We start from the raw sequence: 56,682 nt of genomic DNA, 5'->3' as shown, positions 1-56,682 counted from the left end.
GTTTATCAGACGCTGAAAAAACAGAACAAAAGCAGTTGAGAGAAGAGTATTTGAAAGCTTTTCGTTCTTCTATGAAAAATACACTTAAAACTGTTAAAATCGTTGACCCTGAAGGAAACGATGTTACACCAGAAAAATTAAAAAGAGAAAAAGATCAGAACCTTCATTAAGGCTGTGATTTCTTGAATTTTGAAAAGATGGGAAGAATATTCTCGTCTTTTTTCATATTTGCATAACTTTTTAGGTGATCGATAAACTAAATGTGACAAAATCCTTCTTTTTCAGCGTGAAATAGTTGTGAAAAAAGGACAGTAGATTTATGATAATGGTGTACACAAGATACGGAAGGGGATTTATATGGAAACGATTGAATTGAAATCTATTGCAACAATACGTACTCTCTCCATAGACGCAATTGAAAAAGCGAATTCCGGTCACCCAGGAATGCCGATGGGTGCTGCACCAATGGCGTACGCTTTATGGACGAATCACTTAAACGTAAGTCCGCAAAATCCAAATTGGTTTAACAGAGACCGCTTTGTTTTATCTGCGGGCCATGGTTCTATGCTTCTATACAGCATGCTTCATTTAAGCGGATACAATCTGAGCATAGACGATTTAAAACAATTCCGCCAATGGGGAAGCAAAACACCTGGACATCCTGAATTTGGACACACAGAAGGCGTAGACGCGACAACGGGTCCACTAGGCCAGGGAATTGCTATGGCAGTAGGAATGGCACTTGCAGAAAGACATCTTGCGGAAACGTATAACAAAGACAACTTTCATGTTGTAGACCACTATACATACAGCATTTGCGGAGATGGAGACTTAATGGAGGGAATTTCCTCTGAAGCAGCTTCACTTGCTGGTCATTTAGGCTTAGGCCGTTTAATCGTTCTTTACGATTCAAATGACATTTCTTTAGATGGCGATTTAGATCGTTCATTCTCTGAAAATGTGAAGAATCGTTTTGAAGCGATGAACTGGGAAGTTCTTTACGTGAAAGACGGCAACAACATCGAAGAAGTAACAGCTGCTATTGAAAAGGCGAAGCAAAGCACAGACAGACCTACATTAATCGAAGTGAAAACAACGATCGGTTTCGGATCGCCAAACCGTGCGGGAACGTCTGGTGTGCATGGTGCACCGCTTGGCAGCGAGGAAGCAAAGCTGACGAAGGAAGCTTACTCTTGGACGTTTGAAGAAGATTTCCATGTACCTTCTGAAGTGTACGATCATTTCAAAGAAGCTGTCAAAGACGCTGGACAGAAAAAAGAAGCAGCGTGGAATGAATTGTTTGCGCAATACGAAAAAGAATATCCAGAGCTGGCAGCACAGCTGAAGCTTGCGATTGAAGGAAAGCTTCCTGAAAATTGGGATCAAGAGGTTCCTGTTTATGAAGCAGGTTCAAGCCTTGCCTCCCGCGCATCCTCAGGTGAAGTGTTAAATGGCATTGCAAAGCAAGTACCTTTCTTTATTGGCGGGTCTGCTGATCTTGCTGGATCAAATAAAACAACGATTAAAAACACAGATGATTTCGGTAAAAATAATTATGCCGGCAAAAACATTTGGTTCGGTGTCAGAGAGTTTGCAATGGGTGCAGCACTCAATGGTATGGCACTTCACGGCGGTCTTCGTGTATTCGGCGGAACGTTCTTTGTTTTCTCAGATTACTTAAGACCAGCAATTCGTCTTGCTGCCTTAATGGGACTTCCAGTCACTTACGTCTTTACTCATGATAGTATCGCTGTTGGTGAAGATGGTCCGACGCATGAACCGGTTGAACAGCTTGCTTCACTGCGTGCGATGCCTAACCTTTCCGTTATCCGCCCAGCAGATGGAAATGAAACAGCTGCAGCGTGGAAACTAGCTGTATCTTCAACGGATAAACCGACAGCACTAGTTCTTACTCGTCAAAACCTTCCAACGATTGACCAGGCACCAGAGAAGGCATATGAGGGAGTAGAAAAAGGTGGATACGTTGTGGTTGAAGCAGCTGATGCACAGCCAGAAGCACTTCTACTCGCTTCAGGATCTGAGGTTGGTTTAGCCATAGAAGCGCAAAAGGCACTTGAAAAAGAAGGTATCCGCACATCTGTTGTCAGCCTTCCTGCATGGGATCGCTTCGATCAGCAGTCAGACGAATACAAAGAATCCGTTCTTCCTAAAGCAGTACGTGCACGTATTGCAATTGAAATGGGTGCTTCACTTGGCTGGGAGCGTTACACTGGTCTTGATGGTGACGTGATTGCAATTGATAAATTTGGCGCTTCTGCACCAGGAGAAACCATTATCGAGAAATACGGCTTTACTGTCAGCAATGTAGTCAGCCGTGTGAAAGCGAAGCTGAATAAATAAACGAACTCCAAGCATCATGCTTTTTTGCTATCTGTTTGCAGAGCATTTTCATCCGCTCTGCAAACTTTTTTCTTTTTTCTTGTTTTTTTGACAAAACTAGTTTCTTCTTGCTTCATATATAGACAATTCTTTCTTTCACATTTTTGTATAATACAAGCAATAAACGAGATTGACGAAATGTGAAAGGAAGGGATAGACATGGAACGTCATTATTATATTTATTGGATTGAGGATGAATTTGCGCATCACTATTTTGGCAGAGAATCGATTTTGTTTCATTTGTTTGAGTCGTTACATTGGACGAACCGCACTGACGATGAGTTGGTTATGCTTGTGAAGCAAGTGGATTATGTGACGAAACGAATCCCTGCTTTTCATATGCACCAGCGTCTAATGAATAACTTAACGAACATTCACTATACACAAATAGGCTCGATTTACAGCGCTTCCTTACCAGATGGAAAAGGAACTGCAGCATTTATTATTAAAGACCGGTATATTCAAATGTCTGCCACTGGCAGTTATGAGGCAGAAGCGGTGTTTTTTGAAGTGCTGAGAAAAATCAGCCCCTGTTTTCTTGCGATGGACTTTAGTTCAAAGAAACACGGATGGCTCAATCCAGTAAAAGTGAGGAATTTTGTTTAAAAAAATAAAATTGAACGTGAAATGTTGTATAATAGCCTTTTGTTTAGTACACTTTATACGAGACAACATGAAGGAGGAAGAATTATGGATTTATGGGTTGTCATCCTTGTAGGCGTTGTTGCACTGCTTGCAGGAGTTGCACTCGGATTCTTTATTGCTCGTAAGTATATGATGAGCTATTTGAAAAAGAATCCACCGATTAATGAACAAATGCTTCGAATGATGATGATGCAAATGGGCATGAAACCGTCCCAGAAGAAAATCAATCAAATGATGAAAGCCATGAACAACCAAGCGAAATAATACGTACGATATTATGATCATAGATGGAACATGGTTTTAAAGAATGGACAAGCGTTGTCCTTTCTTTATTCAATTCACCTTCATCAGACGCTTAAAACCACTGTACTTGCATGAATGAAGCAGGGAAGGTGGTTTTTATTATGGCGTCAAGAGCATGTGAAAAACAAAAAACCCCTATGTCAGAGGTTTTTGTTTCGTTTATGGTCACACATATCAACTGTTCTAAAAATGGTGCGGCATGTTTGATATCATGAAGTATGATTAGTTGGCTGAGTTTGAGTGTAAGTGTCGTTGATATTGTAAGAGGAGATGATCTAGCTGCTGGCTATGTTCGATGGTCACTGTTGATGTCATCCCATTATGCAAGACAACTTTCATCAGCTCTTCTCTTTTTTCTTCGATTTGAGTTAATAATGATGTTTTTACCAAAGTCATGTTCCTTTCATGCAAATCTTGATAAAAAGAATCGATTCTATTATATCCATTTTAAGGTTTATTTTCAAATTTAAAGGATTCATTATCTTGATGTCAAATTAAATTATATAAGGTTTTAAGAGAATAGACCATCTTTATTGAGGTGATGTAAAAAAAATGAAATGATTTTGTCATCTCTTATTGTATATTGTAAGAAGGGGGTGTTCTTTTGACAGATTTGAATTACTTTTTAGCATTTGGAGCAGGATTTCTTTCTTTTATTTCACCGTGCTGTCTGCCGCTTTATCCAGCATTTTTATCGTATATTACGGGCGTTAGTATAGATGAAGTGAAATCCGAGAAGGTGATGCTGAGAAGAAGAAGTCTGCTTCATACTTTATTCTTTTTAGTTGGGTTCTCTATTATATTTATTGCGATTGGCTTTGGGACATCGTTTGTCGGGAAGTTTTTTAATGATTATCATCAAGCGATTCGTCAAATTGGAGCCATCCTCATTATTTTCTTTGGTTTTATGACTCTTGGTGTATTCAAGCCCTCTTTCCTTATGGGCGAAAAGAGAATCCAGTTCAAAAACCGTCCTGCTGGTTTTTTTGGATCCATTCTCATCGGAATGGGCTTTGCCGCTGGATGGACACCTTGTACAGGACCTATTTTATCCGCTGTCATCACACTGGCGAGTAACAATCCTGAGTCGGCGGTCATGTATATGATTGCGTATATATTGGGCTTTGCCGTCCCGTTTTTTATTCTCTCCTTTTTCATTACGAAAATGGCGTGGATCAGAAAACGTCAGCAGCTCATCATGCGAATTGGCGGAATCATTATGATTGTGGTAGGGATTTTGCTGTTCTTTGATCTACTGACATGGATTATCATCATGTTCTCATCATTGTTTGGCGGCTTTACAGGCTTTTGAAATCGTTTTCTACAGTCGCGGCGAATGGTTTTTTTTCGTCAATTGGAGTATATTATACATAGGCTGACCTTAAAGAATAAAGGAATGATTTGATATGATGATCTTGATCTCTTCTATAATTGCGGTATGTATGGCGGTGGCCGTCATGTTTATTCGCATTAAGTCATCTGCAAAACCTGCAACTGCGAAAAAAATTATTTTACCTCCTATTTTCATGAGCACTGGCGCATTGATGTTTTTTGTTCCTATGTTTCGGGTAACTGGAGCTGAATTTCTAGAAGCGATCACAGTAGGGATGTTTTTCTCCATATTTTTAATCAAAACATCGAAGTTTGAAATTAGAGGCAATGACATCTACTTAAAACGGTCAAAAGCATTTGTGTTCATTCTCATTGGACTTCTTGTCCTTCGTATCGGGATGAAGACCATCCTAAGCTCTTCTATTGATTATGGTTCATTAAGCGGGATGTTTTGGATTCTTGCCTTTGGCATGATCGTGCCTTGGCGGGTTGCCATGTATTTATCGTTTAGAAAGCTGTCTAAACAATTAGATCCGCAGCAGATTCAAATGAATTAAACCTCCTTTTTTAAAGGAGGTTATTTTAATAACGATTCATATGGCGAGTGATCAATGTTTTTTTCTTGAAGGCGCTTCAGTAAAAACTTATGATCCCGCTTTGGTGTGGCCATAATGTAGCCGCGAATGATTAAGTCTAAATTAATGCTGGCAGCCTGTTCTTTTAATGCCAGCTCACCAATTTTACCCGCTATTTTTTCTTTGGCAACATCTCTAAACAGCTCTGGCACAGGTAATACGAGTTCATTTAACAGCTGTTTGTCCTCATCCCGCCATAGGTGAAGGCTCTTTTGAATATATTCGTCCTGCCAATCAAGCTCTGATTTCCCATCTTCCTTTGGCAATCGTTTTAAAAATTTACGAAACATAAAAAAGCCACCGATTGCGAGTAATCCGATCATCACTGTACCCCAAAATAAAATGAACCACAAAAACCAGCCGCTTAACATGTTCTCACTCCTTATACCCCTTATCTCTCTATTTTATATTACATGAAGAGAGGATAGAAGAAAATAACAAAAATGTATGTCTATTTTCTCTATAAACGCCCTTTTTCATTGATAGCCGCCCATTTACTAGAATGACCCAAACCAATTAGTAGAAAAAGAATACTTTATCATATAGCGACTCTACTATTTGGCCATGGTGGTTCGCAAAAGGTATTGACTTGAAACGAACGGGAAGAGAGCCCACCTATATAAAGGTGGGCTCTTAATGTTTGAAGTGAGGGATTTGAAAGGAAAATGCACCGTTTGGAAGGTCGGAACATTTTTTAATTTTTATCGATATGATTCGGTTTTCATAATCTGTTTCAATGTCTTTGTCGTTTAAATAAAAAGGGAGCATCACGCTTTTTTCAATTGGCTGTTCGCCTTCACCATTTGGATGCTGTACTGTGTAAGTCAACGTCAGCTCATGTCCAGCGAAGGTCAGCTTTACATCAGTGATCGATAAGGTGGAGACATCAATTTCGATAATATAATCACGGCTTGTTTCATAAAGATCAATTGGGAGGTGTTCATCATACCAGGCAAATGGATCATCCATTAAAACATTAAGCCAATCATCTATTTCAATAAAATCAGAGGAATTCGATTGCTTTTCATTCTCCATAAACACTCCTCCATCACATCTCATAATAAATCATATGATGAAAATGGAAATGTGTGAAAGACCTAAAACATCCCGTGTGGTCACGGGATGAGAGGGGGATCATTACATATCATGATGAGAATTGTGCTTTTGTCTTGTATGGTTGCGGTTTTTCACTTTTTTACTGCCTGATAACGGCTCAGGCTGACCGCCTTGATGTTCCTTAGGAGAGTTTTGACGGATGTCTTTCCCTGTGTTTTTATTCGTCATGATGTTTGGCTCCTTCTTATTGATTCTTTTTACGTTTTTTATTGTTTTGCCTTTGTTCTTCTGTTAAAACGAGCTGATCATCTTCCGTATAGCCTGCGCCATTACCCTGGCTTTTGGCTGCGTTCATGCCATTAATGACATGATTAGCTTTGCGTTTTGTCATGTTCTATCACCTCATTTGTAGTATGAGCCCGCCCCGCTTCGTTTATGAAGAGTAATCATTTCCTAATGATAAGTTAAACTTATTGAATTTAATAAAAGCATTGTTATTTACTTATGTATGAATTTGTTTTAAGATGAAATTGTGAGAAAATTGTGGTGAAATACGACGATTTTTCTGAGAATTGAAATTGATCTTGATCATCAAAAGGGGGATTTTGGACATGTCGAAACAGCAGCAAGTCGCTAAACAAGACGCTTTTCAATCTAGAAAAACGTTTTCGACAAATGGGAAAACGTATCACTATTATTCGTTAGAAGCACTAGAGAAACAAGGAATCGGAAATGTTTCTAAGCTGCCTTATTCCATTAAGGTACTTTTAGAATCAGTGCTTCGCCAAGTAGACGGTAGAGTGATCAAGAAGGAACACGTTGAAAACTTGGCAAAATGGGGAACTGCCGAGGTAAAAGAAATTGATGTTCCGTTTAAACCTTCTCGTGTTATTTTACAAGACTTCACGGGTGTACCAGCAGTCGTTGACCTTGCTTCTTTAAGAAAAGCAATGGCAGATGTAGGCGGGGACCCGGATAAAATCAACCCTGAAATTCCAGTTGACCTTGTGATTGACCACTCAGTACAAGTTGATAAAGCTGGAACTGAAGATGCATTAAACATTAACATGGATTTAGAGTTCGAACGTAACGCAGAGCGTTATAACTTCCTTAGCTGGGCAAAGAAAGCGTTTAATAACTATCAAGCTGTCCCGCCTGCAACAGGAATTGTTCACCAAGTGAACTTAGAGTATCTTGCAAGTGTTGTTCATGCGATTGAAGAAGATGGCGAGATCATCACTTACCCAGATACATTAGTTGGAACTGACTCTCATACAACGATGATTAACGGTATCGGTGTACTTGGATGGGGCGTTGGCGGTATCGAAGCGGAAGCTGGTATGCTTGGTCAGCCTTCATACTTCCCAGTACCAGAAGTGATTGGTGCTAAATTAGTTGGAGAGCTTCCAAACGGAACAACTGCAACTGACCTTGCATTAAAAGTCACACAAGTCCTTCGTGAAAAAGGCGTAGTGAACAAGTTCGTTGAGTTCTTCGGACCTGGTGTTGCACAATTGCCGTTAGCAGATCGTGCAACAATTGCGAACATGGCGCCAGAATACGGTGCTACTTGCGGATTCTTCCCAGTAGATGAAGAAGCGCTTGCTTACCTGCGCCTTACTGGACGTGATGAAGAGCAAATTAATATCGTTGAAGAATATTCTCGTGCAAATGGCTTATTCTATACGCCAGATGCAGAAGAACCAATTTTTACTGATGTTGTGGAAATTGATCTTTCTAAAATTGAGTCAAACTTATCTGGTCCTAAACGTCCACAAGATTTGATTCCACTTTCTCAAATGAAAGAGACGTTCCATAAACACATCGAAAGCCCAGCTGGTAACCAAGGGTTTGGCTTAGATAAATCAGAGCTTGATAAACAAATCGAATTTGATCTTGCAAACGGTGAAAAAGCTGTGATGAAGACAGGTGCGATTGCGATTGCAGCGATTACGAGCTGTACGAATACATCGAACCCGTACGTGTTAATCGGAGCAGGTCTTGTTGCGAAGAAAGCAAGTGAGCTTGGTATGAAAGTGCCGAACTATGTGAAAACGTCACTAGCGCCGGGTTCTAAAGTTGTAACAGGGTACCTTGTGAATTCGGGACTTCTTCCATATTTAAAAGACCTTGGATTTAACATTGTTGGATATGGCTGTACAACATGTATCGGAAACTCCGGACCGCTTGAGAAAGAAATTGAAGATGCAGTCTCTGAAAATGATCTGCTGATCACTTCTGTTTTATCAGGTAACCGTAACTTTGAAGGTCGTATTCACCCGCTTGTGAAAGGGAACTACCTTGCATCTCCACCATTAGTTGTGGCTTATGCACTTGCTGGTACGGTGAATATTGATTTAACAAAAGATCCTATCGGTGTCGATAAAAATGGCGAGAACGTTTATTTCAATGACATTTGGCCATCAATGGATGAAATCAACAGCGTCGTTAAGAGCACTGTCACACCTGAGCTATTCCGTTCAGAGTATGAAACTGTTTTTGACAACAATGACCGCTGGAATGAAATTAAAACGACGGATGATGCATTGTATAAATGGGATGAAGATTCCACATACATTGCAAACCCGCCATTCTTTGAAAACCTATCAGTTGAACCTGGTAAAGTTGAACCGCTTAAAGGCTTGCGCGTCGTTGCGAAGTTCGGTGACTCTGTCACAACTGACCATATTTCTCCTGCTGGAGCGATTGGTAAGGACACACCGGCGGGCAAATACTTGCAAGAAAGAGGCGTATCGCCTAGAGACTTTAACTCATATGGATCTCGCCGTGGTAACCACCATGTCATGATGAGAGGTACTTTTGCAAACATCCGTATTAAGAACCAAATTGCACCAGGAACAGAAGGCGGTTATACAACTTACTGGCCAACTGGTGAAGTGACATCGATTTATGATGCATGCATGCGTTATAAAGAGGATGGAACAGGTCTTGCGATCTTAGCAGGTAAAGACTACGGAATGGGTTCTTCACGTGACTGGGCTGCTAAAGGAACAAACCTTCTTGGAATTAAATTTGTTCTAGCTGAAAGCTTTGAGCGTATCCACAGAAGTAACCTTGTCTTCATGGGCGTACTTCCTCTGCAGTTTAAAGATGGAGAAAGTGCAGAAACTCATGGTCTAACAGGAACAGAAACATTTGAAGTTCATGTTGACGAAACAGTTCGTCCACGTGATCTCGTGACTGTGAAAGCAATTGACACAGATGGAAACGAGAAAACGTTTGAAGTGGTGGTTCGCTTTGACAGTGAAGTCGAAATTGACTACTATCGTCATGGCGGTATCCTTCAAATGGTACTTCGCGAAAAATTGGCAAGCAACTAATACAGCAAAGAAGAGAAGGCGATCCAACAGCTTTCTCTTCTTTTTTAAAATAGTGGAGGATCAATCATGTGGAAAAAAGGAATGGCAAGCGCTGTTTTACTTGTGTTGATTGGTTTACTTGCGTGGAATTTATTTGGGCCAAAAGAGCCCGCAATCGGTCTTGAAAAAGGGGATCAAGCCCCTGATTTTGAACTGAAAACCCTTGACGGCAAAACCGCCTCGTTATCTGATTACCGAGGGAAAAAGGTGCTCGTCAATTTCTGGGCGACATGGTGTAAGCCGTGCAGGACGGAAATGCCGGATCTAGACGCGATTAGGAGCGAAAATGACCAAGTTGAAGTACTAGCGGTGAATTTAACGACCACTGAAAAGAGTGTGGATCATGTGGCAGCATTCACAAAAGAATTAAAGGTGAGCTTTCCTGTTTTATTGGACCAAAAAGGCATTCAAGCAAGATATCAGGTGCTTTCATACCCAACGACATACATATTAGATGAAAAAGGACGCATCATGTCTGTGAAGCATCAAATGCTGACAAAAAAAGAAATTGAAAAAGAGCTGGATCTATAATGATTCAGCTCTTTTGCTTATTTTCTAAATGTTTTGGCGAAAATGTAATCATACATATATGGAGGTGAGTGGAATGAGAAGAAGAAAACGACGCACATTTGAAGAGCTTGTGCTTGAAAATAAAAAAGAATTATTAAGCAATGAGGAATTTTTAAACCAGCTTGAAGAAAAGTTGGAAGAGCGATTTAGACAGAAATAAGTTATGAATTATCCGTTTTCGTTCATCCTAAAGAAGAGGGAGGGATGAATAATGGGTAGAGAGCATGATAAACAAGCGCAGTTTACACCAGACCATTTAGGGACAAAACCTGTAGCATACAAACGGAATAAAGGTAAAAAGATGCATAATAAATCAAATGAACAGCCTGATGTGATACAGACGAAGGGCGAATAAGGAGGGGAATCATCATGAATAACGAGTCCTATCAATCCAATCCAGATGATCGTTCTGATAATGTTGAAAAGCTGCAAGATATGATCGAGAACACACTTGACAATATCGATGAATCTGAAGCAGCGATGTCCGTTTCAACAGAGACAGAAAAGCAAATGATCAAACAAAAAAACGAAAACCGCAAAATGAGTATTGACGCGATGCGTTCTGAGATCAAGGACGAAGAAGCGGCAAGAAAGAATGGCTATACCGAATAAACCAGGGATTCCTGGTTTATTTTATTGCCTCTTTTTAGAAGAACCATTTGGAATGTGGTAAAATGGCAGAGACAGACCTTAGGTTTTGATAGGAGAGCGATGAAAACGTGTATGTATCCAAAAAAGAAATAGAAGTCCGTTATGCAGAAACAGATCAAATGGGCATCGTGTATCATGCCAATTATTTAATTTGGATGGAAGTCGGCAGAACAGCATTGATTAAAGAATTAGGGTTTTCCTATGCGCAGCTAGAAGCAGATGGTGCTCTTGCACCTGTGATAGACTTGCAGGTTCAATATAAAAAACCTTTGCTGTATGGTGAAACAGCAACCGTTCATACATGGATTGAAGAATATAATGGTGTCAAAACGGTGTATGGCTATGAAATTCAAAAACCTGATGGACAAACAGCGATTACAGGGACAACCACACATATATGTGTGGATAAAGACACCTTTAGACCTATTCAATTTAGAAAAGCCTTTCCTGCCTGGCATAAAGTATATGAACAGTCGAAGAAGCAGGTTTAATTTATGGCTTTTGGTATTAAACGAAGCGATTTAAACGCTTGGAAATCAGCTGTCCAGCAAGGAAAAGTTGCTTTTTTAACACACTACTGGCTCGATGACCGTTTTCCAAATGCCAATACTGTCACAAAAGCAGCCTGTCAGGATATGAAGCGGTTAGTTGAGTGGGGAGAAAGACATGGACTAAAAAAAGAATGGATTCATGACCGCGCAGGGTTTCCTCATTTTGACTTGATCGGTGAGCGGCAAAAAAGAATTCTGCAAAAGGAACGATCTTTAGGGAACATTCAGGAGTATGGGCTGTATATTGAAGTGTAAAACAAAAAAGATACCCGAGGGATGAGGTATCTTTTTTGTTTATTCATAATGAAATTCTGGTTCTTTCACGGACTCGTTATAATCAATATGCAGATCATGGTTGTCAAAGTACCAAATATCACTTTCCTCAATAAAGAAAGTAATACCTTCTATTTCAGCGGTTGCGCCGGCATTTTGAGGTTCATCTTTTGCGACGCCGAGAGAAAAGCCTTTTTGTACATTACTGCACCCGCCATATCTCACAAAAAAGCGAACTTGATCACCTTTTTCTAAATCTAATTCATCCTTGTACCAATTGAGTGCATCTTCTTTTATCGTTAATTTCAATGTGATCGCCCCTTTTTGAAGTCATGCTGTTTTTAAAATGCAGGATGCAAAAACAGCTTTTCTTTACTTTTACCACATATTTAAATGGATGAAACGGCTAGAGCCATTTGATTTTCGGTTCAGTTTTGTTGAGAATTCGTTTGAGGTTGGCGATGTGTCTGTAGATCACAAAGCCAGCAAGAACGGCAACAACAATGATTAAGAATAGGTCTTTGGTGAATATGCTGTAAATGAATGTATAGATCCCGGTCAGCATAGATGATAGTGAAACATATTTACTAATGTATAAAAATAAGAAAAAAGCAGCGATCATCGTGATAAATAGGAATGGGGCATAAAATAGCAGCACACCGCCTGATGTAGCGACTGCTTTTCCCCCTTTAAATTTTGCAAAGACAGGAAAGCTGTGACCGATAACAGCAGCAACTCCTGCTAATAAGGGATGGATGTCCAGCTGCATGAAAAACGGTAAAGCTGAAGCAAGCGTCCCTTTTAGGATATCAGCAGTAATCACAATAGACCCTGCTTTTACGCCAAGTGTACGAAATGCATTCGTCGCACCTAGGTTTCCGCTGCCATGTTCACGAATATCGATACCCTTTGCAGCTTTCCCGACAATGAGACCGGATGGAATACTGCCGAGAAGATAAGCCAAAATAAACATCAAAGCAATTAACATCTGCATAACTCCTTTATATTCTCCCTCTTGTCTTACATTTTAACATGATCTTGTGAAAAACATGGGGAACTTTTTTTGAAAAAATCGAAAGCAGATGGATTCGGCTTTGTTTTTAAGCAGAAATTCGCTAAAATGGAGGAAAAGGAGTGTCTTGATGAACAATCCTACGAAAGAAGAAATCGGCCGTATATTAAAAAGCAGTAAACGAATTGCTGTTGTTGGATTATCAGATCAGCCGCACCGGACGTCTTATATGGTGTCTAAGGCGATGCAGGATGCCGGGTATGAGATGATCCCAGTGAATCCAACGATCGATGAAGCACTCGGTGTGAAAGCAGTCGCTTCTTTAAAAGATATAAAAGAGCCTGTTGATATCGTCAATGTCTTTAGACGTTCAGAGTTTTTACCAGAGGTGGCAGAAGAGTTTCTCGAAATAGACGCACCTGTTTTTTGGGCGCAGCAAGGCATATATCACGAAGAAGCGAAAAGGCTGATTGAGGAAAATGGCAAGGTCGCCATCATGGATTTATGTATCAAGGTGGCTCATGCGATGACAAAAACTCATTAAATCGTCAAAAATCCTTGGTTTTTCAAGGATTTTTGCTTTTTTGTTGCAGAAATATATTTGCGATTCTGAAAGAAAGCGATAAAATAAGGCGACAGGGACATATCGGCGGCCTTGCATATCGAGAAAAAGAGCGATAAGATCAATATGGAACATTTGTTCTGTTTTGCTAAAACCATCATATGATTGCATTTGGCTTATGAAACAGTCTTGTTTATAATGGACTTCTAGTTCTGATTGCAGAATGTAGAATGATTCTCATAGCTGTGCAAAAGAGCATGTATTGGTGAATGACACATGCATGATGATGATGCAGCTTATTAAAGTGGACAGTAATGAGCAGCATGATCATCATTAAAATCTAGAGAGATCATTTGATGATTAGCCGGTTATGTTTGTTAGTGAAAGGGGATTAAGCATTTGGTTAAAAAGCAGCAAGTAGATTATAACGATGATTCTATTCAGGTGCTAGAGGGGCTTGAAGCGGTCCGTAAACGTCCAGGGATGTATATTGGATCTACGGATTCGCGCGGTCTTCATCACCTTGTCTATGAGATTGTAGACAACTCTGTCGATGAAGTGCTCGCTGGCCATGGAGATCATATCATTGTCAAAATACATAAAGATAACAGCATTTCCGTCCAAGATAAAGGGCGTGGAATGCCTACTGGTATGCATAAGCTTGGAAAACCGACACCCGAGATCATTTTAACGGTCCTGCACGCAGGCGGAAAATTTGGTCAAGGTGGATATAAAACAAGTGGTGGACTTCACGGAGTTGGGGCATCTGTTGTGAACGCGCTGTCAGAATGGCTCACTGTCACAATTGAACGTGACGGATTTATTTATCATCAGCGCTTTGAAAACGGCGGTAAACCTGTCACATCACTCGAAAAAATCGGAAAATCGAAAAAAACGGGGACACTGATTCATTTTAAGCCGGACCCTACCATGTTCAGTGTTACGACCTATAATTTCGATACATTATCAGAGCGTTTAAGAGAATCTGCCTTTTTATTAAAAGGGTTAAAAATAGAGCTGATCGATGAACGGCATGATGTACAAGAAACGTTTTATTATGAGACAGGCATTGAAGCCTTTGTTGCTTATTTAAATGAAGAAAAAGATGTTCTGAGTGAAGTCGTCTCATTTGAAGGAGAGCATCAGTCCATTGAAGTAGATTTTGCTTTTCAATTTAATGATGGCTATTCGGAAAATATCCTTTCCTTCGTTAATAACGTCAGAACAAAAGATGGCGGAACACATGAGTCTGGTGCCAAAACGGCCATGACGAGAGCCTTTAACGAATATGCTCGCAAAGTCGCTCTTTTAAAAGAAAAAGACAAAAATTTAGAAGGTACTGATATTCGCGAAGGACTGTCTGCTATTATTTCTGTCAGAATTCCTGAAGAACTGCTTCAATTTGAAGGGCAGACAAAAGGAAAGCTTGGGACAAGTGAGGCACGTTCAGCTGTTGATGCTGTCATTTCTGAAAAACTTGCGTATTTCCTTGAAGAAAACCGGGAAACAGCCACTCTTCTTGTGAAAAAAGCAATTAAAGCGCAGCAGGCAAGAGAGGCTGCTAGAAAAGCCCGTGAAGAAGCAAGGAGCGGCAAGAAACGGAAAAAGTCTGAAGCCACGCTGAGCGGAAAATTAACACCTGCCCAATCTAGAAACCCAGCAAGAAACGAACTATACCTAGTAGAGGGTGACTCAGCGGGCGGGTCAGCAAAACAGGGGCGCGACCGTAAATTCCAGGCGGTGCTACCGCTGCGCGGAAAGGTCATCAATACAGAAAAAGCAAAGCTTGCTGATATTTTCAAAAACGAAGAAATCAACACCATTATTCATGCAATTGGTGGAGGCGTCGGTGTCGATTTTAATGTAGAAGACATCAATTATGACAAAATCGTGATCATGACAGATGCGGATACGGATGGAGCGCATATTCAAGTGCTTCTCTTAACATTCTTCTACCGCTATATGAAGCCGCTGATTGAGCATGGCAAAGTGTTTATTGCACTCCCGCCTTTATATAAAGTCAGCAAAGGCTCAGGGAAAAAAGAAATCATTGAGTACGCATGGTCTGATGAAGAAATGGATGACGTATTGAAGAAAGTTGGAAAAGGGTACACGATTCAGCGCTACAAAGGGTTAGGTGAAATGAATGCCGACCAGCTATGGGAAACGACAATGAATCCAGAATCGAGAACACTTGTCAGGGTCAAAATTGATGATGCTGCACGTGTGGAACGCCGCGTCACAACTCTAATGGGTGACAAAGTAGAACCACGCCGTAAATGGATTGAAAAGAATGTCGCCTTTGGACTTGATGAGGAAAGCAACATTCTTGAAAATGAAAACTTGTCGCTAGCTGAGGAGGTTTAAACATGGCACAACAAGAACGATTTCATGATTTACCATTAGAAGAAGTAATCGGCGACCGCTTTGGCCGCTATAGTAAATATATTATCCAAGACCGTGCGCTTCCAGATGCACGTGATGGACTAAAACCTGTACAACGAAGAATTTTATATGCGATGTATGCAGAAGGAAATACGCAGGATAAAAACTTCCGTAAAGCCGCTAAAACAGTCGGTAACGTGATTGGTAACTATCACCCGCACGGAGACTCATCTGTTTATGAAGCGATGGTAAGAATGAGTCAGGAGTGGAAAGTACGAAATGTACTGATTGAGATGCATGGGAATAACGGGAGTATCGATGGTGATCCGCCTGCTGCCATGCGATATACGGAAGCAAGGCTGTCTGCTATTGCTTCAGAGCTTTTAAAGGACTTAGACAAGGAAACGGTCGAATTTGTCGCAAACTTTGATGATACAAGCAAAGAGCCCGTTGTATTACCAGCGATGTTCCCAAACCTCCTCGTGAATGGATCAACAGGGATTTCAGCTGGGTATGCCACAGATATCCCGCCGCATCACTTGGGAGAAGTCATTGATGGCGTTATTAAACGAATCGAACAGCCGCATTGTACGGTTGAGGATTTAATGACGGTCATCAAAGGGCCAGATTTCCCAACAGGCGGTATCATTCAAGGTGTAGACGGTATTAAGAAGGCGTATGAAACAGGAAAAGGAAAGATTATGATTCGAGGCAAAGCGGAGATTGAAACCATCCGCGGCGGACGCCAGCAAATCGTGATCACAGAAATTCCTTACGAAGTGAATAAAGCCAATCTTGTCAAAAAGATGGACGAGTTCCGAATTGAAAGAAAAGTAGAAGGCATTTCAGAGGTCCGAGATGAAACAGACCGTACTGGGCTTCGAATCGTAGTAGAGCTGAAAAAAGAAGCAGATGCAAATGGTGTGCTGAATTTCTTATATAAAAACTCAGATCTGCAAATCCCATATAACTTTAATATGGTAGCGATACATAATCGAAGACCGACATTAATGACGCTCACCACTGTACTAGATGCATATATTGCCCATCAAAAAGAAGTGGTGACGAACCGCTCAGCGTACGAGCTTCGAAAAGCGAAGGAACGCCACCATATTGTCGACGGCTTAATTAAGGCACTTTCCATCTTAGATGAAGTTATTGCCACCATCCGCTCCTCTAATGATAAGCGTGATGCAAAGAACAACTTGATGGCGAAATATGACTTTACAGAAGCACAATCAGAAGCGATTGTTTCACTCCAGTTATATCGTTTAACGAATACAGATATTACGCAATTAAGAGACGAAGCAAGAGAGCTAGATGTGCGCATAGCAGAGCTTGAAGACATTTTAGCGAACGAGAAAAAGCTGCTGAAGGTCATTACAAACAGCCTGAAAAAGCTCAAAAAGACATATGCTGATGAGAGAAGATCCGTTATTGAGGAAAAAATCGAAGAAATTAAGATTAACCTTGAAGTGATGATCGCATCAGAGGATGTATACGTCACAGTCACGAAGGATGGTTACATCAAACGGACAAGCCAGCGCTCCTATGCTGCCTCTAACGGTAAGGACTTTGGCATGAAGGATACTGACCGTTTGATTCATCAGTTTGAAATGAATACAACGGATGTTCTTCTGCTGTTTACGAATAAAGGAAGCTACATTTATTGTCCTGTTCACCAGCTGCCAGATATACGCTGGAAAGACATGGGGCAGCATATTACGAATATCATTTCGATTGATCGCGAGGAATCAATTCAAAAAGCCATTCCAATAAAAGAATTTGATGAAACATCATATCTGTTATTCTTTACGAAAGGCGGAATGGTGAAGAAAACAGAGCTTCTTCAATATAAAGCGCAGCGTTATTCGAAACCGCTTGTTGCCTTAAACCTAAAAGGTGACGATGAACTCGTTGATGTTCATGTCACAACAGGACAGCAGGAATTGTTTATTGCAACGAAAAATGGTTACGGTTTGTGGTTTGATGAAGAAGAAGTAAGTGTTGTTGGACCGAGAGCGGCCGGTGTCAAAGGAATCAACTTGAAGGAAGGGGACGAGGTAGTCTCTGGTCAGATCATTGATCCGAAAAACGATGTCCTTGTGCTCACGACACAAAGAGGGGCTGTAAAGCGAATGAACCTCTCTGAATTTGATAAAACATCAAGAGCGAAACGCGGAGTTCTTATGCTGAGAGAATTAAAGAAAAACCCGCACCGTATTGTGGCTGTGATCGCTGCAGCGCTGCACGATACACTTGAGATAGATACAGAAAAGGGTACAACGATTCCACTTGATATTTCTACTTTAAGAGCAAATGACCGCTATAGCAATGGATCATTTATTATAGATGAGGAAGAGCAGGGAGAAGTGACTCATGTCCTTCTGACACCTGAACCTGCACCAGATGACAATAAATAAGCAAACGAAAACCCCCCCTGCGACTGGCAGGGGGGTTCTTTTATATACGGGTCATTTAGCTCTCGTGGTTGCCAAACATGCTTGTAATGGCGTGCACTACTTCAATTCCTTGGTAGACGAAAAGAGAAAGTGAAGTGACAGAGAAAAGACCTAGAATGAAAATTCTTAAGAAAAATAACATCGTGTAAAACCTCCCAATTTTTGTTTTGATTTAGATGGTTGGGTTAAACACGAGCTTGTCGGAAATAAGAAGATTGATAGAACACTGCAAGTAAATGCTTCTTTTTCCGGTCAAATCGATCAGTATGAGTGATGCGTGCAAATCCAGCTGTCATACTGCCAATAATCAGCAGTGCTGTAAATGCGGCAAATACTGCGTTCACATGTTTTTGTTTCTTTTCATCGCCCATTGTCTGGACGATTTTCATTTCATGTGATTCTTGATCGGCAACCACCTTAGCATGATGGTATACCTGAACGGAATGAGGCATTGAGAACAAATGAAAACTTGCAAGTGCTATGCATAAAACACCTAATTTTAATAGCATATTTTTTTTCATTTTTCTCACCCCTTCCTGGTTATTTTCATGATCTTACCACGTTTTCAGTTATTTGAAAAGTCTTATTTTTTTACTTTCCCTCATTAAAAAAGCGATAAACATCACGACATCTATAGGACTGTTTCACTTCATGAAAGGTTTCAATTTTATTTTTTAAATTTAAAAAAAGTGCCATGATCAAGGATCAGACACTTTTAGTCGCTTGTAATGAATGTGGTTTTGCTACAGCTTTAGTAAAGATTCCTGCAATACATATGGCAATTAGAACAAAGATAAAGGCATGAAGCAGTCCAACTTGATTGGCAAGCAGTCCTAAAATAGGAGGACCGGAAAGGGAGGCTGTGTAACCAGATAAGGTCACAATACTAACGCGTTTGACAGCGTACCGGCTATCATCGCCTGCTGCAGAAATAGTTAGCGGAAAGCCTAAAGATGCGCCAAGTCCCCATAAAAAGATTGATATCATACATACAACAAGTGAAATCTTCAAAATGACTAAGAATAGGCCGGCAGCTGCTGATAAAATCGCAACTCTTAGCAATAATACTCTGCCAAAGCGATCGATCAAACGTCCGCTGATCAGTCTGCCGCTAATCATGCCGCACAAAAACAAAGCATAGATGACCGTACTCATGGAATGTGAAACTTGGTAGCCATCCACCATTGCAAGTGGAATCCAATCATTGGCCGAGCCTTCGACAAACGCAAGACATAAGGCGATCATCGCAAGAGATATCGTTCGTTTGTTCAGCCATGCCGTTTGAGTAGACTCAACTGTATCGGTCTGCTTCTCATGCTGATCCTTTCCTGTCCCATGCGGGATAAACCGTGTACAAATCAATATACTGAGGAAGAATAGAAGGGCGATAGCGAGAAGGTGTATCAATACAGAGATGCCTAGATGGATAAAAAGAATACCAGCACCTGCTCCAATTAAAGTCCCAATGCTAAAGGAAGCGTGCAATATAGGCAGAATGGTTTTCTTGATGCTGTACTCAATCTCTGTTCCTTCTAAGTTCATCGCCACATTGCACATGCCAGAGCCTGCTCCAAAAAGAAAAAGACCAGAGGTGACGACAAAGATAGAAGAGAGCGTTGAACCAATGGCAAGAGTAGTAAATCCAAGGAACATCAAAAAAGCACTGATCACAATCGCCAATCGGCCGCCTTTTTTGCGGACGAATACATTTGAAAGAACAAGCCCAACAATTGAACCAACGGATAAACCGAGTAAAATAAGTCCCATTGTTCCTGTGTTTGCTTGTAATAAATCTCTCACTTCCGGTGTCCGTGAAAACCATGTAGAAATGGAGATCCCAGACATCGTAAAGATCACAATAATTGCTTTATACCACTTTAATTCCATCTAATCCCTCACAATTAAAGATATATGTTATTGAACAAATCTACTCGATTATAAATGAGACTTGCTGATTCGTAAATAACTTGCTGGAGGAACAAGGTCAATTCTAGTCAAAAGAAATCATTCCTTCCCAATTGTTATGATGAGAAGGTAAAATAAACATAAAGGGGGCGGTAGGATGTAATCATATCGCATTGGTATAAATAGAAGGGAGGAGGAGATCAACATGAAAAGTGAAAAGGAAAAAATGATCCAAGGAGAACATTATGTATCTAGTGACCAAACACTGATCGCAGATCGTGAAAGAGCGAGACAATTGACATACGCATATCAGCAAACCAATCAGCAAGAAAAAAGAACATCCATTTTAAAGGAATTATTAGGCGCTTGCGGAAATGATGTCGTTTTTGAAGGAAGACTGCAGTGCGATTACGGATACAATATCGAGATTGGTGAGCATTTTTTTGCAAATTTTGATGCAGTGTTATTAGACGTGTGCAAAATTACCATTGGACATCACTGTTTATTAGGTCCGAATGTACATATTTATACGGCTGGACACCCGCTTGACCCGATAGAACGTGCAAAGGGCATTGAATTCGGCAAACCAGTCACCATTGGAAACCATGTATGGATTGGCGGCGGTGCTATTATTAATCCAGGTGTCACAATTGGCGACAATGCTGTCATTGCATCTGGTGCCGTTGTGACAAAAAATGTTCCAGCAAATGTGGTGGTTGGTGGAAATCCTGCGAAAATCATTAAATATCTTGATGAATCAAAATCTCGCGAATAACGTTGGATTTTGATTTTTTCTATTTTGTCTCAATAAGATAAGTATACTTAATTTTGAGACAAGAGAAATCCATTGTTTGTTTAACTTCCTAGAATATATATTATGTAAACTAAGAAATGAGAATATATATTTGAGTGTCGATATTTAATTTCACAACCTCTACCACCTTCTCAATCAATTAGATCGGTCGTAAAGGTTGTGCCTTTCCTTATTGGCTGCTACAGTAAATTAAATACGTTGGGATATTTCGTTTAAAAATACTTTCCTCTTTTCATCTGTTGTTAAGTTAACTCTCGAAAAATGAATCCATTTGGTGTCTTCGTTTTTAATTCCCAAGTCAGCAAGAGTTCTGTTAATAAAAACGCTTTGAATCGCATTCCCACCTTCAGATTCTATATAATCCTTATCTGTTGTAGATGTTGAGATCACGGTTGTTTTTTTAATATTTGTCAATAAACCTTTTAAAGCCCCAGTGTTTTTATCTTCCAAGAATGCGAAACCTCTTAACATGACTTTATCAATAAATCCTTTTAAAATTGCAGGTAAATCCCACCACCAGACAGGAAATATAAATATTAATTCAGTTGACTGACTTAATTTCTTTTGATAATCCTTAACTAATTGATCAGGCGTTTCTCCTTTATGAAAATACTTCAATTCCTCAGCTGAAAAAACGGGATTGAACCCATCTTTATATAAATCGATCACTTGAAATGGTTCTCTCTTTGTTTCTAGATTTTCTGTAATGGAAGTCAAAATGGCATGATTATAGCTTCCATCCCAAGGATGTGCATAGACAATTGTTTTCATAATTCATTCACCCTTTTTTGTTATTTTCATCATATTTTGATGTACATTCATTTTATTGTATGCTATAACGTACTACAAGTACGGTAATTAAAGTGCGATACTAACCTAAAGGAGAGTGTGAAATGACCAAAGAATCCTTTACAGCTCATGCTGATCTAAAAGAAACTGGATTTGGGTACACTTTATCATTAATTGGTGGGAAATATAAGATGACGGTACTGTATGCTTTATATGCAAACAATGCGCCTATTCGCTATAATCAGTTGAAACGAATGCTTGGGGCAATCTCTTTTAAAACATTAACCAATACACTAAAAGAGCTTGAAGCAGATCAGTTAATTAATCGTAAAGAATATCCTCAAGTGCCTCCAAAAGTAGAATATAGTTTATCGGAAAAGGGATTATCATTAATCCCTGTATTAGATGCGATTTGCTATTGGGGGGAAGAACAAATGAAAAAATAGTTAGACGTTGAGTGAAATTGTACATTCAGTCAAGAAAAAGAGCATCTCTCTTGAGATACTCTTAGAACGATGATGAAATAGCTGCTTATTGATAAATCTCATGGAATATTAAGTTGTCTTTCTCTTATCTTTTGTTTGAGTTATGCTGCAAATAAACAACATGAGTTTGTAAAAATTCTTCTAAACCATGTTTACCATCTGCTCCGCCAATTCCAGATTTCTTACGACCTGCGTGGAATCCTTGAAAAAAATAGAGATTCCAAATGGAAACTCTATTTTTTATATCAACCAACCTTACACAATGAAATAAAAAGCTTTTAAAGGTCCATGCACACCTACGACCAAATTCATTTCGATATCTGCAGAATTACTTGGTCCAGAAATAAAGTGAATACAAGAAGCAACAGCTTCTCCCTTTTCTACACGTTGGTTTAGGTCAGAAACAGCCTGTGTAATACGTGCCACAATCGTTTCACGCGGGATAATCGTGACATAGACAGTCGGCAAAAAGTGAAGTGCCCGCCCTTGTCCCTCATGAGTTTTTACAACAATTGTTCCTGACTCGGCAAGTGCATAGTCACTGAATGTAATACCAATATTGGCTTTTTCGGCGAGGGAATGATTCGCCTCACGTCCTCTTTTTGAATCCCATACATGTACCTCTATATTTTCTTCCGGCCATTCTTTTTCAAGTAAATCTGTTAAGCCATATTCTTTGAAACGTGTATCTTGGGCTGTCATTATGGGCCCCCCGCCATGTTCAGCAACAATTTTCTTTAAAGCTTCAGCTAAGTGATCTTTTGTTGTTTCAAAAACAGTGGTATGAATTTTGCTGCAGTGCTCTGTGAACGTAGCGATTAACTCCTTTTCTGTATAACCTTTCATTACATCCCAGTTTACGTTATTCTTCCACTCTGGACGTACAACACCACTTATTCGTCTTTCCCGTCCCAGCTGTTTAGCCACATGATTTAAAAAAACTTCCTGATTTTGAGCTGTTCCTCTCATTACTTTTCACCACCTTTTTTATGATTGTCAAACCAGTTTCGAAAACGTTCTTTACTTGGAGCTGGGAATTCTCGAATTTCAGTCCAATTTTTTAATGGGCCAATTCCTTTGGAGACTCGATCTCCTGATACAATGGGCTTCATAGCTGCAGGTGCCATTTTTGTACCTAGTTTGTATAGAGCAGCAGATGATGCTCCCATTCCAAACATTTTCATCGCTAGTTTCTCACCGAGAGGAGCACGTCCTTCTTTTTCAACAATTACTTGACGATGTTTTAAAAGTAGTTCGTGTAGCGGAATTTTAACTGGACAAGCATCAGTACATGCTGCACAAAGAGTTGATGCATATGGCAGTTCTTTATAATCGTCATATCCACCTAAAAGTGGACTTAATACTGCACCAATTGGCCCCGGATAGATAGAGCCATAAGAATGTCCTCCGACATGACGATATACTGGACATACATTAATACATGCTGCACAACGGATGCATTGTAATACTTGTTGGAACTCAGACCCTAAGATTTCAGAACGGCCGTTATCAACGACAACAAGGTGAAATTCTTCTGGACCATCTGCCTCTTCTTCATATTTAGGCCCTACTGTTGTAATGTAACTCGTTAGCTTTTGCCCTACTGCACTTCTGCAAAGCAATCCAACAAGTACATCCAGCTCCTCCATTGTTGGTACAAGACGTTCCATTCCCATTACAGCGATTTGCGTTTTTGGAATAGCAGTTACAAGATCCGCATTTCCTTCATTGGTCACTAAACAGATTGATCCTGTATTTGCAACGGCAAAGTTGCAACCGGTGACACCGATTTCTGCTTCAAGAAATTTTTCGCGCAGGATTTTACGAACAAATTTTGTCATCTCGTAAGGATCTTCCGACTTTCCATAACCTAGTTTTTCTTGAAATACATCACGAATTTGTTCTTTTTTCATATGAAGAGCCGGCGCTACGATGTGGGAAGGTGGTTCATGATCATCAACTTGCAAAATGTATTCGCCAAGGTCACTTTCTACCACTTCACAACCTATGTCTTCTAAAGTTTTATTCATTTCGATTTCTTCGGTTACCATTGATTTGGATTTCACGACTTTCTTGGCTTGTTTTTTTTCTGCAACTTCCTTTATGTATTGAGCGGCGTCTTCTTTTGTTTTCGCAAAAAAGACATGTCCCCCGCGTTTTGTAACATTTTCACTTAATTGCATTAAGTAATAATCTAAATTCTCCAGCGTGTGTTGACGGATTTGCTCCCCTAAATCGCGCCATTCTTCCCAGTTCCCAAGCTCTTCACTAGCTGCCAAACGACGTGTATACAGGCGTTCTTGAGCTGTAGACACAGCCTCACGCATCGTAGAATCTTGGATTCCTTTATCAATACGTTCATTAAATTTTTTATCACTAATTTTCATGCTCATGTCGTGTTCCCCCCTTGAATTAACGGCTATTTAATACCTCTGCAATATGCAGTACCTGCGCTGATTTTCCTAAACGTTCTATTCGTCCTCCAATATTCATTAAACATCCACAATCTGCACTAATTAAATAGTCCGCACCGGTCTGTTCAACACTTTCCACTTTTTCGTCTACCATTTGTTCAGATATTGGCATCATTTTCACAGAAAAAGTTCCACCAAATCCACAGCAATTTTGGGCGTTGGGAAGGTGCTCAACCTCTAATTCTTTTACATTAGAAAGCAGCGTAAAAGGTGCTTCCTTCACACCTAGCAAACGTGTCATATGACAAGATGTATGATAGGTCGCTTTCCCTTTTAAACGTGCCCCTACATCTGTAACCTTTAACACCTCTACGATAAATTGAGTTAGTTCATACGTTTTCTCAGCAAGCCGCCTTGCTCGCTCCTCCCATTGAAAATCTCCTTTGAATATATGTGGATATTCGTGGAACATTGCTGCACAAGAACCAGAGGGAGTTACTATATACTCTGCATCTTCAAAGGTTTGGATCATATTTTTCGCTGCTTGCTTGGCTTCGGCAGCATAGCCACTATTATAGGCGGGCTGGCCACAACATACTTGTGATGTAGGAAATGATACTTCACAACCAAGGTGTTCAAGTATCTCAACTGTTGCCTTACCGACATTCGGCTGGAAAGTATCAATTAAACATGTAATAAATAAGCTCACTTTCAATTTTAAAACCTCCTCTTAACGAATATTTAGATTTACCTGGTCGGCTGATGACTGAAAAATAAAAGCAGGCCCCTTCTCTCATAAGTATTTTATTGTGTATTCTCCATGTGAGATGAATATGATTCCCTTCAATTAGCACGCGTAGAGTGGAAAAAACATTGAGTTGTAACCTATTCATCTAAAAAGGAATCCTTGTAATATAAACAAGGGAATTGATCTATTAGACCCTTCCCCTGACTGTATCTCTTTGTAAATTTACTAGTTAGCCTTTCATGATTTTTTAGGCTAAAACAGAGTTTCTTTTTGTTAATACATCTTGCTCATATTGTTTCACTTCTTCCAGCCATGTTTCTTTTACAGGCACGCCCATTTTTTCACAATAGTAATCCCAGATTGCACCGAAAGGATACGTTTTGAATTCCTCTATTAATGCTAATCTTTCTGTAAAGTTTCCACCTTCCTGTAACTCTTTTAAATGTTCATTTGGTACTAACATTGCATATAGTAACGATTTAATCATGTTTCTTGTTCCAATTGTCCATGCTGCAACACGGTTAATACTTGCATCAAAGAAATCAAGGCCAATCATCACTTTATCCAATGCTTGATTTCGAACAATTTCGAGACCAATTTCACGTAACTCATCATCCAGCGTTACAACATGATCACTGTCCCAGCGAACAGGACGAGAAACATGAAGGGCAAGCTTGTCACTGTAAAGCAGCATAGATGAAATTTTGTTTGATACCATTTCAGTCGGATGGAAATGTCCTGTATCTAATAAACATAGTTTATTATTCTTTAATGCGTATCCAAGATAAAATTCATGCGATCCAACCACATAAGATTCAGAATCAATACCGAATAACTTACTTTCAACGGCATCAAGATTATAGTTTTCATTGATCTCTTCTTCAAAAATCTTATCTAACGAATCTTTTAACCGTTGACGAGGCGTTAGTCGATCACTTGGAATATCTTTATAACCATCTGGAATCCAAATATTTGTTAAGGATGCTGTTCCTAATTCTTTACCAAAATACTCACCAATTTTGCGGCTGGCGATACAATGATTGATCCAAAAATTTCTGATATGTTCATCAGGATGAGACAACGTTAGCCCATCTGCTGCTTTTTCATGTGAGAATAATGTTGGATTGAAATCTAAGCCTACACCTTGATCTTTAGCCCATTTCACCCAGTTTTCAAAGTGTCTTGGCTCTAATTGATCCCTTTCAACGACTTCTCCATTTGTTTCCGCATAAATGGCATGTAAGTTCACACGATGTTTTCCAGGAATTAAAGACAACGCTTTCTCTAAATCTGCTCTTAGTTGTTGAGGTGTGGTTGCTTTACCAGGATAATTTCCCGTTACATCAATTCCACCTGACAATTCTCCTTTATTTACTTCAAATCCAGCAATGTCATCTCCCTGCCAGCAATGAATGGAAATCGGTACATTTTTTAATTGTTCCAATACTTCATCAACATTGATTCCCCATTTTTCATATTCTTTTTTCGCAATCTCATAATTTTCTCTTATTGTCATTTGATATTCTTCCTTTCTATTTTACGGTGTCGTTACTGTTAAATATCAACTGCTAAACAACATTTCTTCATTTTAATCACCCTTTGCATGAAAGCGTTTGCTTATGTCTTTATATTAAGCCAGCTAAAAGGAGAAAATAATGTCTAAAATGATTTATTTATTGTCCTTATTTGCAATTGTTTAAAATAAAAAAGAACATTTAGCAGCATCTTATTTTTTTGCTAAGTGTTCTCTGAATTGCTTTGGTGTCTGATGATATTTGTTTTTAAAAATCCGATAGAAATAACTTACATTATCATATCCAACTTGATCTATAACAGAGGCAATTGGCATATCTGTACTTTCCAGTAACTCTTTCGCTTTATTTAAACGTTTTTCTTGAAGTAATTCTTTAAATGTAAAGTTGGTAGCCTTTTTAATCTCTTTACTTAAAGCATAAGCGGGCTGGCTTAATTTTGTGGCTAATTCATTCAGTGATGCACTCTGGAAATGTTCATCAATATACTTTAATGATTCAACAATTAAATAATGTTGTACAGGATTGTCTTCTGTATGTTCGGCCTTATCAGCGTGCTTAATTAACTCCACCATTAAAAGACCCATATACAATTTAATGGTGGATTCAGACATAAAAGCAGGAGACATAATTTCAATAATAATTTTTTTTATCAATTCTTGAATGCTTTCTACTTCTGAAACTTTAAAGTAAAGGAATTGTCCATTTTGAGTACTGTTATATAAACTGTTAATTAAGAAATTACTAATTCTGTTTTCAGTCGTTAAAAACGAAAAGATAAAATCAAAAAAATTAGGTAAAATGATAAAATTAATAATAATGTCTTCTTCTGCACAAGCTTGAGTTTCATGCTCAATATGCTGGTTTAAAAATAACAGCTCCCCTTGTTGCAATTTTATTCTTTGATTCCCTACTTTTTGGTTATACTGTCCATTGTAAACATAATTAATCTCAATGTAGTCGTGTTTATGTTTAGGAAAATCCACAAAGCGTGTATGTTTTCGAACCGTAATCATACTCTCTTGATTGAGAAATTTTTGACTTTCTATAATAAAATTAGACTGATTGGTATAAATGTCTTTATTTATCTCTCTTCTGTTTTGTAGAATCAGTTCCTCTTCATCTGTTATCTTTAATAATTGATTGAGAAGATCATGTTGCATAGGTTTCTCCTTTGTTTATAATCTTACTTCATTGTTTATTAGACTTCTTCAACCAAAGCCCACATACCTTCTTTCTTATATAGAGTCTAACTCCATGCTTTTTAAAAAGAGACTACCTAAAGTAGTCTCTTTATTATTTCCCAAGCTCATAGGTTTGTACAAAAGTGCTTCTGCAAGAGTGGCTTTGACTCCTGTTTGTTCAATTATCTAAAAATGAATGATTCCTAATTCTATTGATGTTTTAATTGCTTCAGCTCTTGATGTCACATTTAGTTTTTGATAAATGTTTGTTAAATGTGCTTTTACAGTTCTCTCGGAAATTCCCATATCAAATGCAATTTCCTTACTCCGAAACCCTCTAGCTACTGCTTGCAAAACGAGCATTTCTTTTTCGGTAAGCAAGTGGTTGTCTGTTTTCAATTTTTCTTGAGGTTCTTTGTGTACGGTTGATTCAAATACCTTTGAGGCCACATTTGATTGAAGTAAAATGTCTCCTCTGATGGCCGCTTCAATTGTATTAAATAAGTTTTCTCTGCTGGCATCCTTTAAGAGGTAGCCTTTTGCACCAAGCTGTAACCCTTGAATCATTAAGTTCTCTTCATTATAAGTAGTCAAAATGAGTACGGGAACTTTTATTTGAAGAGTCTGCATTTCTCTAAGCATATCAAGCCCGCTCATCATTGGCATGTTGAGGTCAAGTAATACAAGGTCTGGGGATTTTTCTTTTATGACATCTATCCCCTTTCCTCCATCTTCTGCTTCTCCAACAACTTCAAATCTTTCGTCTGTTTCAAGAATTAATTTTAATCCTTCTCTCACAACATAATGATCATCAACAATCACAATTCGATAAGACACTGTATTTACTCCTTTTTCAAAGGTATGTTCACTATTACTTGTGTACCTTCATTTTTTTTACTTTTCAAATGGATCTCTCCACCAAGCAGCCGAACACGTTCTGACATACCAATGATGCCGTAATGTCCAAAAGTGGATTCTCGTTTTTTCTCATCAAATCCCACTCCATTGTCTGCTATTTTCAAATGGATGTGATCACCTTGTTGTACCATCACTAACTCGACATGGCTTGCTTTGGCATGTTTTGAAACATTCGTTAAGCATTCTTTTATCATGTAAACAGTATGTTCAATAAAAAAAGGTGACATATTCTGAGGTACAGATATCTTTGTACGAATTGGGATATTCGTTGCTGTCGTAAATCGATTTACTTCATTTTTCACTGTTTCAGTTAAATCGTATTGATCCTGACGATCCTTCCGAAGATCATCAATCACCATTCGTGCCTCACCTAATGTTTTTCGAGCTTGGCTCATTGAGCCCTTGATAATGCTTTGAGCACGCTGGGTATTTTGATTCTCTAAATGTGCTTGAACAGCTTCCAATTGCATAATAATGCCTGCAAGCCCTTGTGCAAGGGTATCATGTAAATCTCTCGCCATTCTTTGACGTTCATTAGCAAGGGTTAACTCCTCCACCTGCTGATGTGCGAGTTCTAGTTCCTTTAGAAACGTTTGAGTTCGTATTCTAGCCTTTACTTGTCTAAAAAATAAGATAGAGTATGCAACGACCACAATAAGGATAAGAAATAAAATCGGAATGTAGACAGTCAGATCATCTGTATCATTAACCAAAATAAGAGCTAGAAAAAAAAGTACATAAAAACAAAGTCCTGTCAAAATAATCTTTAATGTATGATAGTATACACCGATGCTTTGAGCAATTAATACCGGTAAAAGACCAATTAAAATAACAGGAGAGGCAGCTTGCATAGCTAAAACACAAAGTAGAATAACGATTCCTTGTATGAAGAAATAAATCCAAGGCTTCTTCTTGAACCAATAAAATGACCACCAGTGCAAAATGAGATGGATCGCGATAAGGCCAGAAAAAAACAAACTTGAAAGCGATAAAGATGCTGTTAAAAACTGAAAAATCATCGCTGCAACATACACAAGAACGCCCCATAATAACGTGGGAATTCGGGAATAGATCATTTCATTAAATGGGTCTATCCGTTTCTTAAGCATAAACTCTCACCTTCCAAACCCCATCATAACACGAAAAATACCGCCCGCCTTTTAAAGAGGCAATGGCGGTATTAGGATTTTAACATTTAAAAAGAATACATTATATAATCTTCTTTTCCTTTTGGGCAATTGACTCTCCTTCAATATCAATATGCGGAAGCAATCGTGCCAGCCATTTTGGTAAGTACCAATTTGCCCGCCCTAATAGCATCATACAAGCAGGGATAAAGGTCATTCTAATGACAAATGCATCGAATAAAACCCCAAATGCCAATGTTAATCCCATTGTTTTAATAATCAAGTCTTGAGCAAAAATAAAGCTTGCGAAAACGAAAATCATAATTAAGCCTGCTGCAGTTACAACCCTGCCACTATGCTGTAATCCAGAAATAACAGATTTCTTTGCATCATGAGATAGAAGGAATTCTTCCCTCATTCTACTAACTAAAAATACTTCATAATCCATTGCAAGACCAAATAATATTCCTGTCACTAGTACAGGCATAAAGTTTAACAACGGTCCTGCTGCAGGTATTCCAAACAATGGGGCAAGATGTCCATCCTGTAAAACAAAGACAGCAAAACCTAATGTAGCAGTTAATGTCATTAAAAACCCTAGTACAGCCTTTAATGGAACAAGGAATGATCTAAATACAAGAATCATTAACACAAAAGCAAATCCAATAATGACTCCTGCAAATTTTGGCAATGCTTCACTGAGTCTATCTGAAATATCTATATTCACGGCAGTAGAACCAGTCACAAGAAACTTTGTGTCAGTCACACTCGATACATTTCGAATGTCTTTCACTAATTGCTTCGTTTCTTTATCCTCCGGACCACTTCTAGGTAAGATTGTTAACATTGCGTACTCACCCGATGGATCAGGAATCGCCGGCGTGATTTGTGTGATACCATCCATTTTTTCTAACAATTTTGATGATTCCTCGATGGACTTGGACTTCATCGTTTTATCTGCTTGAGAGGCATCTATGATGATGGCAAGTGGTCCATTAAACCCCTTGCCAAATCCTTCTGCTAAAAGATCGTATCCTTTACGTTCAGTTGTTTCTTTGCCTTTCATACCGTTATCCGGAAGACCAAGCTCCATATGAAGTGCTGGCCAGCTTATCAATCCTGTCAATAAAATGACACCTAGCATTATTTTACCCGGATGCTTTTGAATAAATCTTCCCCAGCCCATTGTTTTTTTCTCTTTTTTTGGCTGTAATTTAGAAAATAACTTATTTTTCCTAGAAGGACTCACCTTATCTCCAAGAAGCCCTAGTATAGCTGGAACAATCGTGAGGGAAACAAGCATAACAGATAGTACCATAAAGGCTCCCACAAGGCCCATGATACCTAGAAACGGTATGTCAACTAATACAAGTCCACATAATGCAACAATGACAGTGACGCCCGCAAATAATACAGCACTTCCTGCGGTACCCACAGCTCTAGCAGCAGCCTCATTCAAATTGTAGCCTTCTGCTAACAGCTGTCGATATCTTGAAATGATAAACAGTGCATAATCAATTCCTACTGCAAGACCAATCATCACCGCTAATGTGAGACTAAATGCAGACATTTCTACAAAGTTTGAGGTGATTAAAATGACCATCACACCTATTACTAACCCAATTACAGCCGTCAATATTGGTAATCCTGCGACCAAAAGTGAAGCAAATGTAAAGGCTAAAATCAAGAAGGCGAAGATAATCCCTATGATTTCAGAAATGCCACCTACTTCAATTTCAGAGAATGTCACGGAGCCGCCTAATTCCGTTTGGATGCCCGCATCTTTTGAAATCTTTATGCTATTTAATACTTTCTCTTTTGAGGATTCCTTTACCTTGTCCGCTTTCACTCGATACGTAATATCCGCATATCCTATTTTCTTATCTTTACTTATCGTAAAGGTCTCATATAAATCGGTCACCTGCTTAACTGCTTTATCCTTTTTAATTTCTTTTATCGTCTCATTAATTTTATGTTTCACTTTCTTTGCTTCTAAAGTTTCATCTTTAGGTGCTTTAAATATTAGACGAATTGTTCCCTCATCATCACCTGCTGGGAACTTCTTTTCCAAGAGATCCATCGCTTTTTCAGATTTTGTTCCTGGAATCGACATATCTCCATTAAATGAAACGCCTGTCCCTATTGTTGCTGCAACTACAGCTACTAAAATAAGTAACCAACCGATTAACATTCGTTTAGGCTTAGTAAAAGCAAAGTTTCCTAAGTTATATAAAAATTTAGCCATTCACTTACTCCTTTTTCATCGAATTCATGATATTCACCTCTTTATTCTACGTAATGAAATAGTTGATTGAAATTGTACTTTTGGGCAAAAGGGATTGTACATTTAGGCATGAAAAAGAGCATCTCTTTTGAGATACCCTTCTATTGATAGAGAGCGTTCATTTTATCTATATCATCATCTGGCCAATTCCGGATCAGTTGTATTAGTCATATCTGGTTATTTTGATTTAATTCCTGCACCACAAAGAGGTATGACGATTGTTTCTTTTGCTTCCTTTTTATATTTCATGTAGCCAGCAAAATTGACGGCAGATGTCACTTCCACATAAAATCCTTTCTCACTTAGTTTAGAGCGTGCATTCAATATCTCATCCTCTTCAATATCTATAAATGTACCATTGGTATCTTGGACAGCTTCTAGAATTTGTTTGGAGCGCGCCGGGGCAGCAATGGCTATACCTTCTGCCAAAGTTCCTGTATTCGTAACAGGCGATGCTGATTCCTCCGCGTTTTGATAAGCTTTCACGAGAGGAGCACAGTTTTTCGCTTGTATGGCAATGATTTTCGGTATTTTATGAATCAAACCATTTTCAAATAACTCTTTAAAACCGTAATATGCACCTAGGAGGAGAGTACCATTTCCAACCGGAATGATTAATGCATCAGGTGCTCCTTTTATTTGTTCATAAATTTCATAGGCGTATGTTTTTGTTCCTTCAAAAAAATAAGGATTATACACATGGCTTGCATAAAAAACGTTTTCGGCGTCTACTGCTTTTTGCGCCGCGGCTGCAATATCCTCTCGTGTACCGCGAATTTCTTTAATCGTTGCTCCATGGGCTTTTATTTGAGCGATCTTTTTAGGTGAAGTTTCATCGCTTAGATAGATGTCACATGCAATCTCGCAACGAGCTGCATAAGCGGCAATCGCCGTTCCTGCATTCCCGCTGCTATCCGCAATGACTTTTGATACCCCTAATTCCTTTGCCTTTGTCATTAAAACAGCAGCTCCTCGATCTTTAAAGGATAGCGTAGGCATCATATAATCAACTTTTACATAAGTGTTTGGCTCATGAGGATCTAAAACGATTAACGGAGTTTGACCTTCACCCATTGTCACAGATTCCCAGGTCTTAGAACCTTTTGAAAATGGCATGGCTTCAGCATAACGCCATAATGAGTTTGGATAGTGATCCCAAGCCGCAATATCTATTTTAGGAATATCTTTCACCAGGTTTAATACGCCGTTACAATCACATTTCCATAGAGTTGGTGTCATCTCATACTTTTTCCCGCAATCGTTACAAATCAATTGATTCATCAATCATCAGCCCCTTCGAATAATTTTTTATATAAAATATACTTTTTTATATATCATAGGCAAAAAAATATTCTAAATATAAGAAATAGCATCAATTTCAATCTTGAAACCAAAATGTAATTCATTCGTTGGGACAACAGTACGTGCTGGTTGATGTTCACCAAAAAATTGAGTATAAACCGCATCTACTTTGTCCCATAAATGAATATCCGAAATGTATAATGTCATACGCAAGATCTTTTCTTTTTTACTTCCGGCTGCTTCTACAATCATCTCCACATTCTTAAGCGCTTGTAATGTCTCTTCTTCGATGGTGCCGAATTCCTTTTCTCTCGTTTCAGGATTGATGGCAAATTGTCCTGAAACATAGACCGTGTTTTGATGAATGGTTGCGAATGCATAATGTCCGTTGGATTTTAGATTTCCTACCTCAAGGATGCTTTTCATTTCGTTTCCCCTTCATTCGATTTATGTTTGATTTCATCCAAATAGCTATAGACGGTGACTTTAGAAATACCTAACATAGATGCGACCTTCTCAACCGAACCTTTCATTAAAAAGATTCCCTTTTCATCCATGAACCTTATTAATTCAATTTTTTCATGGCGTTTCATAACTGGGTGGACACTGTTTTGAATGATCTGTTGAATCAATTGATCTACGATTCCTTCCACATTTTCAAGATCATCATTTGATGTTGTTTCATTCTCTTGAACTTCAACTTTTGTAGAAAGAAAAGTATCCATAAATTGCTGCATTTGATTCAATGCTTCAACATCAAAATTGATACAGAATGCCCCGATCACCTTTTTCTTCGAATCACGAATTAATGAAGTCGAAGAACGAATGGTACGGTTGTCTTCTGTTTTAAATGTATACCCAGCAAGATAATCTTCTTTAAAATCTTCTGATTGTAAAACAGTCTTTACCAAATGATCAAATGATTGACCGATTTTTCTTCCCGTCACATGATGATTGACTGTAAACATGACAGATGCTTGTGGGTTCGTTAAATCATGAATAACGACTTCACAATTTGTTCCAAACATTTTTGCAGTAGATTTTGCTAAAGGAATATAGCTCTCTAATAAATTCTTTATATTTTCCATGCCTAAGCACCTCATTTGTTTATTCCACTAGATTATATAATTTTTTATATATAAAAACAATATATAGATTTTTTTATATACGATGAAAAAAGTTGAGAAAATTAAAAAAAGCAGCCATTGACTGCTTTTTGCTTGTGCTCCTTTCTAATTGATTTCTTGCTGGATTCCATACAAAATGACTTCAATTCCCCACCTGAACCGTTCCATTGATACGTTATCACCTGCAAACATTTCTTCTTTTAGGCTATGGATGAAAGGAAACCGCGTTTTGTCTGCATCATGAAATGCTTTTTTTGTATCTGAAATCTGCGAAGAGCCATGTTTCTTCCAAGAGACCTTTTCGTATGCTACGGAAGATACGTATAACAGTAACAGGTCTACTCCCCATGCAGCAGATGTAGATTTGACCCCGCTTTCATGCAATGCAGCGAGAATAAGTTCGGTCAACTGTAAAAAGTTCGTTCCTTGCGGGATGGTGGAAAGAGAAATTTCAGCAAGACCAGGTTTTTCGAATAACAGTAGGAAATAAGTATGCAATATGTCAAATAACTGTTCTTTCCATGTGCCATTCACTGAATTTGGGTAAACCATTTGGCCGAGACCATAATCCAATACGTAAGCACTTAGTTCTTGAAAATTGTTCACGTAGACATACAAAGATGCAGGTCCCGTATCGAGTGCTTTAGCCACCTTACGCATACTCATGCCCTCTAACCCTTGCTCCTTTAGAAGCTCATAGGCAGTTTTCACAATGAGTTCACGGCTTAAGGGCTCTTTAGCCGGCCGAGACCGACGACTTATAATACGACGATTTGAATTGTTCATAATCTCTTTATAACATGTCAAAGTCAAATAGTAAATTGAGCATCAATCACCGTTTTCTTGAAAAGAATTCATCATTTCAGCAAGCTTAATTGCAGCATCTTTTGAAAAACACAGCTTTAAACTTTTTTCAGATTCACGAGCTTTCTCCGATGAATATTCGTACATCCTGTCTTCGTATTCTTCAATAGCCTTTTCAATATGATGAGGATTTCGAACAATCGCAAGTGCAAGCTCCATTGCATCAAACATCGCCATGTTTACACCCTCACCTGCGAATGGCGACATGACATGAGCGGCATCACCGATAAGCGTTGCTCCTTTATGGCGGTTCCATTTAAAACCGACAGGAAGCGTATAAATCCGTCTTGGAATGATGGCATCTTCTGCATAACGAATATAATTTTTCAGCTGATCGTCCCAATCACTAAATAACGCTAATAATTGTTCTTTTGCTTCTTTCGCTTGATGAAACGGAATACCACAAGTCTCAATCCAGTTACGCTCTACCATAAGGCTTGCATACACTTTGATTCGTCCATCTCCGTTTAACTGACCAATCAGTCCTTTGTGGTCAGCTAAAGCAAACATCTTACCACGTTTATTAAATGCAGCTAAATCAGGGTGGTTCATCTCTACGTTGAGGATATTCAGTTCCAGCATCGTGAGTCCGGCGTATTCAATATCAATATCTGTTAACAGAGGACGCACACGAGAAAAAGCACCATCTGCCCCAATTACAAGATCAACTGTCTCAACAACTCCGTTTTCAAAATGAAGCTCCGTCATGCCGCTTTCTAATGAAATGCAACTTTCTAGTTTATATCCATATTTGATGTTTTCAGCATCAATTTGATCTAACAGCAGTTCGCACAAAACACCACGATCAATTTCTGGGCGGGTTCCTTTTTGATCCGATTCCGTTTCTTCATCTAAATAAATTCTTCCTAATTTATCAAGTAAACGGAAATCTTCTCCTTCATAGCGGGCGTTCCTTTGAAATTCCTCATAAACTCCTGCTTCTTTTAAAGCTTTTTGACCTGTTTCTTCATGAATATCCAGTGAGCCTCCTCTTTCAAGACTCTTGTCATGCATTTCTCGTTCATAGATGGTTGTTTGTATACCGTAATTTTGCAGTATTAAGGCGAGTGTTAGCCCCCCAGGCCCTCCTCCAATAATAGCGATCTGCTTTTGTTTCTTAGATAATGCCGTCATCGTATGCATCTCCTCTTCTTTATGGAAATCGTTTAAAGCCACATCACATTTATATTATAACGAACACCGTTCGTAAAGAACGGTGTTCGTTTGAAAAGTTTATTTCACAATTGTGCATTTTACAATCGCCCGCCACCATATGATACACTTCAACTAGGAATGTGAAAGGATGTCGAATCATCACAATGATTCTTGAATCAGTCGTTTCCATTGTTCTAATTCTGAGTGTAAGAGGTGTTTCTATGAATAAATTATTGGCAATGTTGATATTAGGATTGAGTTTTAGTGGTGCCGCTCTCATTCTTTCTGTCCCTTTGTTATTCAAGTCCAAACCAGAACAATTTGAGCTGGTGTTTGCTGCTGGATCAGCGGGCGCTTTCGCAGTATTCGCTGTCTCATGCCTAGTTCTTCGAAAACAATTCAATCGCAAAAAAACCTAAACACAATCCGCCATTAGAATAATGGAGATTTGTTTAGGTTTTGTGACTTACCTTGATATGAACTTAAAGAATGTGGTACAAGCTGACCCCGATACTGAGAGCGAATAACACAAGTGCAGGGAGTGCTTTTTTAAAGGGATCTTTGGCTAATACGATCAGAGTAAAGGCAGCTGCAAGCATCGTGCCTCCTAACAGTAAGCCTGATAATATTGCTATTGTTGGCATCCATATGCCGATCAGCATTCCAGCAGCGCCTATGAGCTCAAAGGCTCCGGTTAAAACATTAAAAAAAGCAGGTAAACCAAATCGTTTGAACTCTTCTGCCATTTTCCCTGATATAATTTTCGACCCTGTTACAAAAAAGAAAACGGCCAATATCATTTGTAGAATAAGTATGAAAATCGTGATCACATCTTTCTAAGTTATTTGACTGAAACACTCAGTCCAAATGGACAAATTTTCAGCTGATGAAATTTATATGTCATAGCATATATTGGGCATAAATAGATCATTACAGATTAGACATTTCAAGATTCATAGTCTGAATGAAATAATTTGTTCAAAAGTAATTTTAATTGTTGAATCTCTTCATCGCTTAATTGCTTTGTTACCGTTTGGTGTGCATCCATGACGACAGGAAGAATGGCCTTTTTGACCTCGTGCCCTTTTTCTGTTAAAAGCAGGTGATGTGAGCGCCGGTCTTGTTCGTTATAGATTTTTTTGACAAGCCCTTTTCGTTCCATTGATTGGATCATTCTGACGACAGTGGTTTGATTTTTATCAATTCCTTCTGCCAATTCTTTTTGAGTAGTCCCCTTTTCACTGCTCAGAATACTGATAATACTCCATTGTTCAGGAGTGACCCCATAAGGCTTTAACCTGTTTGTAAAATAATTTGTCATTTTGAGATCGGTACGATGAACGAGATAGCCTATTAAATCTTGTAACTCCATGTAAACACCCTCTATGAATTTTATATGCTATAGCATTTATATTAGTGAAACCTTTAAAAATTGTCAAATCAACTATCTGCTTGTTTAAAATCAATCCCTGACAAAATATATGGAACTGCTGATTTGATAAACTTCTCTGATGATATGTGCGAACTATTTTTTCTCCACTCAACAGAAGCTCCGTGAATTCCCCAGCTTAAAAAAACAGCTGTGACCTTCAGAATTTGCTTTTCGACATTTGTATATTGATTGATTAACAATTGATAAAAAATAATTTCAAGCTGTTCCCTCACAATAGGAGCAAGTTCAGTTTCATATTCTACTTGGCAGCGGTTATGCAGAGATTGTTGAAAATTCGTTAATGCTTTAAAAATATTGATGATCGTATCTTCATCTAGTTTACGATGATTGAAATGAATACTTTCTAAATTAATCGATAATACTTCTGACAGCGTTTTATCCACCAAATCGTATTTATCCTCAAAATGATAATAAAACGTCGCTCGGTTGATCATGGCTTCTGCCGTGACATCTTTGATCGTAATATCCTTAAATTCCTTTTTCGATGAAAGTTTCATAAAAGACTCCATGATTAACTTACGCGTTCTCAGAACCCGAGGGTCTGTCTTTGGCTGCGTCATCTTATCTCTCCTCCTTTTTCAACACATCTATTAATCTGTTGGATAAACAACAAATTGAAGAAATTATTGGTGTTGGTCTTACTCATTGTGTCTTAAGATCTAATTGTAATGCAAATGATTGATTCAAACAAACATAGGGAATAGCGTTTCCTGCATAATTTGAGGAGGTAAATGAAATTGAAAAACAATGAGATGTTTTGTGATATAGAAACAGGTGTATGTGGTGTAGGTGAAGAAGAGGATATCCAGGTGATTGATTTTCAACAGCCTAAAAAAACAATAACGCTCTATTATGTAACAGATCCGATTTGTTCGCATTGCTGGGCAATTGAACCTGTCCTGCGTCGATTTAAAGAGCAATATGGACATTATTTTCATTTCCAGACTGTGTTGGGTGGACTGTTAGAGAAATGGCATGGTGGTCCAATTGATCCTGCAAACGGAATTTATAAGCCTGCTGATGTTGCTGGTCACTGGAGAGAGGTTGGAGAACATTCTCGCATGCCAATAGATGGTTCCTTAATGATTGACAATCCTGTTCAATCCTCCTACCCGCCCTCTCGCGTGTTCAAAGTGATTCAAAAACATCATGATGATGCACTAGCCTATACTTTTTTACGCCGTGCAAGAGAAGCGCTATTTGCCTTCAATCAAAATATATCGGATATCACGGTGTTAATTGATATCGTCAACGACCTTGGACTTAACGGAGATGTGATAGTCCATGAAGCGGAGCTGCCTAGCGGCCAGGAATTATTAGATCAAGATTTTACTCTTGTTCGAGACCTTGGTGCTAGAGGTTTCCCAACGATCATCTTCGTCAACGAAGAAAATAAAGGAGTCAAAATCACGGGTGGCCGCTCATTTGAAGTCTATGTTGAAGGATTAAAGCAAGCTTTAAACACTGAAGAACTTCAACCGAAAAAGCGCCCAGCTGTTTCAATCCTGCTCGAAAAAGAAAAACTTCTATTTTCTAAAGAAATTGAAGTAATGTACGATGTTGACCAATCAGATGTACGGTCTTTTATGAAGAAAGAACTTCCCCAGCAGCAGTATCAAATGAAAGAAGTGCTGGGAGAACTGTATTTTACAACTTCGACATAAGGAGAATGACGATGGCACATTTATTACAGATGGATTTTAAGATGAAGGGCCCTTTCGGTGATGAAATGGCAAAAGAGTTTTCTGATTTAGCGAAAAGTATAAATGAGGAAGACGGATTCATATGGAAAATATGGACGGAGAATCCCGAGAAGAATGAGGCTGGCGGAATCTACTTATTCGAAACAAAAGAAGCAGCTGAAAACTATCTTGAAATGCATTCTAAAAGAATAACCAGCTTTGGAATAACAGACATCAACGCTAAAATCTTTGATATTAATGCTGAGCTTTCTCAAATCACAAAAGGTCCATTAAAAACTCATCAAGGTTGACACACGAAAAAAGAGCGGCTGGATGGCTGCTCTTTTTTTCGTGTGATTTCATCGATTTATCCACTTTACATTTTCTTTTTTCTCTTCATTGACGACGAGCTGGAAGACATCAGGTCTTGAATAATGTCCTACGACATCGAAGTCAAATTGACTAGAAGAAATATCACGCAAATCAAGATCTGCCAGCAGTATCTCTTCTTGACCATAGACAGGTTTTTTTATATATTCGCCTAACGGACCGACGATTGCACTTCCCCCTCGGCACATTTCATCAGGAGAAGATGCTAATTCATCATAGCAGGCTAAATCTTTAGGATACATCTCTTTATTCACATATTGATTACAAGATAGAACGAAGCATCGGCCTTCTGCGGCAATATGGCGAATCGTTGATTGCCATAGCTCCCTGGAATCTGCCGTAGGGGCTATATAGATTTGGACGCCTTTTGCATACATCGCTGCTCTAGCTAATGGCATATAGTTTTCCCAGCAAATTAAAGCGCCTATTTTACCATACGGTGTATCGAAAACCGGCAGTGTGCTACCATCCCCTTCTCCCCATATGAGTCGTTCAGAGCCTGTCGGCTTTAGTTTACGGTGCTTTCCAAGTAAGGTTCCATCTGGTCCGAAAAACAATACGGAACAATATAAAGTCCCGCGGCTTGATTCATCATCTCTTTCAATGACACCAATGACGAGGTAGACACCAGCTTTGCGGGCTGCTTCTCCTAATCTGTCTGTCGTTTGACTAGGAACTGGAACTGAATTTTCTAAGTAACGAAGCCAGTCCTTTCTTCCTTCTGGAGAACGGCTTCCTACAGTGGCGCCAAATGCTAGTCCTCTTGGATAAGCAGGTATAAATGCTTCAGGGAATACAACAATATTGGCTCCTTTTTCTCCAGCCTCAAGTGTTAACGAAATGGCTTTTTCAGTACAAGCTTCTCTATCCATAATGACAGAAGCAGCTTGCACAACAGCAACTCTACATGTTGACATCTTACCCCCTCCTTATTCTCAGTGTAAAAATAAATGTTTATCATGTACAATATATCATCATCATAATGAGTATGCCTTATTGGAATAATGGGAGGATAAAATGAACATACGGGACTTTGAAATTTTTAAAACAATTGCGGAATGTGGAAGTTTTTCAAGAGCAAGTGAAAAGCTTTTTATCGCACAGCCTTCCCTTACTAAAACCATTCAAAAATTAGAGAAAAAACTGGGTGTCATCCTTTTCGATCGGTCAAATCGAATTTTTAGGTTAACGGATGAAGGACAGCTTGTATATGAAAAAGCGATTGCGGTGCTTCAGCAAATGAATGAGCTGCAAATGGAGCTGGGTGATACCGAGACGCATATTCGCGGCCATTTAAAGATCGGTCTGCCACAAATAATTGGTACCTTTTTCTTTTCCAAAGTGGCAAAAGCTTTTACTAAAAAGCATCCAGATGTGACGCTCGAAATGATTGAAGAGGGCGGCTTGCATGTAGAAAAACTCGTTGAGAAAGGCGAAGTAGATGTTGCCTTTGTTGTCATACCTGCGCAAAGTCATGAATTAGAAGAACAACTCATTTTTGAAGCGCCGTTTGTGGCTTGTTTACCAAAAAATCACGCTTTAAAAGATGAACAACAGCTCTCACTCGAACAGCTTAAAGAGGATAACTGGATATTGTTTGATTCTTCATTTGCGTTGAGTCAAGTGATTGTAGATAGCTGCCGTAAGGAACATTTTGTTCCCAACATCGCTTACAGCACAACACAATGGGATTTGCTTTTGACATTAGTTCGTGATGAACTTGGAGTGGCGATCCTTCCAAGTCCTTTAACGGATATGTACAGAGAGGACATTTGTGTAAAACCAATTAGCAGTCAATATATTCCCTGGAAAATCGGCATTGTCGTGAAGAAAGATCGATATAAAACACGTGCTTTGAAGGCTTTTTTAAAAATCGTTGCGGATATCTATTCTGGGGAACAGAAATAGAAACAAATAAAAAATCATCCTTCTTAGTTTCTCCATGATAGCACCTGTCAGCCATGCAATAGACATGAGACCATCAGGTCATCACTTTCTGCTCGTTTTCTTAATCAAGTCCACGCCATCGTATGACAGACTTTCCACATGTACAGGCTTTTGCAGAATGTAATGATCAAAAAATGAATGTGAAATACACATTGTGATATAAGCGCTTTTCAAAACGATGACCGCTCTCTCTATGTTTCTAGCTTTATGATATAATAACTTGTCAGTGCCAACCGCTTAGTGAAACCGAAATGAACTTGCTGGAAGGTATTCATCATTGGAAAAGATTCTGAAGAAATGATAGGTGATCACAATGAGAAGGCTTGAGTCTGGTATGTCAGTAGACAATGAAATATTTTCGGATATTGTCAGGTATGAACATGAAACGATAAGTGGATCGACGATTAGCAACTCGAATGTTCATTCACCTATATTTTGGAGCTGTCAGCTGCGTCATCTTGTATTTAATACGTGTGATCTGACGAATGCGAGATTCTTTGCAGGTAGTACGATTGAGCATTGTACGTTTATTCGTTCCGATTTGCGCTCTGTTGGAATTGCTAAAGGCGAGGCTGTTTTTACGAATTGCGAATTTTCCTCCTGTGATATGAGAGGAATGACATTGGAAAATGCTGCGTTTATCAACTGTACATTTTATCAATGCAGGTTTAATGACCGCATTTTACAAGCAGCGAATATTGTTCATTGTAGCTTTACCGGTAAGCTAGTGGATATAACGTTTGAGGGAAATGGTAAACAAAAGCTGATCGCCAACTTTGAAAACTGCATTCTTGACGGTGTTCGCTTTACAGGCTGTGACCTGTCGCAATGTATTCCGCCAGCTTCCAAAAACCATCTATATGTTGAAAAGGTCTCCGCGCGTGTCAAACAGGCATTGCTGAAGATAAATCATGACCCTCATTCTTCTGACGAGGATCGGAAAGTACTGGTACGCAGCCTGCGCAAGCTTGAGCATATGGAACAATATATTTTTAACACGGCGCATATGGAGAACATACATGGGGCTGATTTTGTGGGGCGATTTTTCAGTTATCTGGAATGTAACAAAGAGAACGCTTGATACGTCCCTCTTCCTGCTAAGTCTAGGTCGTACATCAACTTCTAGTATATTTGAGTGGGATCAGTTCCCCGATTTTCACTTTGACTAGTTCGCCATCTATTTCTATGATGACAAAACATTCTGGTCCGAAATCTGAAATGAGCTCTCTGCAGATGCCGCAAGGGCTTACGACCCTCAATCTTCTATCCTCTTCATCTGAATATGGATGTCGAACGGCAACAATTGTATCAAAATCTTTATATCCATTCGATAAAGCACTGCCAATTGCAATGGCTTCTGCACAAACCGTTACCCGTCCGATATACGCTTCTATATGGACAGCCGAGATCATTTCTCCTGTTTTCATGCGGATAGCGGCTCCTACATGGTGTTTATCCTCTTCATAAAGGCTCGTAATCTTCTTTTTTGCTTCGTCTATTAACTCTACATCTTTTGGAGTAAGATTAAATGTGTGCATTGTGTTCCCTTCGCCCTTCTATGCTCGTTTTGAATATACTGATCTATTATACCAAACTTCAGATAATGGGCGGTTCCGCTAGATGAAGAATGGATACAAAAAAGCTGATTTTTGTGACCATCAGCTTTTTCGTTATGCTCTTTTATAGCGGGCATACATATATCGAATGATTTTTGTGATGACAGAGGTACACATGCATAAAAAGGTCATCACCACGACCCAATACATATTTGACATGTCAAACCCAGTATAGGCAAATATGAAAATAGTGGAGACTGCAAATGTGATGATAAGAACGATGTAAACTCGCTTAAAGATGCAGTAGCCAACAATCCCCCATATCAAAGATAACAAAGGCAGTGTAAATAAGATCAGCGCCATGGGATGAAGAAAGAAAACACTCATCATGTCACTCTCCTTTATGAACCGGTGAAGAACCGAATATGTATCATATTAATAGGAAATCCGCACATTGTAAACAAAAATTGGAATTTAAGGAATATTTAATCTGAGGTGAATTGACATTCCGAATGTTATGTCATGTTGAATGGAAAAAGACTGCTTTCAGTAAGCAGCCCATTTCGCTAAGCTTTCAAATATTCAAGCCGGAGCATTTTGATATGTGAAAAGAGAATCTAACTATTTATCACCTGAATGATTTTTTCCTGAGCGTCTTGTGCCTCAGGGATTGGCATGACGACAAATACATGCAGCATTTCTGGATAAACAAAGGTTTTCATGTCAATTCCTTGTTCTGCTAGCTTTTCATCAAGCTTTAGTGCATCTGGATATAAAATATCATGTGTTCCAATAAAATGAGTGATCTTCGCAAGACCGTTAAAGTCACCGTGAATCGGACTGATTAATGGGTCAGTTACCTTTTTATCTGCTGCCCACATTTTTGTAATGACATCTATTCCTTCTGGCGCTAGAATGGGATCTTTATCGGCATATTCAAATATAAGAGGATTGCTTAAACTCATATCAACACATGCAGATAATAAAATGATATCCTTCGGCTGCGGCAGACCTTCCATCTTTAAGAGGTGCGCAAGGCCAAGAGAGATATTTCCGCCCGCTGAATCACCCATGATCGTTAATTGATCGGTACTCTCAACCGTTTTTAGTATTTCTTTATATAGATTTAGAATTTTTGGATAGGTATCTTGGTAGCTGTAATGAGGTAATTTAGGGTAAATAGGAGCGATGACTTTGGCGTTAAGGGACCTAGCCATTTTATCCATGTACCACCAATGGAAATCGAGAGGCTGGTTTACCCAGGCACCACCATGTATATATAAAATCACCTTTTGTTTTTGCGACATTTGGTCATTCAATGTGAAAACCTGCATTCCTTCGAAAGTCTGCTCCTTTATCTCACTCTTTAATTTCACATCGTCTCCGATTGCATAAGGCTTTATATTTTCTATTTGAGACAGAAGATTTTTGGTTTTTTCGACACTAGCAAAACTCTCTTTATTACTTTGGGACGTGAATAATGTTTCAAATTGAATACTTTCTTCAGAACGTTCTCCATTAAAAATGTCGATACTCATTTTGTTATCTCTCCTTTAAGCAGATATGTTTATTCGTCATCCTCATTCATCACACGAAATGATTTGAGATACACTTGTACTTCTTTCTCAGGAGTCTTTAATAAGTTAGATAAAAGGTCTTGTATGAGACGGAGACCCTTAATTTTCTTTTCAATTTCTTCATGTTTTTGATGTACAATTCTTTTTAAAGTATCAAGTTCTATGTCTTGACTCAGCATTTCCAATATTTCTTTTATTTCCTTTAGTGAATAACCCAATGATTTGGCATCTTTGATCAATTGAATTTTCACAATATAATCTTCTGTGTATCGTCTATAACCGTTCGAACGGCGTCTCGGGACAGGTAAAATGTTGTGTTCTTCATAGTAACGAATTGCGGCAGGGCTTATTCCTGTTTGTTTGGCAAGTTCTCCTCTAGTCATCAACTCCGTCGTTACTCCTTTTTCGTGATTTTGTCTTTCTATATTTACATTATAAAGGTTGAACTATACTTCAAGGTCAAGATACGTTTTCTTAAAAAACAAAACACCATCGCATGCAGCCGGTTAAGGCGCCCTGAGATGGTGTTTTACATCATTCAATTTGCTTTTATAGGTCTTCTCCATTTGATGCGATTACATTTTTGTACCAGAAGAATGAGTCTTTGCGGTAACGATTCAGTGTACCATTTCCTAGGTCGTCTTGATCCACATAGATCAAACCATAGCGTTTAGTCATTTGAGATGTTCCGCAGCTGATTAAGTCAATGCAGCCCCAAGGTGTGTACCCCATTAAGTCAACACCTTCTTTTACGGCTTCTTTCATCTGTTCAATATGTTTTTTCAAATAATCAATTCGATAATCATCGTGTATTTTTCCGTCTTGTGTCAATGTATCCCTTGCACCAAGTCCATTTTCACAAACAAATAAAGGCTTTTGGTATCTGTCATACAGTTTAATTAATGAAATGCGCAGACCCATTGGATCGATCGGCCAATCCCATTGTGATAATTCCAAGTGTTCATTTTTAATCGGACTGTCAAACGTACCCGCTAGCTCAGCTGCATCTTCACGTGCTTCTGCTACATGGGACATATAGTAGCTGATCGCCACAAAATCAACAGTGCCTTCTTTTAAAATTTGTTCATCCTGCTCTTTAATATCCAGCTTGATTTGATTATCAGCAAAGTATTTTACCATGTATGTTGGATATTCGCCTCTAGCTTGAACATCAGGATAGAACATATTCAATTGATTCGATTTGACTGCCTGCAGCTGATCCTCTGGTTTTGTTGTTTTTGCATACGCTTCAATTTGGTTAATCATACAGCCAATTTGGACATCTGGAATGATTTCCTTTGCAGCCTTCACTGTTAAGGCACTTGCCACAAATTGATGATGAGATGCTTGGTAAGCAGCTTGTAATTTATGGTCTACTAGATCCTCTAAAATTCCAGCACCTGTATAAAGACTATTAAGGTTCATATTCATTTCATTAAACGTAATCCAATATTTCACTTTGTTTTTATATCTTTCTAAAATCGCACGTGCGTATTTTTCGAACAATGGGACAAGCTCTCTACTCATCCATCCATTATATTTTTCTGTTAAAGTAATCGGCATTTCATAATGGGACATCGTTACTAGCGGTTCAATTCCATATTTCGCACATTCATCAAATACTTTATCGTAAAAAGCCAATCCTTCTTCATTCGGCTTGTCCTCTAAGCCTGTTGGAAAGATTCTTGCCCATGAGATAGACAAACGAAATACTTTAAATCCCATTTCTGCAAACAGTGCAATATCTTCTTCATAACGATGATAAAAATCAATTCCGCGTCTTTTTGGGAAATCAAATGCATCAGGATTTTCCTTGTACTTGTTTAGTTCAGCTGAACTCACATCGAATGTAAAGTTGTTCACTTTTCCTTGTGCGTAAGGATCTTTATATGCAGCGAAGTCTGAAGTTGACAGCCCTTTTCCACCTTCTAAATATGCACCCTCTATTTGATTGGCAGCGGTTGCGCCACCCCATAGAAAATTATCTGAAAATCCTTTTTTTAATTCTTTCATTTCAATCATCCCTTCTATTTTGATTAATGAATAAGCATTAAGAGTTTATTTTCTCCTGCGTTGACATAAGAGTCACCTGTATAGATAACATCCAGGTACTTCGAGGAATTAGTGACGATGATAGGTGTCACGACATCTAATCCTTTTGATTGAATTCCTTCTATATCAAATGATAATAAATGATCCCCGATGTTGATTTCATCTCCTTCTTCCACCAATACCTCAAAGAATTGACCATTTAGGCTGACGGTATCAATCCCTACATGTATTAATAATTCAACCCCATCATCTGAAACCAAACCAATTGCATGTTTAGTAGGTGTAACGGTCACTACTTTTCCGGCAAACGGCGCTTGTACCACCCCCTTATCAGGTATAATCGCTACTCCCTTTCCCATCATTTCGCTTGAAAAGACGGCATCATTTACGTCAGATAAAGGAACGACTTTACCAGTTATAGGTGCTTGTACTTCATAAGGATTTACTTGTCTGGCAGCTTGTTGATTGACTGCATTCTCTGGATTTTTAGATGGCTTCTCCTGTTTTTCCGGCTGATCTTCTTCTTTTGTGGCAGGTTCCTTAAAACCAAGGAACATAGTGACTAGCAGGGATACTAAAAAGCTCAGTGCTATTCCAATTAGAGCCAGCTGGAAATTGTTTGTGCCTTTCATAATGTAAGTTGGCAGAGATGTAATACCTGGAATTGAAAATGCTGTCGTTTTGACTGAGAATAAACCATAAAAACATCCGCCAACTGCGCCGCCTATTAATGAAGCATAGAAAGGCTTTTTCAGTCTCAGTGTTACGCCATAAATGGCAGGTTCTGTGATACCAAAGAAACTCGGAAGCAAGGTTGATAACGCTAAAGACCTTGTTTCTACTCGTTTTGTGCGAATGATGACACCTAAAACGGCGCCTGCTTGTGCCATATTGGCAATAAAGTTCATCGGAAGCAGCATGACATCGTAACCAACTTTTTCAAAGCTGGCAAACGTGCTTGGGAAGAATGCGTAATGCATCCCAGTTAACACAATTAAAGGCATGAGGCCTCCCATTAATAAACCTGCAATCGGTCCAGCAAAATGGAATAAAGAAGTGAAAAAGATCTCTAAATACTGGCCGAAAACGTTTCCAACAGGAGCTATGAAAGCTAGTGTAAGAGGCGCTGTGATCATTAAGCTCAGTACTGGTGTAAACACGATACTTAAGGACTTTGGAATCACTTTCGTCATCCATTTATCGACAAAGCTAAGCAGCAGCACGCCTAAAATAATCGGTAAGACTGAAGAAGTATAATTATATAATGGAATACTCAACCCTAAAAAACTAAGTGGATCTGCCCCTTTTACTGCACCTTCCACCATCGTGGGATACAATAAAATCCCAGCCAAGGCCATCGCGAGAGATTCTCGTGTTTTAAATTTCTTCGCTGCAGAATAAGCGATGAGGAAAGGTAAAAAGTAAAAGACTGCATTTGAAAAGATTTGAAGCACAGCATAGGTAGAGCTTTTTTCCGTCATCCAACCTAAACTAACGAACAAAGCCATGATCCCTTTAATCAATCCACTACCAACAATCGCCGGCAAAATGGGTGTGAAAATTCCGCTAATGACATCGAATACGACTTCGATTGGATTCATTTTTGACGTATTTTTAGCAGAAGTAGAATCATTGCTGCTCTCTCCAATCAGATGGTCGATTTCCTCATAGACTTCTGCAACCTTTGCTCCAATAATGACTTGGAATTGTCCGCTTTGGAATTGCGCTCCCAGCACACCGTCTACTGTTTTCAGTTCATCTACTTTCACCTGTTTTTCATCGTTGATATTAAATCTCAGCCTCGTAATACAATGCCAGCTTTGAGATATATTGCCGGTTCCACCCATTAATTTGATAATTTCTTGCGCCAATTCTTTGTTTCCCATGTCTTCACCCCTTCATTTTCACAAAAAAAACCTAAACAAAATCCACCATTAGAAAGACTTCTAAATGGAGATTTGTTTAGGTTAATGCTTTTTCATAACACGCCTAAAAGAAATCATTTATTCTGTTGATGTTTCTTTGTAATTCTTTCAATATGAATGACTAGAAAAACAAGTTCGTCTTCAGTGACATTCCAATTGAATTCCCGCTTTAACATTTCTTTAATAATTAAACCGCATGCATAGCTCTTCATATAACGATCCTGAATTAATTCTTTTAATGAATCATCCATTTGCTGAGGCGGTTGATTTGTTTCTTGTCTGACAATAAAATATCTCAAATGAGTGATAAACCTCGAATAATCTATTGATGATTTATCTAATACCATCTCGAAAATGTTTTGAATAATCTTAACGATTTCCTTCGTGAGATGGGTCATTTTGATCGTATCTCCCATAGACTGACCATCTATTTGAGCGTTTACAAAATGAAGGGCAATGAGTGAAGCCTCTGTATCATGAAAAGTAATTCCCATCATTTTTTGAATAATTTTAAGTGCTTTTTTCCCAATTTGATATTCTTGAAAATATAGATGTGGAATTTCCCATACAATAGGGTTTTCATATTCCATTTTTTCTTGATGCCTTTGAATAGAAAAGGTAAGATGATCAGATAGCGAAAACAGCATGCTAGAACCTAATTTTTTATTCAACATCTCTTCGCCCATATGAATGATTTTTTCAGTTAATAAAAGGATATCAGTTGGGATAGCGGCAAGTTGAGATTCTAATGGAGACGTCTGATCAGAATAAAACGTCTTACTGACAGCGCTCTCATCAAGTGTATCACCCTTTTTCTTCTTAAAGCCTATTCCTGTACCAAAAACAACTACTTCATTTTGAGTGTCTGTTAGAGCTAATACAATATTATTGTTTAAAACTTTAACGACGGTGAACATCTTCATCCCACCTTACCTAAAACTGCTAAAAAAGCATAAAAAAAACACCAAAATCTCAGCAAACAACGTACAAATGTACAACATGTTTACCTGACTTGGTGGTGCCTGATGATATCAGTAACACTCCTGCATCGGTTACGACTTTATTGTAAACACAGGATAAACCAAAGTCAACTATTTTTTTCGGTAAAATAGATTTAAATACCTATATTATAGTATGTCGTTTATAAATTATTTTATAAGGTAAACATTTTTAAGGTTGCTGTAAGGTTCAGATTAATACGGATTAAGGTTGAGGTAGTACAATGTGTTTGTAGTGAATAAATCATAGAGGTGAAACGTTTTGAGAGAAAATAAAGTCTTGTCATCATTATGTTACTTCAGTATCTTTTTCGCACCATTTTTGTTCCCAATTATCGTCTATTTCTTAGGTCAGGACGAAGTGAAATATCATGCGAAAAAATCATTATGGACGCATGTCATACCTTATTTGATTTTTGGTATTGGCATCCTTGGTTCAGGTTTACTTGGTATGAAAGATATCAGCCATGCGGGGCCTTTCTTAATTGCGACATATGCAGTGACATTCCTTGTTGCCATCTACTTCTTCATTTGGAACATTGTGAAAGGCATCAAAGTATTTTCAGAATAAATAATAGGTAAAAAACGGTTCTGTTGTTGATCAGAACCGTTTTTTTTTGTCTATTTTTATGCTGGTAGTTGGATATCAATTGTTGTTCCTTTTCCTACACTGCTGCGGATCGTGATGTCCCCGCCGTGCTTGACGATAATATCCTTTGCAATGGCCATCCCAAGACCAGAGCCAGCATGTGAAACTCCTGTATTCGTCCCCCTGTAATAGCGGTCAAACACTTTTTCCAGCTCTGCCTCTTCTATTCCTCTGCCGTTGTCTTGGATCGTGATATGGGTTTTTTCTTTTTGTTCAAGCTGTACAATGATCGTCACATCAGGATCATTGTGAACGAGGGCATTTAAAATCAGATTGGTAACCGCTCTTCGAATGAGGATTTTATCAATATTCAGCTTGAGCTTGTCTTCATTCGTTTGAAGCTCAATCGTCTGATCCGCATATCTTGAATCGTTTAAAATATCAATTAACGTTTCCCGCAGCAGTGACACGATGTTGACCAGCTCTTTATTGAGCATGACGCCGTTATTTTTCAGCCTTGTCGTTAAATTCAGATCCTCCATAACATCTTTGATATACAATGACTTATTCTCAATGATGCCCGCGTAATGTCTGATGTCTTGCTTTGAAAGAGGATACTTTGGGTCTTTCATGATTTCTGCATAGCCTTGAATAGAAGCGAGCGGCGTTTTAATATCATGAGAAATATGGCTGATCCATTCTTCACGCATTTGCTCTAGTTTGTCTTTTTCTTTTTTGCTTGAAGCGAGCTGCTCTGATAAGTGATTGATATTATAGAAGACATCTTTATAAATTCCTTTAGCAGGCAGATTTGTCGTGTAATCTCCGTTTGCCAGCCGCTGGATGCTATGAATGGCACGGCCGAGCGGTTTTGTGAGCTGCCGGCTGAATAAGTAACCAATGAGTAAAGCTATGATGGCATCAATTGATAATAAAATCATCGTCCCAATATTGAATCTTGTTACTAAATCCTTCGTGTCAAACGAGAATAGGTATTTTCCAATGGAAGGATCTTTAAATCCGATAAAGTAACTGTATTCTTTGCCCTTTACTTTTTTTCCGCCAGCATAAATGGTCGATAATAATTGCTTATCTTTATATTTATGTAAGTTCACGATGTCAATCGGTGTATATTTGTTCTTTAATCCTTTAGGTGCCTGCGCATGATACACGTCTTGTCCATTTTCGTCTAAAATTTGAATCCATGCATTCTGTTGTTTTAAGGCTTTCTGCCCTTCTTTGTTTACGGTTATCCCTTGATCAGAAAAAGAGACGTATTGTTCAAATGATCTTGTAAAAGTTTCCGGCGTATTTTCCTCGTTATGCTGGCTGTTTGCCTGAAGTACGAGCCAAATCATAAATACGAATAAGTTGATAAAGACTGTGATTATGGTCACGATAATGACAGAGACCATATATCTGCCTGTTAATCGCCATTTCATCCTTACGCATCCTTTACAACAAATTTATAGCCAAGCCCTTTGACTGTAACGAGAAACTCTGGTGTTGACGGGGAATTTTCTATTTTTTCCCGAAGTCTTCGGATATGAACCATCACTGTATTGTCAGAACCGAAGAAGTCTTCCCCCCAAACAGTTTGATAAAGCGTTTCTTTACTGATGATGCGGTTCGGATGCTGCAAGAAGTAGGTCATCAGCAGAAGCTCTTTCGGCGTGAGCTCAATGACCGCGCCGTTTTTCGTCAGTTCTGCTTGCTGCTCGTTTAATTCAAACGGCCCTTTTTTGATCACGGGATCGGCTTGAGATGACTGCAAGTATGAGAGCCGTCTCAGCTGCGCTTTCACCCGGTAGGCGACTTCCTTTGGGCTGAACGGTTTTGTAATGTAGTCATCCCCGCCGATGGCAAGTCCTACAATTTTGTCTGTTTCCTCTCCCTTTGCTGATAAAAAGATAATCGGAACATGGGAGGTCTCTCTGATTTGTCTGCAAATATCATAGCCTTCACCGTCTGGCAGCATAATATCAAGTATGACAAGATCGGGCTGTTCTTGATGAAATTTCGTGAGCCCCTCACGGGCAGTTGAAGCTGTTATGACACGATCAATGCCTTCTCTTGTTAAAACTGTGTTGATTAATTCCAAAATTTCTTTTTCGTCATCGATCATTAATACTTTGCTTTGATGCTTTGGCATACATTGATCACTCTCCTGAAGTCATTGCCATTATTATACCCAATGTAAGAACATAGTGAAAAAATCAACTTCCTATTTGCATAAAAAAAGCCAATTTTCTTTTAAAATAAGAAAATTGGCTTTTGGTGATTCAATTAATTTTTAGCGTTTGACTACAAATGTTGTCACACTTTGAGCCGGGAGATGAGCCCAAAATTGATTACCTGATATATTTAAGTCTGTACCCGGCTGAAGGTTGCTGTTGCTGCTCGTAATCCATCTTGATGCTTGCGAAGCAGTTCCATTTTGCATCACAAAGTGCTGATTGACTCCTGAATTGTTTTTGTTAATCGCGACAATGACGACCTGATTGTTTCCTTTGTAGGCAGATACGAAAACATTTGGTTCAGGACTTTTCGTTGCATCAATTCTGACGTATCCCGGGCGTACAAACTTAGAGAAATGCGCCATGTTGTAACCGCGTTTACTGATCAGGCCGTCTTCCTTCATAGGGCCGTAGGATCTGCGGATGTACCACCAAACATATGCCTGAAAGTCCCCTTCTACCATCGAATGGTGAATATGCTCTGAAACCCCTAATGCCTCAGGCCAGCGGTCCGCTGAATTGTTATCGCTGTTCGGGTAGTAGACCTCTGTCATCCAAAGCTCCTTCCCCCCTCCTTTTTGTTTGAACAATGGATACGGAAGCTGGCTGATTTGGGTTCCGTACAAATGGGCTCCGAGAATGTCCATATTTCCTAGCGCTTGTGGATCATTTAAGATAGGATCTGATATATTTTTAAGGTATTGAAAGGATTCTGGTGCAATCACGCGGGCATTAATGGAGCCGGCATTTTCTCTCATGAAACGCAGGATTTCCTGAGGAGTCCACCATGTCCATTCATGTGCATAATCGGGCTCGTTTTGTACTGATATCGCATAGAGATTGACGCCATTATTTTTCATATACGTCACAAAATCGTTCAGATGCTGAGCATATGCAGCGTATTGATTGTATCTCAGACGCTTTGCAGTTGTACCATTACGGTTGAAAGTCTCGACCATATGGCTTGGAGGATTCCAAGGTGAAGCGATCACTAAAGCTCCATGCTCTATTGCTCTTTTGGCTGTGGCGACCTCTCTGTGCCAATTATTTCTGTTCTCATCTACAAAAATTCTTAGAATGGAAAACCCTAATTGATTCTGCCCATTGCCAAAAGCGGTTTCCCTTTGAGGTGCGGTCAAATCACCAATCCAAGCCGGGTGGTTCATTCCGCCAAAGCCACGAATCACTTGTCTTTCTGCATTGATATTAATATTGGCATCTACTGCTGAAACTTCAGTGACACCAGGTCCGATGAACATGACAGACAGCATGGTGAAGCAGATCAAGAAAGTACAGATTGGTTTTTTGATCATTGAAATCAAATTTTTCCACTCTCCTATCATTTTGTCATCCTTTGTTATTGAGTAAACCGCCAGGAATCAAACTGAAATAGGTTTGAACCTGTTCCAGTAAAGACAAAAAATACGTTGTGCACGCCAGCTGCTCCGTTTACTGTCGTTTCTACTTCTCGCCAATTGTTTGTTCCGCCTGTGGGAGGGACATTTAGTGTCCCAACGAGTCTGCCGTCAGGGCTTCCGAGGCGTACTTCTATTTTTCCGCCTGCATTTGATGCTACATTGGCTTTAAATGTTCTTGCGCCGTTTGATCCGAAATCGACGTTACTGGCAGCCACCCAATCTCCGTTTTGAATGTTTGTGACATGCTGGTTATTGACCGGTCCGCCTGGAGCTGAAGATGCCTCTGTCAAAATGCGTCCATTCCATGCGAATGTTTCAGCTTCTACCCGCTGATAAGGATTCAGGTTGGAAAGCTGTTTGACCCCTTCAAAATTGGCTGCAACCTCTCGAAGGGAGCCGTCAGCATTATGCACAAGCTTATTTATATGTGGAGATCTGTAGCCTTTTCCTGCCCCGTATAAGGCAGAGCTGACCGTTTGGGTATGATACACGACATACCACTCGTTTTTAAAATTGAACACAGCATGATGGTTGTTACCGCCTCCACCGAAAAATGCACCCGGATTTTTCAGGAAGTGCCCTCTATACGTAAAGGGACCCATCGGACTTGAGCTCGTCATATAACCGATCTCACCAGGTGGTTTATCTGCTGGGTGGGAGCCGCCAAAGTTGATGCAATAGGAATAGTAATAGGTTCCGTTATACTTATGCATCCCTGAGTCTTCAAACATAAAAGGAGCATCAATGGTCGAGGCGCTGCCCACAACACTTGTCATATCAGGCCCTAGTTTTAAGACTCTTGCTGTTTTCGGATTGGCCCATTGTCCCTGCGTTGGATTAGAACCGCCTGGTACACCTCCGCCGGCATATAAATACCCAGTGCCGTCATCATCTACAAAAACGGCTGGATCAAACAGCCATACAACCCCAGACATTCCTGGTGTATTTGGTGTGACGAGCGCTTTTCCGATAGGATCTGTCCATGGGCCGATTGGGGAGTCTGCTGTCAGAACACCAATCCCTCCACCGCTGTTCGCGAAATAAAGGAAAAATTTATCTTTCCCATTGATTTTTTTCACCGCCGCTGATGGCGCCCAGGAAGCACCTGCCCATTTAGCGATCCCTTTGCCGCCATTTGCCCCATTAGCCCCGGCTACTGGAATCGCGCCATGATCTGTCCAGTTCACCATATCTGCTGAAGAGATGACGAAGACCCTATTCAAATTGGCAAAAGAATTATCCTTAATCGTTCCGTTGCTGTGATATTCATAGTCATCACTCGACATATAAATGTACACTCTTCCGTTATAGGTGAGCGCAAACGGATCAGCGCCCAAGTGGTGGTCTATGAGCGGGTTTGCATTTCCTACACGTTTTGCAATTGTTGTGCTTGCCGCACTCGCATCATATACCGGTAAAAAGCTCAGTACCAAAGCAAAAATCAATAAACCAACGCCGCACTTCATCCTCGTCCTCATCGTTTCATTTCCTCCTGTTTTCATCTTCCTAATATTGGGGTTTAGGCCCAATTTCAAAATATGTTGATAGATACTGATGAAGAATGAATAGAAAGAATGATTTCTAGGGCAAATCCTTGCTGGAATCACGATGAAAACCCTTACTTTTTGACTAGAAGACAACAAAAAATGCAGTCTCCCATGATGGGACTGCATTTTTTCTCCTTATGATTCATTGCATATAGCTTACATATAACGAGCGGTGACCATTTTCTTTCTTGTGTAAAACTCCACTCCGTCTGTTCCATTGGCATGCAAGTCTCCGTAGAAAGAATCCTTCCAGCCGGAAAAAGGGAAGAATGCCATTGGTGCGGGTACACCGATGTTTACACCGAGCATTCCCGCTTCGATGTTTTCGCGAAATTCTCTTATGCTTGATGCGCTGTCCGTATACAGGCAGGCACCATTCGCAAATTTTGATTGATTGGACAGGTCGATTGCTTCTGCTAATGAAGAAACACGGACAATTGATAAGA

The 56,682-nt window shown here is 39.2% G+C and carries 65 protein-coding genes (2 of these 65 running past the window's edge); 25 read left to right on the top strand and 40 right to left on the bottom strand.

Annotated elements, in window-relative coordinates; translation table 11 throughout:
* The 4 genes from M1D84_RS10160 to M1D84_RS10145 all read left to right on the top strand — a co-directional run.
* Positions 1-170: the 3' portion of a DUF896 domain-containing protein gene (locus M1D84_RS10160; protein ID WP_024425132.1), read on the top strand. Its footprint begins 61 nt before the window's first position; 170 of the gene's 231 nt are visible here — the last part of the coding sequence; its start codon lies beyond the left edge, outside the window; it ends in the stop codon at positions 168-170.
* Positions 171-357: 187 nt separating this feature from the next.
* Complete coding sequence (tkt, locus tag M1D84_RS10155; protein ID WP_172880694.1) at positions 358-2,361, top strand: transketolase; 2,004 nt, start codon at positions 358-360, stop codon at positions 2,359-2,361.
* 198 nt (positions 2,362-2,559) lie between these two features.
* Positions 2,560-3,006: a sporulation inhibitor of replication protein SirA gene (gene sirA, locus M1D84_RS10150; protein ID WP_024425134.1), complete on the top strand. Its 447-nt coding sequence runs from the start codon at positions 2,560-2,562 to the stop codon at positions 3,004-3,006.
* A gap of 84 nt (positions 3,007-3,090) precedes the next feature.
* Positions 3,091-3,309, top strand: coding sequence for a YneF family protein (locus tag M1D84_RS10145; protein ID WP_003212379.1), 219 nt, complete (start codon positions 3,091-3,093; stop codon positions 3,307-3,309).
* Between the two features lie 261 nt (positions 3,310-3,570).
* Here M1D84_RS10145 and M1D84_RS10140 read toward each other — a convergent pair whose 3' ends face one another.
* On the bottom strand, positions 3,571-3,744 hold the full coding sequence (locus M1D84_RS10140) for an aspartyl-phosphate phosphatase Spo0E family protein (protein ID WP_369810454.1): 174 nt from the start codon (positions 3,742-3,744) through the stop codon (positions 3,571-3,573).
* A gap of 208 nt (positions 3,745-3,952) precedes the next feature.
* On the opposite strand from M1D84_RS10140, the gene M1D84_RS10135 reads away from it, so the two are divergent.
* Positions 3,953-4,660: a cytochrome c biogenesis CcdA family protein gene (locus M1D84_RS10135; protein ID WP_024425135.1), complete on the top strand. Its 708-nt coding sequence runs from the start codon at positions 3,953-3,955 to the stop codon at positions 4,658-4,660.
* 94 nt (positions 4,661-4,754) lie between these two features.
* Complete coding sequence (locus tag M1D84_RS10130) at positions 4,755-5,237, top strand: CcdC family protein (RefSeq protein WP_024425136.1); 483 nt, start codon at positions 4,755-4,757, stop codon at positions 5,235-5,237.
* Between the two features lie 20 nt (positions 5,238-5,257).
* Here M1D84_RS10130 and M1D84_RS10125 read toward each other — a convergent pair whose 3' ends face one another.
* The 4 genes from M1D84_RS10125 to sspO form a co-directional block, all read right to left on the bottom strand.
* Positions 5,258-5,686 carry a DUF2621 domain-containing protein gene (locus M1D84_RS10125; RefSeq protein WP_024427086.1) on the bottom strand — a complete coding sequence of 143 codons (429 nt, stop codon included), beginning with the start codon at positions 5,684-5,686 and terminating at the stop codon, positions 5,258-5,260.
* A gap of 262 nt (positions 5,687-5,948) precedes the next feature.
* Positions 5,949-6,350 carry an Hsp20/alpha crystallin family protein gene (locus M1D84_RS10120; protein WP_332284331.1) on the bottom strand — a complete coding sequence of 134 codons (402 nt, stop codon included), beginning with the start codon at positions 6,348-6,350 and terminating at the stop codon, positions 5,949-5,951.
* A gap of 102 nt (positions 6,351-6,452) precedes the next feature.
* Positions 6,453-6,599: a small acid-soluble spore protein P gene (locus tag M1D84_RS10115; RefSeq protein ID WP_003211331.1), complete on the bottom strand. Its 147-nt coding sequence runs from the start codon at positions 6,597-6,599 to the stop codon at positions 6,453-6,455.
* Between the two features lie 16 nt (positions 6,600-6,615).
* A complete protein-coding gene (gene sspO / locus M1D84_RS10110; RefSeq protein WP_034283440.1) occupies positions 6,616-6,762 on the bottom strand; it encodes a small acid-soluble spore protein O in 147 nt (48 codons plus the stop codon).
* A gap of 220 nt (positions 6,763-6,982) precedes the next feature.
* Between sspO and acnA the strand changes: the two genes are divergently transcribed.
* The 7 genes from acnA to M1D84_RS10075 all read left to right on the top strand — a co-directional run bounded on the left by acnA (position 6,983) and on the right by M1D84_RS10075 (position 11,778).
* Positions 6,983-9,712, top strand: a complete 2,730-nt coding sequence (gene acnA / locus M1D84_RS10105) for an aconitate hydratase AcnA (protein WP_172881695.1) — start codon at positions 6,983-6,985, stop codon at positions 9,710-9,712.
* A gap of 66 nt (positions 9,713-9,778) precedes the next feature.
* Positions 9,779-10,282 carry a TlpA family protein disulfide reductase gene (locus M1D84_RS10100; protein WP_024425141.1) on the top strand — a complete coding sequence of 168 codons (504 nt, stop codon included), beginning with the start codon at positions 9,779-9,781 and terminating at the stop codon, positions 10,280-10,282.
* Positions 10,283-10,355: 73 nt separating this feature from the next.
* Positions 10,356-10,481 (top strand): FbpB family small basic protein, encoded by a 126-nt coding sequence (locus M1D84_RS10095; protein ID WP_003211002.1) that lies wholly within the window; start codon positions 10,356-10,358, stop codon positions 10,479-10,481.
* 51 nt (positions 10,482-10,532) lie between these two features.
* Complete coding sequence (locus tag M1D84_RS10090; RefSeq protein WP_008357830.1) at positions 10,533-10,676, top strand: acid-soluble spore protein N; 144 nt, start codon at positions 10,533-10,535, stop codon at positions 10,674-10,676.
* 14 nt (positions 10,677-10,690) lie between these two features.
* The gene (gene tlp, locus M1D84_RS10085) at positions 10,691-10,933 is read left to right on the top strand and encodes a small acid-soluble spore protein Tlp (protein WP_024427090.1); all 243 of its coding nucleotides are present in this window, start codon (positions 10,691-10,693) and stop codon (positions 10,931-10,933) included.
* A 107-nt stretch (positions 10,934-11,040) separates the two neighbouring features.
* Positions 11,041-11,463 (top strand): acyl-CoA thioesterase, encoded by a 423-nt coding sequence (locus M1D84_RS10080; protein WP_206533826.1) that lies wholly within the window; start codon positions 11,041-11,043, stop codon positions 11,461-11,463.
* 3 nt (positions 11,464-11,466) lie between these two features.
* The gene (locus M1D84_RS10075) at positions 11,467-11,778 is read left to right on the top strand and encodes a hypothetical protein (RefSeq protein WP_122631357.1); all 312 of its coding nucleotides are present in this window, start codon (positions 11,467-11,469) and stop codon (positions 11,776-11,778) included.
* 39 nt (positions 11,779-11,817) lie between these two features.
* Here M1D84_RS10075 and M1D84_RS10070 read toward each other — a convergent pair whose 3' ends face one another.
* Both M1D84_RS10070 and plsY read right to left on the bottom strand, forming a co-directional pair.
* A complete protein-coding gene (locus M1D84_RS10070; protein WP_024425145.1) occupies positions 11,818-12,105 on the bottom strand; it encodes a HesB/YadR/YfhF family protein in 288 nt (95 codons plus the stop codon).
* A gap of 97 nt (positions 12,106-12,202) precedes the next feature.
* On the bottom strand, positions 12,203-12,784 hold the full coding sequence (gene plsY / locus M1D84_RS10065) for a glycerol-3-phosphate 1-O-acyltransferase PlsY (RefSeq protein ID WP_024425146.1): 582 nt from the start codon (positions 12,782-12,784) through the stop codon (positions 12,203-12,205).
* A gap of 75 nt (positions 12,785-12,859) precedes the next feature.
* Between plsY and M1D84_RS10060 the strand changes: the two genes are divergently transcribed.
* From M1D84_RS10060 to parC, 4 genes are all read left to right on the top strand, one after another.
* The gene (locus M1D84_RS10060; RefSeq protein ID WP_254966706.1) at positions 12,860-12,988 is read left to right on the top strand and encodes a hypothetical protein; all 129 of its coding nucleotides are present in this window, start codon (positions 12,860-12,862) and stop codon (positions 12,986-12,988) included.
* Positions 12,939-13,352, top strand: a complete 414-nt coding sequence (locus tag M1D84_RS10055; protein ID WP_024425147.1) for a CoA-binding protein — start codon at positions 12,939-12,941, stop codon at positions 13,350-13,352. Before M1D84_RS10060 ends, M1D84_RS10055 begins: the two co-directional genes overlap by 50 nt.
* Before the next feature lie 417 nt (positions 13,353-13,769).
* A complete protein-coding gene (gene parE, locus M1D84_RS10050) occupies positions 13,770-15,737 on the top strand; it encodes a DNA topoisomerase IV subunit B (RefSeq protein ID WP_024425148.1) in 1,968 nt (655 codons plus the stop codon).
* Positions 15,738-15,739: 2 nt separating this feature from the next.
* Positions 15,740-18,178, top strand: a complete 2,439-nt coding sequence (parC, locus tag M1D84_RS10045) for a DNA topoisomerase IV subunit A (RefSeq protein ID WP_073205734.1) — start codon at positions 15,740-15,742, stop codon at positions 18,176-18,178.
* A 55-nt stretch (positions 18,179-18,233) separates the two neighbouring features.
* On the opposite strand, the gene M1D84_RS10040 is transcribed toward parC, so the two are convergent.
* From M1D84_RS10040 to M1D84_RS10030, 3 genes are all read right to left on the bottom strand, one after another.
* Complete coding sequence (locus M1D84_RS10040) at positions 18,234-18,359, bottom strand: hypothetical protein (protein ID WP_254966705.1); 126 nt, start codon at positions 18,357-18,359, stop codon at positions 18,234-18,236.
* 43 nt (positions 18,360-18,402) lie between these two features.
* Positions 18,403-18,738, bottom strand: coding sequence for a hypothetical protein (locus tag M1D84_RS10035; RefSeq protein WP_024425150.1), 336 nt, complete (start codon positions 18,736-18,738; stop codon positions 18,403-18,405).
* Positions 18,739-18,922: 184 nt separating this feature from the next.
* Positions 18,923-20,104 carry an MFS transporter gene (locus tag M1D84_RS10030; protein WP_073205737.1) on the bottom strand — a complete coding sequence of 394 codons (1,182 nt, stop codon included), beginning with the start codon at positions 20,102-20,104 and terminating at the stop codon, positions 18,923-18,925.
* Between the two features lie 223 nt (positions 20,105-20,327).
* On the opposite strand from M1D84_RS10030, the gene M1D84_RS10025 reads away from it, so the two are divergent.
* The gene (locus M1D84_RS10025; protein WP_206533825.1) at positions 20,328-20,897 is read left to right on the top strand and encodes a sugar O-acetyltransferase; all 570 of its coding nucleotides are present in this window, start codon (positions 20,328-20,330) and stop codon (positions 20,895-20,897) included.
* Positions 20,898-21,125: 228 nt separating this feature from the next.
* On the opposite strand, the gene M1D84_RS10020 is transcribed toward M1D84_RS10025, so the two are convergent.
* The gene (locus tag M1D84_RS10020; RefSeq protein WP_056766607.1) at positions 21,126-21,707 is read right to left on the bottom strand and encodes an NAD(P)H-dependent oxidoreductase; all 582 of its coding nucleotides are present in this window, start codon (positions 21,705-21,707) and stop codon (positions 21,126-21,128) included.
* Positions 21,708-21,829: 122 nt separating this feature from the next.
* Here M1D84_RS10020 and M1D84_RS10015 point away from each other — a divergent pair, with 122 nt between their 5' ends.
* Complete coding sequence (locus M1D84_RS10015) at positions 21,830-22,171, top strand: winged helix-turn-helix transcriptional regulator (RefSeq protein WP_024425154.1); 342 nt, start codon at positions 21,830-21,832, stop codon at positions 22,169-22,171.
* A 294-nt stretch (positions 22,172-22,465) separates the two neighbouring features.
* Here the strand turns inward: M1D84_RS10015 and M1D84_RS10010 are convergent, their stop codons facing one another.
* From M1D84_RS10010 to M1D84_RS09950, 13 genes are all read right to left on the bottom strand, one after another.
* Positions 22,466-23,179, bottom strand: a complete 714-nt coding sequence (locus M1D84_RS10010) for a LutC/YkgG family protein (RefSeq protein ID WP_277721959.1) — start codon at positions 23,177-23,179, stop codon at positions 22,466-22,468.
* Positions 23,179-24,603 carry a LutB/LldF family L-lactate oxidation iron-sulfur protein gene (locus tag M1D84_RS10005; RefSeq protein WP_458106246.1) on the bottom strand — a complete coding sequence of 475 codons (1,425 nt, stop codon included), beginning with the start codon at positions 24,601-24,603 and terminating at the stop codon, positions 23,179-23,181. The genes M1D84_RS10010 and M1D84_RS10005 overlap by 1 nt, the downstream gene beginning before the upstream one ends.
* Positions 24,604-24,622: 19 nt before the next feature.
* On the bottom strand, positions 24,623-25,339 hold the full coding sequence (locus M1D84_RS10000; RefSeq protein WP_149126614.1) for a (Fe-S)-binding protein: 717 nt from the start codon (positions 25,337-25,339) through the stop codon (positions 24,623-24,625).
* A gap of 280 nt (positions 25,340-25,619) precedes the next feature.
* Positions 25,620-26,888, bottom strand: coding sequence for an L-rhamnose isomerase (gene rhaA, locus M1D84_RS09995; protein WP_024425158.1), 1,269 nt, complete (start codon positions 26,886-26,888; stop codon positions 25,620-25,622).
* Between the two features lie 210 nt (positions 26,889-27,098).
* The gene (locus tag M1D84_RS09990) at positions 27,099-28,067 is read right to left on the bottom strand and encodes an AraC family transcriptional regulator (RefSeq protein ID WP_034621993.1); all 969 of its coding nucleotides are present in this window, start codon (positions 28,065-28,067) and stop codon (positions 27,099-27,101) included.
* A gap of 207 nt (positions 28,068-28,274) precedes the next feature.
* A complete protein-coding gene (locus tag M1D84_RS09985) occupies positions 28,275-28,925 on the bottom strand; it encodes a response regulator transcription factor (protein ID WP_103132486.1) in 651 nt (216 codons plus the stop codon).
* A 5-nt stretch (positions 28,926-28,930) separates the two neighbouring features.
* Positions 28,931-30,115, bottom strand: a complete 1,185-nt coding sequence (locus tag M1D84_RS09980) for a sensor histidine kinase (protein WP_342493882.1) — start codon at positions 30,113-30,115, stop codon at positions 28,931-28,933.
* A gap of 100 nt (positions 30,116-30,215) precedes the next feature.
* On the bottom strand, positions 30,216-32,378 hold the full coding sequence (locus M1D84_RS09975) for an MMPL family transporter (protein WP_044334496.1): 2,163 nt from the start codon (positions 32,376-32,378) through the stop codon (positions 30,216-30,218).
* Positions 32,379-32,594: 216 nt separating this feature from the next.
* On the bottom strand, positions 32,595-33,698 hold the full coding sequence (locus M1D84_RS09970; protein WP_073205765.1) for a threonine synthase: 1,104 nt from the start codon (positions 33,696-33,698) through the stop codon (positions 32,595-32,597).
* 72 nt (positions 33,699-33,770) lie between these two features.
* Positions 33,771-34,145 carry a RidA family protein gene (locus M1D84_RS09965; RefSeq protein ID WP_044334500.1) on the bottom strand — a complete coding sequence of 125 codons (375 nt, stop codon included), beginning with the start codon at positions 34,143-34,145 and terminating at the stop codon, positions 33,771-33,773.
* Positions 34,142-34,807, bottom strand: coding sequence for a helix-turn-helix transcriptional regulator (locus M1D84_RS09960; protein ID WP_073205770.1), 666 nt, complete (start codon positions 34,805-34,807; stop codon positions 34,142-34,144). Before M1D84_RS09960 ends, M1D84_RS09965 begins: the two co-directional genes overlap by 4 nt.
* Before the next feature lie 144 nt (positions 34,808-34,951).
* On the bottom strand, positions 34,952-35,632 hold the full coding sequence (locus M1D84_RS09955) for a TetR/AcrR family transcriptional regulator (protein ID WP_073205773.1): 681 nt from the start codon (positions 35,630-35,632) through the stop codon (positions 34,952-34,954).
* Between the two features lie 42 nt (positions 35,633-35,674).
* Positions 35,675-36,844, bottom strand: a complete 1,170-nt coding sequence (locus M1D84_RS09950; RefSeq protein WP_458106245.1) for an FAD-dependent oxidoreductase — start codon at positions 36,842-36,844, stop codon at positions 35,675-35,677.
* A gap of 242 nt (positions 36,845-37,086) precedes the next feature.
* On the opposite strand from M1D84_RS09950, the gene M1D84_RS09945 reads away from it, so the two are divergent.
* Positions 37,087-37,284, top strand: a complete 198-nt coding sequence (locus M1D84_RS09945; RefSeq protein ID WP_056766646.1) for a hypothetical protein — start codon at positions 37,087-37,089, stop codon at positions 37,282-37,284.
* 63 nt (positions 37,285-37,347) lie between these two features.
* Here the strand turns inward: M1D84_RS09945 and M1D84_RS09940 are convergent, their stop codons facing one another.
* The 3 genes from M1D84_RS09940 to M1D84_RS09930 all read right to left on the bottom strand — a co-directional run bounded on the left by M1D84_RS09940 (position 37,348) and on the right by M1D84_RS09930 (position 38,878).
* Positions 37,348-37,665 carry a DoxX family protein gene (locus M1D84_RS09940; RefSeq protein ID WP_458106467.1) on the bottom strand — a complete coding sequence of 106 codons (318 nt, stop codon included), beginning with the start codon at positions 37,663-37,665 and terminating at the stop codon, positions 37,348-37,350.
* A 146-nt stretch (positions 37,666-37,811) separates the two neighbouring features.
* Positions 37,812-38,237, bottom strand: coding sequence for a MarR family winged helix-turn-helix transcriptional regulator (locus M1D84_RS09935; RefSeq protein ID WP_044334508.1), 426 nt, complete (start codon positions 38,235-38,237; stop codon positions 37,812-37,814).
* A gap of 68 nt (positions 38,238-38,305) precedes the next feature.
* Complete coding sequence (locus M1D84_RS09930; protein WP_411264695.1) at positions 38,306-38,878, bottom strand: TetR/AcrR family transcriptional regulator; 573 nt, start codon at positions 38,876-38,878, stop codon at positions 38,306-38,308.
* A 177-nt stretch (positions 38,879-39,055) separates the two neighbouring features.
* Here M1D84_RS09930 and M1D84_RS09925 point away from each other — a divergent pair, with 177 nt between their 5' ends.
* Positions 39,056-39,982: a DsbA family protein gene (locus tag M1D84_RS09925; protein ID WP_458106244.1), complete on the top strand. Its 927-nt coding sequence runs from the start codon at positions 39,056-39,058 to the stop codon at positions 39,980-39,982.
* Positions 39,983-39,993: 11 nt separating this feature from the next.
* Positions 39,994-40,311 carry a monooxygenase gene (locus M1D84_RS09920; protein WP_212048950.1) on the top strand — a complete coding sequence of 106 codons (318 nt, stop codon included), beginning with the start codon at positions 39,994-39,996 and terminating at the stop codon, positions 40,309-40,311.
* 48 nt (positions 40,312-40,359) lie between these two features.
* Here M1D84_RS09920 and M1D84_RS09915 read toward each other — a convergent pair whose 3' ends face one another.
* A complete protein-coding gene (locus tag M1D84_RS09915; RefSeq protein ID WP_122631342.1) occupies positions 40,360-41,307 on the bottom strand; it encodes a carbon-nitrogen hydrolase family protein in 948 nt (315 codons plus the stop codon).
* A gap of 100 nt (positions 41,308-41,407) precedes the next feature.
* Here M1D84_RS09915 and M1D84_RS09910 point away from each other — a divergent pair, with 100 nt between their 5' ends.
* Both M1D84_RS09910 and M1D84_RS09905 read left to right on the top strand, forming a co-directional pair.
* Complete coding sequence (locus M1D84_RS09910; RefSeq protein WP_411264693.1) at positions 41,408-42,298, top strand: LysR family transcriptional regulator; 891 nt, start codon at positions 41,408-41,410, stop codon at positions 42,296-42,298.
* A gap of 352 nt (positions 42,299-42,650) precedes the next feature.
* Positions 42,651-43,418: a pentapeptide repeat-containing protein gene (locus M1D84_RS09905; RefSeq protein ID WP_411263843.1), complete on the top strand. Its 768-nt coding sequence runs from the start codon at positions 42,651-42,653 to the stop codon at positions 43,416-43,418.
* 34 nt (positions 43,419-43,452) lie between these two features.
* Here M1D84_RS09905 and M1D84_RS09900 read toward each other — a convergent pair whose 3' ends face one another.
* From M1D84_RS09900 to M1D84_RS09870, 7 genes are all read right to left on the bottom strand, one after another.
* Entirely contained in the window at positions 43,453-43,875 is a 423-nt protein-coding gene (locus M1D84_RS09900) for a cytidine deaminase (protein ID WP_151863049.1), read from the bottom strand.
* Positions 43,876-44,007: 132 nt separating this feature from the next.
* Entirely contained in the window at positions 44,008-44,280 is a 273-nt protein-coding gene (locus M1D84_RS09895; RefSeq protein WP_025093220.1) for a DUF2651 family protein, read from the bottom strand.
* Between the two features lie 230 nt (positions 44,281-44,510).
* Entirely contained in the window at positions 44,511-45,431 is a 921-nt protein-coding gene (locus tag M1D84_RS09890) for an alpha/beta hydrolase fold domain-containing protein (RefSeq protein WP_034622030.1), read from the bottom strand.
* Between the two features lie 29 nt (positions 45,432-45,460).
* Positions 45,461-45,853, bottom strand: coding sequence for a MerR family transcriptional regulator (locus M1D84_RS09885; protein WP_103132481.1), 393 nt, complete (start codon positions 45,851-45,853; stop codon positions 45,461-45,463).
* Between the two features lie 166 nt (positions 45,854-46,019).
* Entirely contained in the window at positions 46,020-47,483 is a 1,464-nt protein-coding gene (locus tag M1D84_RS09880; RefSeq protein ID WP_025093217.1) for a glycoside hydrolase family 1 protein, read from the bottom strand.
* 23 nt (positions 47,484-47,506) lie between these two features.
* Entirely contained in the window at positions 47,507-49,408 is a 1,902-nt protein-coding gene (locus M1D84_RS09875; protein ID WP_458106243.1) for a beta-glucoside-specific PTS transporter subunit IIABC, read from the bottom strand.
* Between the two features lie 113 nt (positions 49,409-49,521).
* Positions 49,522-50,364, bottom strand: coding sequence for a PRD domain-containing protein (locus tag M1D84_RS09870; RefSeq protein ID WP_073205807.1), 843 nt, complete (start codon positions 50,362-50,364; stop codon positions 49,522-49,524).
* 343 nt (positions 50,365-50,707) lie between these two features.
* On the opposite strand from M1D84_RS09870, the gene M1D84_RS09865 reads away from it, so the two are divergent.
* Positions 50,708-51,016 (top strand): DUF4870 domain-containing protein, encoded by a 309-nt coding sequence (locus tag M1D84_RS09865; RefSeq protein ID WP_025093214.1) that lies wholly within the window; start codon positions 50,708-50,710, stop codon positions 51,014-51,016.
* Between the two features lie 56 nt (positions 51,017-51,072).
* Here the strand turns inward: M1D84_RS09865 and M1D84_RS09860 are convergent, their stop codons facing one another.
* The 5 genes from M1D84_RS09860 to M1D84_RS09840 form a co-directional block, all read right to left on the bottom strand.
* Positions 51,073-52,476, bottom strand: a complete 1,404-nt coding sequence (locus M1D84_RS09860) for an ATP-binding protein (RefSeq protein WP_458106242.1) — start codon at positions 52,474-52,476, stop codon at positions 51,073-51,075.
* A gap of 2 nt (positions 52,477-52,478) precedes the next feature.
* Positions 52,479-53,186, bottom strand: coding sequence for a response regulator transcription factor (locus M1D84_RS09855; protein WP_024425182.1), 708 nt, complete (start codon positions 53,184-53,186; stop codon positions 52,479-52,481).
* Between the two features lie 141 nt (positions 53,187-53,327).
* Positions 53,328-54,593 (bottom strand): glucuronoxylanase, encoded by a 1,266-nt coding sequence (locus M1D84_RS09850; protein ID WP_458106241.1) that lies wholly within the window; start codon positions 54,591-54,593, stop codon positions 53,328-53,330.
* A 35-nt stretch (positions 54,594-54,628) separates the two neighbouring features.
* On the bottom strand, positions 54,629-56,167 hold the full coding sequence (locus M1D84_RS09845; protein ID WP_458106240.1) for a glycoside hydrolase family 43 protein: 1,539 nt from the start codon (positions 56,165-56,167) through the stop codon (positions 54,629-54,631).
* A 225-nt stretch (positions 56,168-56,392) separates the two neighbouring features.
* Positions 56,393-56,682, bottom strand: partial view of a CoA-acylating methylmalonate-semialdehyde dehydrogenase gene (locus M1D84_RS09840; protein ID WP_073205816.1) — the 3' portion only. 1,171 nt of this gene lie beyond the right edge of the window; only the last 290 of its 1,461 coding nucleotides appear in the window; its start codon lies beyond the right edge, outside the window; it ends in the stop codon at positions 56,393-56,395.

The sequence above is a fragment of the Bacillus sp. PK5-006 genome (assembly GCF_054161415.1).
Note: the sequence above shows the minus strand (reverse complement) of the source record. Positions and strands in the feature narration are given on the sequence as shown.

Excerpts from the sequence above, each read along its gene's own strand:
- tkt (WP_172880694.1), top strand. The coding sequence starts at position 358 with ATGGAAACGATTGAATTGAAATCTATTGCAACAATACGTACTCTCTCC.
- sirA (WP_024425134.1), top strand. The coding sequence starts at position 2,560 with ATGGAACGTCATTATTATATTTATTGGATTGAGGATGAATTTGCGCAT.
- M1D84_RS10145 (WP_003212379.1), top strand. The coding sequence starts at position 3,091 with ATGGATTTATGGGTTGTCATCCTTGTAGGCGTTGTTGCACTGCTTGCA.
- M1D84_RS10140 (WP_369810454.1), bottom strand. The coding sequence starts at position 3,744 with ATGACTTTGGTAAAAACATCATTATTAACTCAAATCGAAGAAAAAAGA.
- M1D84_RS10130 (WP_024425136.1), top strand. The coding sequence starts at position 4,755 with ATGATGATCTTGATCTCTTCTATAATTGCGGTATGTATGGCGGTGGCC.
- M1D84_RS10125 (WP_024427086.1), bottom strand. The coding sequence starts at position 5,686 with ATGTTAAGCGGCTGGTTTTTGTGGTTCATTTTATTTTGGGGTACAGTG.
- M1D84_RS10120 (WP_332284331.1), bottom strand. The coding sequence starts at position 6,350 with ATGGAGAATGAAAAGCAATCGAATTCCTCTGATTTTATTGAAATAGAT.
- M1D84_RS10115 (WP_003211331.1), bottom strand. The coding sequence starts at position 6,599 with ATGACGAATAAAAACACAGGGAAAGACATCCGTCAAAACTCTCCTAAG.
- sspO (WP_034283440.1), bottom strand. The coding sequence starts at position 6,762 with ATGACAAAACGCAAAGCTAATCATGTCATTAATGGCATGAACGCAGCC.
- acnA (WP_172881695.1), top strand. The coding sequence starts at position 6,983 with ATGTCGAAACAGCAGCAAGTCGCTAAACAAGACGCTTTTCAATCTAGA.
- M1D84_RS10100 (WP_024425141.1), top strand. The coding sequence starts at position 9,779 with ATGTGGAAAAAAGGAATGGCAAGCGCTGTTTTACTTGTGTTGATTGGT.
- M1D84_RS10095 (WP_003211002.1), top strand. The coding sequence starts at position 10,356 with ATGAGAAGAAGAAAACGACGCACATTTGAAGAGCTTGTGCTTGAAAAT.
- M1D84_RS10090 (WP_008357830.1), top strand. The coding sequence starts at position 10,533 with ATGGGTAGAGAGCATGATAAACAAGCGCAGTTTACACCAGACCATTTA.
- tlp (WP_024427090.1), top strand. The coding sequence starts at position 10,691 with ATGAATAACGAGTCCTATCAATCCAATCCAGATGATCGTTCTGATAAT.
- M1D84_RS10075 (WP_122631357.1), top strand. The coding sequence starts at position 11,467 with ATGGCTTTTGGTATTAAACGAAGCGATTTAAACGCTTGGAAATCAGCT.
- plsY (WP_024425146.1), bottom strand. The coding sequence starts at position 12,784 with ATGTTAATTGCTTTGATGTTTATTTTGGCTTATCTTCTCGGCAGTATT.
- M1D84_RS10055 (WP_024425147.1), top strand. The coding sequence starts at position 12,939 with ATGAACAATCCTACGAAAGAAGAAATCGGCCGTATATTAAAAAGCAGT.
- parC (WP_073205734.1), top strand. The coding sequence starts at position 15,740 with ATGGCACAACAAGAACGATTTCATGATTTACCATTAGAAGAAGTAATC.
- M1D84_RS10040 (WP_254966705.1), bottom strand. The coding sequence starts at position 18,359 with ATGTTATTTTTCTTAAGAATTTTCATTCTAGGTCTTTTCTCTGTCACT.
- M1D84_RS10035 (WP_024425150.1), bottom strand. The coding sequence starts at position 18,738 with ATGAAAAAAAATATGCTATTAAAATTAGGTGTTTTATGCATAGCACTT.
- M1D84_RS10030 (WP_073205737.1), bottom strand. The coding sequence starts at position 20,104 with ATGGAATTAAAGTGGTATAAAGCAATTATTGTGATCTTTACGATGTCT.
- M1D84_RS10025 (WP_206533825.1), top strand. The coding sequence starts at position 20,328 with ATGAAAAGTGAAAAGGAAAAAATGATCCAAGGAGAACATTATGTATCT.
- M1D84_RS10020 (WP_056766607.1), bottom strand. The coding sequence starts at position 21,707 with ATGAAAACAATTGTCTATGCACATCCTTGGGATGGAAGCTATAATCAT.
- M1D84_RS10015 (WP_024425154.1), top strand. The coding sequence starts at position 21,830 with ATGACCAAAGAATCCTTTACAGCTCATGCTGATCTAAAAGAAACTGGA.
- M1D84_RS10010 (WP_277721959.1), bottom strand. The coding sequence starts at position 23,179 with ATGAGAGGAACAGCTCAAAATCAGGAAGTTTTTTTAAATCATGTGGCT.
- M1D84_RS10005 (WP_458106246.1), bottom strand. The coding sequence starts at position 24,603 with ATGAGCATGAAAATTAGTGATAAAAAATTTAATGAACGTATTGATAAA.
- rhaA (WP_024425158.1), bottom strand. The coding sequence starts at position 26,888 with ATGACAATAAGAGAAAATTATGAGATTGCGAAAAAAGAATATGAAAAA.
- M1D84_RS09990 (WP_034621993.1), bottom strand. The coding sequence starts at position 28,067 with ATGCAACATGATCTTCTCAATCAATTATTAAAGATAACAGATGAAGAG.
- M1D84_RS09980 (WP_342493882.1), bottom strand. The coding sequence starts at position 30,115 with ATGCTTAAGAAACGGATAGACCCATTTAATGAAATGATCTATTCCCGA.
- M1D84_RS09975 (WP_044334496.1), bottom strand. The coding sequence starts at position 32,378 with ATGGCTAAATTTTTATATAACTTAGGAAACTTTGCTTTTACTAAGCCT.
- M1D84_RS09970 (WP_073205765.1), bottom strand. The coding sequence starts at position 33,698 with ATGAATCAATTGATTTGTAACGATTGCGGGAAAAAGTATGAGATGACA.
- M1D84_RS09965 (WP_044334500.1), bottom strand. The coding sequence starts at position 34,145 with ATGAAAAGCATCCTTGAGGTAGGAAATCTAAAATCCAACGGACATTAT.
- M1D84_RS09960 (WP_073205770.1), bottom strand. The coding sequence starts at position 34,807 with ATGGAAAATATAAAGAATTTATTAGAGAGCTATATTCCTTTAGCAAAA.
- M1D84_RS09955 (WP_073205773.1), bottom strand. The coding sequence starts at position 35,632 with ATGAACAATTCAAATCGTCGTATTATAAGTCGTCGGTCTCGGCCGGCT.
- M1D84_RS09950 (WP_458106245.1), bottom strand. The coding sequence starts at position 36,844 with ATGACGGCATTATCTAAGAAACAAAAGCAGATCGCTATTATTGGAGGA.
- M1D84_RS09945 (WP_056766646.1), top strand. The coding sequence starts at position 37,087 with ATGAATAAATTATTGGCAATGTTGATATTAGGATTGAGTTTTAGTGGT.
- M1D84_RS09940 (WP_458106467.1), bottom strand. The coding sequence starts at position 37,665 with ATGATATTGGCCGTTTTCTTTTTTGTAACAGGGTCGAAAATTATATCA.
- M1D84_RS09935 (WP_044334508.1), bottom strand. The coding sequence starts at position 38,237 with ATGGAGTTACAAGATTTAATAGGCTATCTCGTTCATCGTACCGATCTC.
- M1D84_RS09930 (WP_411264695.1), bottom strand. The coding sequence starts at position 38,878 with ATGACGCAGCCAAAGACAGACCCTCGGGTTCTGAGAACGCGTAAGTTA.
- M1D84_RS09920 (WP_212048950.1), top strand. The coding sequence starts at position 39,994 with ATGGCACATTTATTACAGATGGATTTTAAGATGAAGGGCCCTTTCGGT.
- M1D84_RS09915 (WP_122631342.1), bottom strand. The coding sequence starts at position 41,307 with ATGTCAACATGTAGAGTTGCTGTTGTGCAAGCTGCTTCTGTCATTATG.
- M1D84_RS09910 (WP_411264693.1), top strand. The coding sequence starts at position 41,408 with ATGAACATACGGGACTTTGAAATTTTTAAAACAATTGCGGAATGTGGA.
- M1D84_RS09905 (WP_411263843.1), top strand. The coding sequence starts at position 42,651 with ATGAGAAGGCTTGAGTCTGGTATGTCAGTAGACAATGAAATATTTTCG.
- M1D84_RS09900 (WP_151863049.1), bottom strand. The coding sequence starts at position 43,875 with ATGCACACATTTAATCTTACTCCAAAAGATGTAGAGTTAATAGACGAA.
- M1D84_RS09895 (WP_025093220.1), bottom strand. The coding sequence starts at position 44,280 with ATGAGTGTTTTCTTTCTTCATCCCATGGCGCTGATCTTATTTACACTG.
- M1D84_RS09890 (WP_034622030.1), bottom strand. The coding sequence starts at position 45,431 with ATGAGTATCGACATTTTTAATGGAGAACGTTCTGAAGAAAGTATTCAA.
- M1D84_RS09885 (WP_103132481.1), bottom strand. The coding sequence starts at position 45,853 with ATGACTAGAGGAGAACTTGCCAAACAAACAGGAATAAGCCCTGCCGCA.
- M1D84_RS09880 (WP_025093217.1), bottom strand. The coding sequence starts at position 47,483 with ATGAAAGAATTAAAAAAAGGATTTTCAGATAATTTTCTATGGGGTGGC.
- M1D84_RS09875 (WP_458106243.1), bottom strand. The coding sequence starts at position 49,408 with ATGGGAAACAAAGAATTGGCGCAAGAAATTATCAAATTAATGGGTGGA.
- M1D84_RS09870 (WP_073205807.1), bottom strand. The coding sequence starts at position 50,364 with ATGTTCACCGTCGTTAAAGTTTTAAACAATAATATTGTATTAGCTCTA.
- M1D84_RS09860 (WP_458106242.1), bottom strand. The coding sequence starts at position 52,476 with ATGAAATGGCGATTAACAGGCAGATATATGGTCTCTGTCATTATCGTG.
- M1D84_RS09855 (WP_024425182.1), bottom strand. The coding sequence starts at position 53,186 with ATGCCAAAGCATCAAAGCAAAGTATTAATGATCGATGACGAAAAAGAA.
- M1D84_RS09845 (WP_458106240.1), bottom strand. The coding sequence starts at position 56,167 with ATGAGGACGAGGATGAAGTGCGGCGTTGGTTTATTGATTTTTGCTTTG.